We start from the raw sequence: 54841 nt of genomic DNA, 5'->3' as shown, positions 1-54841 counted from the left end.
GGTACAAGTCGGACACCCCGGACGTGTCGGTGACGGTGTTCCGCCGTGACACGACGGCGGGCTGGCAGTACTGGACCGACCTGCAGAATCCGCCCGTCAGTGCCGCCTGGGCGCGCACGGAGGTCCGTACACCGGCCGTGCCGCCCCACACCGACAAGATCGCATGGGGCCTGTCGGTCTACGGGGTGGGCACGCTCACCACCGACGACTACGCGCTGGAGGAGGTGGGTGCGGTGCCGCCGCAACCGGCCTGCTCGGGTACGGCGGAGGAGTGCGCCAAGGGCAAGTGGGAGGTGATCCCGGCCAAGAACCCGGTGCGTTCGATGCACGCCGTCGTGCTGAATGGGGGCACCTCCCAGACGGAGTCTGGGGGAGGCAAGGTGCTGCTGATCGCCGGCTCGGGCAACGACATCGCCCAGTTCAACGCGGGCACCTTCACCTCGGCCGTCTACAACCCGGCGAACGGCACCTTCAAGACGGTTCCGACGCCGGTGGACATGTTCTGCGCGGGTCACGTGCAGCTGGCGGACGGCCGGGTGCTGGTGATGAGCGGCAACAAGGGGTACCCGTCGGCCGACGGCACGATCGGCTACCAGGGGCTGAAGGACAGCTACGTCTTCGACCCGGCGACCGAGTCCTACACGAAGACGAACGACATGAACGGCGGGCACTGGTACCCGTCGGCGACGGTCCTCGGCAACGGTGACGTGATCTCCTTCGGCGGCCTGAAGGAGGACTCCACGGGCAACGTGACCGCCGAGAGGTTCTCGGCGGCGCAGAACAAGTGGCTGCCGATGAACGAGGTCAACCAGACCTGGTCGTACTGGGGCCTGTACCCGTCGATGATCCTCATGCAGGACGGCCGGCTCTTCTACTCGGGCAGCCACACCTTCGGCAACGGCACCCCGGGCACCGGCGCCTCGATCTACGACTACGGCGCCAACACCATCACCGACGTGCCGGGCCTGCGGAACAAGGACCAGCGCGACGAGTCGGCGAGCGTGCTGCTGCCCCCGGCGCAGGACCAGCGGGTCCTCACCATCGGCGGCGGCAACAACGAGACCAACCCGGCCGCGAACCGGATCACCGACATCATCGACCTGAAGAAGCCGGGCCCCGGCTACACGGCCGGCCCGGACCTCCCGCAGGGGCTGGTCGACACGGGCGCGGGCAAGCGGCCGCAGACCGGGGCCGAGGGCAAGATGTACGTGTCGGCGGTGCTGCTGCCGGACGGCAAGGTGCTGGAGACCGGCGGCGGGCTGCACGACCGGGCCGACCCGGTCTTCGAGGCGTCCTTCTTCGACCCGACGACCAACACCTACCAGCCGGGCCTGGCCACCGACCCGATCCCGCGGACCTACCACTCGGCGTCCTTCCTGATGCCGGACGGCCGGGTCATGTCGGTCGGCGACAACCCGGGCAACGGCACCTACAACCACAACGTGTCGGTCTACACCCCGCCCTACCTCTTCAAGGGCGCGCGCCCGCAGATCACCTCGGTGATCGACACGCAGTGGGTGTACGGGGACAGGCAGCGGATCACCGTCAACCGCCCGATCGCCAAGGCGGAGCTGATCCGTCCGGCGGCGGTCACCCACTCCTCGGACCCGAACCAGCGGTTCGTGGACCTGCCGATGACCGTCGACGGGAACAACATCGACCTCAACGTGACGAGCAACCCCAACCTGGCCCCGCCCGGCTGGTACATGCTCTTCGCGGTCGACGCGAACGGCGTCCCGTCGATCGCGACCTGGGTGCACCTGGGCGGTCCGTCGGCCCTGGCGGCCGCCCAGGAGCAGCCGTCCGCGCACGAGCACTCCTTCGCGGACAAGCTGGGGCCCGCCAAGCAGAACCCGGCCGAGCGGGACTCCGTACCGGTCCCGCCCAGCGTGGCCGGCTGCGACCGGCACTACGGGACGGTCAACGTGTGCGTGCCGACCCGCTTCCCGGCCGAGGTGAAGGAGACGGCGAAGGCCCGCTGTGACTGGCTGGCCTCGCACCGGTACCCGAAGCGGCTGAAGGTCAACGGCAGCGACCCGCTGCGCCTCGATCCCGACCGCGACGGCTACGCCTGCTGAACCCGACGGGAAGGGGCCGGCCGCACGCCCGCGGCCGGGCCCCTTCCCCGGGCTCAGTGCTGGTACGCCGCCAGCGAGATGCCGACGTAGTGGGCGACGAAGGCGGCCAGGGTCAGGGAGTGGAAGACCTCGTGGAAGCCGAAGAAGCGGGGGGAGGGGTTGGGCCGCTTCATGCCGTAGATGACCCCGCCCACGCTGTAGAGGAGGCCGCCGACGATCACCAGGACCAGGACGGCGATGCCGCCGGTGCGCATGAAGTCGGGCAGGAAGAAGACCGCGGCCCAGCCCATGGCGATGTAGCACGGGGTGTAGAGCCAGCGCGGGGCGCCGACCCAGAAGACGCGGAAGGCGATGCCGGCGGCGGCCGCGATCCACACCGCCCACAGCAGGGTCCGCCCGGTGGAGGGCGGGAGCAGCAGGACGGTCAGCGGTGTGTAGGTACCCGCGATGATCAGGAAGATGTTGGCGTGGTCGAGCCGGCGCAGGATGGCCTCGCCGCGCGGCCCCCAGGTGCCCCGGTGGTAGACGGCGCTCACCCCGAAGAGCAGGCACGCCGTGAGGATGTAGACCCCGCAGGCCACCCGGGCCCGGGTCGAGTCGGTGAAGGCCATAAGCACCAGGCCGGCGACGACCACGGCGGGGAACATCCCGAGGTGCAGCCAGCCGCGCAGCAGCGGCTTTTCCTCCAGGGCGGTCTCGGCCGCCTCCAGGGCCTCGACTACCGGGGTGGCCTCGGCCGGGACGGCGGCGGGGTCAGAAGTCATGGGCGCCATGCTACCTACGGGTCCGTAGCTTTCCGTCAGTCGTCTTTACGGAAGATTGACGGACGTGGCAATGCTCACGTGAGAGGCCCTCTGGACATATGCGCACATCCACCGGATGATCAGATGAGTGCGGTCGGCACCGGATGAGCGGAGCGCGAAGCATCCGGGTCGCAGCCCCCACGGGGCAAACACCAAACACACCCCTCAACAAGGAGCAATCGTGGCGCGCGACAACGCGGCTCCCACTTCCAGTCCGACTCTTCCCACTGATCACGCGGCGCTGATCTCCTGGGTGGACGAGATCGCAGCCCTCACCCAGCCGGACCGCGTCGTCTGGTGCGACGGCTCCGAGGGCGAGTACGAGCGCCTGTGCGAGGAGCTCGTCGCCAGGGGCACGTTCAAGAAGCTCGATGAGACGAAGCGCCCGAACTCGTACTACGCCGCCTCCGACCCCTCCGACGTCGCGCGCGTCGAGGACCGGACCTTCATCTGCTCCGAGAAGGAGGAGGACGCGGGCCCGACCAACCACTGGAAGGCTCCTTCCGAGATGAAGGCCCTCTTTACTGGGGAAGGAAGGGGCTTCGCGGGGGAGCAGGGCATCTTCCGCGGCTCCATGAAGGGCCGGACGATGTACGTCGTCCCGTTCTGCATGGGCCCCCTCGGCTCCGAGCTCTCCGCGATCGGCGTCGAGATCACCGACTCCGCCTACGTCGCCGTCGCCATGCGCACCATGACCCGCATGGGCAAGCCCGTCCTGGACGAGCTCGGCACCGACGGGTTCTTCGTCAAGGCCGTCCACACCCTCGGCGCTCCGCTCGCCGAGGGCCAGGAGGACGTGCCGTGGCCGTGCAACACCACCAAGTACATCTCGCACTTCCCGGAGTCCCGCGAGATCTGGTCCTACGGATCCGGCTACGGCGGCAACGCCCTGCTCGGCAAGAAGTGCTACGCCCTGCGCATCGCGTCCGTCATGGCCCGCGACGAGGGCTGGCTCGCCGAGCACATGCTGATCCTCAAGCTCACCCCGCCGCAGGGTGAGGCGAAGTACGTCGCGGCGGCGTTCCCGTCCGCCTGCGGCAAGACCAACCTGGCCATGCTGGAGCCCACGATCTCCGGCTGGACCGTCGAGACCATCGGCGACGACATCGCCTGGATGCGCTTCGGCGAGGACGGTCGCCTCTACGCGATCAACCCCGAGGCCGGCTTCTTCGGCGTCGCGCCCGGCACCGGCGAGCACACCAACGCCAACGCCATGAAGACCATGTACGCGAACACCGTCTTCACCAACGTCGCGCTCACCGACGACGGCGACGTGTGGTGGGAGGGCATGACCGAAGAGGCGCCCAAGCACCTCATCGACTGGAAGGGCAACGACTGGACTCCGGACTCGGAGACCCCGGCCGCCCACCCCAACGCCCGCTTCGCCGTCCCGGCCTCCCAGTGCCCGACGATCGCCCCCGAGTGGGAGGACCCCAAGGGCGTCCCGATCTCCGCGATCCTCTTCGGCGGCCGCCGCGCCTCCGCCGTGCCGCTGGTCACCGAGTCCTTCGACTGGAACCACGGCGTCTTCATCGGCTCGAACATCGCCTCCGAGAAGACCGCCGCCGCCGAGGGCAAGGTCGGCGAGCTGCGCCGCGACCCCTTCGCCATGCTGCCGTTCTGCGGCTACAACATGGGCGACTACATGGCCCACTGGGTCAAGGTCGCCGCGGACAAGGACCAGGCGAAGCTCCCGAAGATCTACTACGTGAACTGGTTCCGCAAGAACGACGCGGGCAAGTTCGTGTGGCCCGGCTTCGGCGAGAACAGCCGCGTCCTGAAGTGGATCGTCGAGCGCCTCGACGGCACCGCCGAGGGCGTCGAGACCCCCATCGGCATCCTGCCGACCAAGGACTCCCTCGACCTCGACGGCCTGGACCTCCCGGCCGCGGACCTCGACTTCCTCCTCACGGTCGACAAGGAGGTCTGGCGCGAGGAGGCCGCCCTGGTCCCCGAGCACCTGAACACCTACGGCGACCACACGCCGAAGGAACTGTGGGACCAGTACCACGCGCTCGTCGAGCGCCTGGGCTGAGCCCGAGCCCGATAACGGGCCAATGAACGTGGGAGCCCCCGACCAAGCGGCGCCCACCGCTGTGGGAGCCCCCGACCAAGCGGTTCCCACCGCACGACCGGCCCGGGTGCACGAACACCCGGGCCGGTAGACGAGAGGGCGCCCGGCGGGATCTCCCGCCGGGCGCCTTCCCGCGTCCCCCTCCGCCGTCCCGCAGCTGCGCCCCGAGCCCTCCGGGCAGCCGCCTCAGGACCGGCCCCGGTCCTCCAGATAGGTCGTATGCGTCTGCTGGCGCAGGGCCTCCGCCTCGCGGAGGGTCGCCGTCACGCGCTCCGCCTCCTCGAACAGCGCCGCCAGCTGCCGCTCCAGCTGCTGCTCCGGGGACTCGCCGCCCGGCGCGAGCCGCGCCCACCAGCGGGTCCGGTTGTAGGTGTCCACGCACTCCGGCACGTCCTGCCGGACCGCCCGGGACACCGTGTGCACCGACTCCGGATCGGCGGCCAGGACCTCCGCCACCCACCCCGGATCGAGCAGGGCCTCGTAGAACTCCAGGAGCTCGGCGAGCTTGTCCCCGGCGGCCGGCGGCAGCTCCACCTCCGCCAGGTACCCGCGCAGCCGCCCGAAGTCCTCCCGTACGAGGCCGAGTTGCTCGGCGGGCTCCGGGTGGTGCGGCGGCGCCACCCGCTCCGGCGGGGCGATCAGCGCGCCCGCGCCGTACAGCCCGGCGACCACCACCGGCCAGTACGCGCCCGCCACCCCGGCCAGGGTGAGGCCCAGGCCGGCCACCCCGCAGGCGGAGCCGGCCAGGTTCTTCTTCGACTCCAGGTAGCCGAGCAGCCGGCCGCCGACCCTACTGGTAGCCACGGATCTCCTCGAAGGCGCCGGCCAGCGAACCTCCCCCAGCTACCGCTGGGGGGACCCCCACGCCGGTGGCGTCGAAGAGCCGCCCGCCGGTCAGTTCGGTGATGTGGGTGAGCTCCTTGCGGTCCGAGTCCCCGAACAGCACCGCGAAGACCGGCGTCTGCTTCTGCGCCTCGGGCAGGGCCGCGTAGAAGGAGTCGAAGTGCTTGGCCCCGACGCCCTCGGTGTTCTCCCCGTCCGTCATCAGCACGATCGAGGTGAACGCGTCCGCGCCGCCCTTGCCGAGGTGCTGGTAGGCCGCCTCCAGGCTGCCGTAGACCGCCGTACCCCCCTCCGGCTCCAGCGACTTCACGTCGCCGCGGATCGCGTCCAGGGCCGGCCCCGGATTGCCGGGCTCGACGACGTGCGTGCGCACCTTCTTCACCTTGGACCCGAAGGGCAGCAGCGTCACCTCCTCGCGGTCCCGGAACCGCTGTCCCGTGCCCGAAGTCCCGCTGCCCGTCAGATCGGTGAGCGCCGACTTCAGCCGCCCGATGCGGTCCTCCTCGCTCATCGAACCCGAGGTGTCCAGCACGTACACCGTCCGCGAGGGCCGGCGCAGCTCGTTCTCGTACGAGGCCAGCAGCCCGTCCGCGACCGAACGCGAGCCGGGGAAGGGCAGCTCGTGCCGCTTCTCCGGGTCCAGCCCGGCGGCCGGCGTCACCCCGGCCGCGACCGGCCGGCGGAAGGTCTGCTCGGTGATCGCCTTCTGCGCCTCGGGGCCGCGCAGGTAGTCCGTCAGCGCCCGCCCCGCATCGCGGGCCCCTTCCGGGGCCGAGGTCAGCAGGGTCAGCGGGTAGTGCGCGGTGACCACGCCGTCGCGCGGCCGGATCACCGTCAGCGGCGCCTTCACGTCCTTCGCGTCCCGGTTCATGGACAGCAGCACCGACTCGTAGTTCACCAGCGCGTCCACGTCACCGCGCTTGCCGTACGCGGTCGCCAGCCAGCCGGAGGAACCCGAGGTCAGCTTCTGCCCGGCGAAGAACTCCTTCAGCTTGGGCTGGGCCGTCTTCACGTCGGCGTCGCTCAGCGCCGCCTGCGCGCCCGACAGCCCCGACGCCACCGAGACCAGGGCGGAGAAACCGGAGTTGGAGCGCACCGGGTCCGTCATCCCGTACGTCAGCTTCCCGCCGGCCACCGCCTCGTGCACCGCCGACCAGGTCACCTCGCCGGGCTTCCAGCCCAGCCGGGCCAGCGCCTCCGGCTTCACGCCGATGGCCACCGGCGAGGACATCACCGGGGTCTCGCTGGACAGCTTCCCGGCGGCCTCGGGCCGCAGCCGCAGGTAGTCGTTGGAGGACAGCCAGATCGCGTCGTACTTCCCGTCGGCCTTCCCCGAGGCGATCTGCTCGACCGCGTCGAGGGTCCCGGACGCGGTCAGGTCGACCGTGACCCCGGTGGCCGCCTTCGCGGCCTTCAGCACGGTCTCCATGTCGGAGAGCTCACTGGAGGCCAGCACCCGCAGGTGGCCCTCCTGGTACTTCGACTCCGCGGGCCCGGCCGGACCCTCGGAGGTGCAGCCCGTCGCCGTGGCGAGCGCGGCGAGTGCGATCAGCGCGCTGATCCAGCCCCGCCTCACCGGGCACCGCCTTCGAGCGCACTGGCGGTGCGGGTACGGGCCAGGTACGCCGAGGCGGTCTGCAGCTCCCCGGCCAGGGACTCCACGGTCGCGGCCATGTTCTGCGTGGCCTGCACCTTGAAGGTGTCGATCGCGTCGAGCGTCTTGTAGATCTGGGCGAAGGCCGTCCGCAGCGTCTCCGCGCCCACCGCCGGATCGGCCGCGATCCGCTGGATCTCGCCGCTCTGCGTGGACAGCATCTCCGCGTTGCCCCGGATCAGCTCCTCGGTGGTCCCCTTCAGGGCGTTGACCTGCTCGATCACCTTGCGCTGGTTGTCGAGGGCCGCGGCCAGCATGACCGCGATCCGCAGCGCCGAGACGGTGGTGGTGGCGGCCCGGTCCACGCCCTTGATCAGCTCGTCGTTGTTGCGCCGGACCACGTCCATCGCCAGGTAGCCCTGCGCGCAGACGGCCAGCTGCGTCAACAGGTCCTGGTGCTTCTGCCGGACCGGGAAGAGCACGTCCGCGCGCAGTGCGTCGGCCGCCTGCGGGTCGGTGTGCTCCGCCTCGGCGATCCGCTGCTCGACGGCCCCGTCCAGGGCCTCGGTGAGGACGGCGTACTCCTGGAGCTTGCCCATGCTCTCCCACAGGCGGGCCCGCTCGGTGTGCAGGGCCGCGTTGTCGCGGCGCAGCTCGTCCTGGCCGCTGCGCAACGAGCCCACGATCTTGTTGAGGGTGGCTTGCGAGGAGGCGTACTTGGCCACGTGGTCACGGAACCTGTTGCCGCCCGGCAGCTTCGCCAGCAGCTTGCCGAGCCCCTTGCCGGGGGTGTCCCGCGGGTCGAGGTCCTCGACGGTGCGGCGCAGTTCGACGAGGGAGCCGGAGACGCGGGCCTGGGCGTCGCCGCCGCCGTCCGCGCCGAGGGACCGTACGGCCCGCTCCAGCATCCGGTTGGACTGCTGGGCGGCGCTGCGCATGTCGGCCGCGCCGAGCCCTGCGATCTCGCCGATGCGGTGCGCGAACTCGGGGGAGCGGGTGTCGATCCCGGCGAGCGAGCCGACGTACTCACCGGCCCGGCGGGCCATCTCGTCGCGTACGCCGTCCTGCAGCGGGACCAGCCCGGCGGCCTGCTCGCGGCGGACGGGCGGGACCGGCTCGGGCGCGCTGAGGACGAAGGTGCCGTCCTCGGGAGGTGTCAGTGTCATGGTGTGGGCCCCTAACCCTTGGCGCGCTGGGCGAGCGCCATGAGGATCTTGACGGTGGGTGTGCCGACCTGGCGGATCCCGGTCAGCCCAGGGTTGAGGTAGCCGGCGTGCGGTGCGGTCGCGGCGGTGAACTCGGGCACGCCGTCCTGCGGGCGGAACCCGCGTTGCACGGCCAGCTCGCGCAGCCTCGGATCGGTGGCGAGGAGCGTGCCCAGCTCCTTCGCCTGCTCGGTGAGCGGGACGAAGGTGTGCGCCGTGTTGACGGTGGTGTCCGGGTAGAGCACGACCATGTCGCCGGGGTCCTGGTGCTGGAGCAACAGGGAGGCCACCTGGGACTCGTACACCAGGATCAGCGGTTCGCCGCTGCCGCTGATGAAGGCCCGGAACGGGTCGTCGGTGCTCTGTTCGAGGGCGCCCTGGACGGAGATCAGCTTGCGCATCAGCGGTGCGGTGCGCTCGATCCCGGCGTCGTCGGCGACCACGCTGTTGGCGTTCGCGACGTTGGAGGCGGCCGCGAGGAAGAGGGCGCCGGAGTTGGAGGAGGCCGGGTCGGTGGTCTTGATGAACAGCGTGCCGGTCAGCTCGGTGTGGGCGGAGGAGCCGGGCAGCTGCTGCCACGTGCGGTCCTCGGCGGCGGCCTTGAGGAAGGGGCCCATGAGCAGGGTCCCGAGGTTCTTGCCGGTCATCTTGGCGAGGCCGTTGTCGGCCAGCACCTTGGCGGCGTTGGCGCGGGCGATGACCACGAGCGGGGAGTAGAAGGGCTTGGTCTCCTGGGCGCCCTTGACCCCGGCGGCGGCCGCGACCTCCTTGGCGGGTTCACTGCTGCTGGGGAAGGCGAAGTCGAACTCCTTGAGGGCGAGCTGGTCCATCGCCCAGGAGCCCGAGGTCTCCGTCTTCACGGTGTAGCCCTTGGCGCCGAGGGCCTTGACGACGTCGGGGTCGCGGAAGAATTCGGACTTCTCCGAGCCGATGACGCCACGCACGGTCTTCGTTGCCGTGGTTTCTGGGTGATCCTGCCCCCGGAAGGCGACGACGTAGAGCACGCCGCCGATCAGGAGGAGGCCCAGGACGATTCCTAGGATGCGTCTCACGGGTGCAGCGTGCTCGCGGAAACCCACATTCCGCGATGAGTTGAATGAACGTCAGGTGTCCAGGCGGTCCCACTTCGAAATGCTGTGTGGGCCCGTGGGTGCTGGTGGGCGGGGCAGTGGCCCGGGAGGATCGGGGCATGGGCGTGAGCGCGTTGAAGTGGCAGGGCTGGCTGGTCGGCCTGGTGACGCTGGCCGGGCTGCTGGTGTTCGCCCCGCTGGGTCTGTACGTGTGGGCGAGCGGCGGCGAACCCCCCGGGGCGCCGCCCCGGGCGGCCCTGGAGGACGTACGGGTCACCGGGTGCCGAATCGATCCGGCGAGCCGGCGGGTGGTGGCCGCGGTGGAGGCGGCGGGACGGGCCGAGGGCGCCGGCGCGTACGTCGTCACGGTGGAGTTCCGCGACGGTGCCGAACCGGACCCGGAGCGCCGGGCCGCCCAGGCGCTGCTGAGGATCCCGGGCGTGGCCCCGGGCGCGACCGAGCACGGGGAGGCGGTCGGCCCGGTGTGGCCGGTGGCGACGGTGCCGTGGTGCGGGGTCGCGGGCGCCGAGTTCGAGCGGACGCCCGACACGCCCGACACGCCTGACGGGCCGTGACACGCCCTGACGGCGCCGCGATCGGCCCGCGTTCACCGGCGCGCGACACCTGCGTTGGCCGCCGCGTTGGTCACCGGCGTGCGTCACCGGCGTGCGTCACCGGCGTGCGTCACCGGCCCGCGCCGGGCGGCGCGGGCCGGTGTGCGCGCTCAAGGGGTCACTTGACCTTGACGACGACGGTGCCGCACACCTTGTCGGCGAAGGTCTGCTTCTTGGCGTCCCACAGCGGCCACAGCCAGCCGATGTAGCAGGGGATGCCGTCCAGCATGTGCGCCAGCTTGCGCACGAAGGCCATGCCGAAGCCGAGGGTCGCGCCGTCGGCCTCCTTGTGCAGGCTGATCCCGACGACCTTCTTGCCGGTCGTCTGGCCGGTGGTGCCCTCCTTGTGGAGCTGGAAGAGGCCCATGCCGATGGCGTACAGGAAGCCGACGAGGCTGAGCACACCGGCCGCCGCGGAGTCGGAGTCGCCGCCGGCGATGGCCGCGCCGATGCCGATCACCGCGTACATCGGGCCGGCGATGATCAGCGCGTCGAGCAGGTACGCGCCGACGCGCAGACCCCAGTGGGCCAGCGGCGGCATGCCCGCGCCCGGCATCCCCGGCATGCCCGGCATCCCCGGCTGCTGCGGGTAGCCGTAGGCCGGCGGCGGAGGCGTCTGCTGCGGGTAGCCGTACTGCGGAGCCGCGCCCTGCGGGGGCTGCTGCGGGTAGCCGTACTGCGGGGGGACGCCCTGCGGGGCCTGCTGCGGGTAGCCGGGCTGGCCCTGCGGGGGCTGCTGGCCGTAGGGATTGTTCGGGTCGCCGAAGCTCATCGGTGAAGTCTCTCCAGGCTGCTGAAACGGGGACGAAGCGGCGTGGAGGAGATGGACTTTGAGAGCGGCCTCCCCCGTGCTGCCGCGAACTTTCAGCCCTCATCGTGTTCGGAGCACCGGATTCTGTCCAATTCCCGCCCCTGCGGCGGGCCGCGGGAGGAGCCGCGGTGCGGGCCGCGCGAGGGTGGTCGGCACCGGGCTGTGGCACCCGGTCCGGAGCCTCCGCGGCCCCGGACCGGGGCCGTCTAGAGGGCGCCGGCCAAGTCCATGGACTTCAGGGCGGCGGCGTGCGCGTCCATGCGCTCGGCGGCGAGGATCGCGACGGTGGTGTCGGCGCGGGAGGCGGCGACGAGGAGGGCGCGGGCGGCGAGGTCGTGCGCGCGCTGGTGCAGCGCGGCGACGTCCGCGGCGGGGCGCCGCTGCGCACGCGCGGGCTGGGACCCGCGCAGCCGGGTGACCTGGACGGCGATCTCGGCGGCGGCCTCGTCGAGCCCGAGCTCGTCGGTGACGGCGAGCAGGGCCGCGAGGTGGCCGGCGAGCTGGATGTCCAGCGCTTCGCCGCGGCTGCTGTGCGGGTAGTCGGACGGGGCGGCGCCCATGCGGTGGACGACCGACTTGGTGCGGATCGGCTCGTACATGAGGAGGCCTCCTGCGTGGTCAGGAGACCATCCTACATTGGATTGGTTCTAAAGTTGAGCTGGATCCTGCCGCTGGTCGCCGCGTCCGCCGCTAGAACTGGCTGTAGCCGTCGAGGAAGTTTCCGATCCGCGTCACGGCATCGGCCAGATCCGTGGCGTTCGGCAGGGTCACGATCCGGAAGTGGTCGGGCTCGGGCCAGTTGAAGCCCGTACCGTGCACGACCATGATCTTCTCGGCCCGCAGCAGGTCGAGGACCATCTGCCGGTCGTCCTTGATCTTGTAGACGGACGGGTCCAGCCGCGGGAAGGCGTACAGCGCGCCCTTCGGCTTCACGCAGGTGACGCCCGGGATCTGGGTGAGCATGTCGTACGCGACGTTGCGCTGTTCCAGGATGCGCCCGCCGGGCAGGACCAGGTCCTCGATCGACTGCCGGCCGCCGAGTGCGGTGGCCACGGCGTGCTGCGAGGGCATGTTCGCGCACAGGCGCATGTTCGCCAGGACCGTGAGGCCCTCGATGTAGCAGGAGGCGTGCTTCTTCGGGCCGCAGACCGCCATCCAGCCGGCCCGGTAGCCGGCGACGCGGTAGTTCTTCGAGAGCCCGTTGAAGGTCAGCGTCAGCAGGTCGGGGGCGATGGCGGCGGTGTTGTGGTGCACGGCGCCGTCGTAGAGGATCCGGTCGTAGATCTCGTCCGAGCAGACGACCAGGTTGTGGCGGCGGGCGATGTCCGTCAGCCCGCGCAGCATCTCCTCGTCGTAGACCGCGCCGGTCGGGTTGTTCGGGTTGATGATCACGATCGCCTTGGTGCGGTCGGTGACCTTGCGCTCGATGTCGGCGAGGTCCGGCATCCAGTCGGCCTGCTCGTCGCAGCGGTAGTGCACGGCCGTGCCGCCGGCGAGGGAGACGGACGCGGTCCACAGCGGGTAGTCCGGCGCCGGGACCAGCACCTCGTCACCGTCGTCGAGCAGCGCCTGCATCGACATCTGGATCAGCTCGGAGACGCCGTTGCCGAGGTAGATGTCCTCGACGTCCAGGTCGATGCCCTTGGTCTGGTAGTGCTGCATGACCGCGCGGCGCGCGGAGAGCAGCCCCTTCGCGTCACCATAACCGTGGGCGTTGCCCAGGTTGCGGAGCATGTCCTCAAGGATCTCCGGCGGGCAGTCGAAGCCGAAGGCCGCGGGGTTGCCGGTGTTGAGCTTGAGGATGCGATGACCTGCTGCTTCGAGCCGCATGGCCTCTTCGAGCACGGGCCCGCGGATCTCGTAGCAGACATTGGCGAGTTTGGTTGACTGGATCACCTGCATGACGGGAGCTTACGGGCCCGGGAGCAGGCGTGACGCGCCTTTTCGGAGAGAGACTCGAAGAGCGAAATGTCCTATTTCGGGCAATGGGTGGGTGGTGACGTGGTCCCCCCTTGGAATCCGGGGCCATGCCCGCGTTCCGGCCTGCGGAATGGGTGCGTGCGGACCGCGCCGAAGTGGGGGATGTTGCACTCGTCACCTCGGGAAACGGCTGGGAACCGAGGGTGACTGAGTACGCCGCATGAGTACGCGCACTCATGTGGCGGGGCGCGGGTGCGGTGAGGCTGGGCGCATGAACCAGGGCGAGTGGAAGCCGGCGGACTACCGCCGGGGGACGGAACGCATCGGCACGGTGATCGTGGCCGTGGCGGGTGCCCTCATGGCGGCAGGGGCGGTCTTCATGGCCCTGCTCTTCCTGGTGTACCTGAACAGCGGCTACTGAGGGGCGCGAGCAGTGGAGTTCGTAGTCGGTGACATGGCGATCACCACGGTCGGCACGGACGGCGACGACCGGGCGATCGAGTTCCTGGTCAGACCGGAAGGAGCCGCGGAGGACGGACACTTCGCGATCTTCCGCGAACACGACGAGGGCTGGGAGTCCGCCCGGATCACCATCGCCCCGGAGTCGGCCGCGATTCCGGTGGCGGCGGTGGAGTGGGCGGTGGAATTCGCGCGCGAGTACCTGTGAGGGGCGGCGGGGTGGCGGGACGGCCGGGCGGGGGCTTCCGTCCGGCCGTCCCGCGTTGTCAGTGGTCCCGCGTAACGTGCGGGAGATGAAGCCGCTCAGGATCATCGCCGGGGACGCGACGAGTCCCCAGGCCAAGGGGCCCAAAGTCATCGCCCATGTCTGCAATGACCTCGGCGGGTGGGGGAAGGGCTTCGTGCTGGCCGTCTCGAAGCGGTGGCCCGAGCCCGAGGCGGCGTACCGGGCCTGGCACCGGGGGCGCAGCGGGAACGACTTCGGGCTCGGCGCCGTGCAGGTGGTGCGGGTGAAGCCCGATGTGTGGGTGGCCAACATGGTCGGGCAGCGGGGGATGCGCACCGGGAGCGGGGGGCCGCCGATCCGGTACGACGCCGTTCGGCGCTGCCTCGGCGCGCTGGCCGATCACGCCGTCGAGCTGGGTGCCGGTGTCCACATGCCGCGCATCGGGTGCGGGCTCGCGGGCGGCTCCTGGTCGCGCATCGAGCCGCTGATCACCGACGAGTTGTGCGCACGGGACGTGGAGGTGACCGTCTATGACCACGGGTGACCCGGGCGTGTGGGCGGGTGCGGGGGCGGGTGCGGTGCACGAGGATCTCCTCGTGGCGAAGGCGCTGGTCTACGACCGGTGCGGGTTCACGTGCTCCCGGCCGGTCGCCGAGGCGGAGAGCGCCGAGTACGGGGCGTACGAGTTCACGCTGGACGGGCTGCGCGTGACCTTCCGCGCGGCCAGGACGACCCCGACTAAGGCCGGGCAGTTCGTCACGGTGTGGAAGCGGTCCGAGGCCGGGCCGATCCGGCCGTTCGACGTGGGGGACCCCGTCGACCTCGTCGTGGTCAGTGCCAGGGACGGAGACGGTTTCGGGCAGTTCGTGTTCTCCCGCGAGGTGCTCCGGGAGCGCGGCGTCCTGTCCGTGAACGGGTCCGGCGGGAAGCGTGCCTTCCGGGTGTACCCGCCGTGGGTCGCGGTGGAGAGCCGGCAGGCCCGGGGAACGCAGGCGTGGCAGGCCGCGTGCTTCCTGGACGTGGGCACGGGCGCCGCGGTCGACCTCACCCGGGCCCGGGCCCTGCACCGGGCGGCCTAGGAGCCGGTGTCGGCGACGGGGCCGGGCGGGGTGGGCGTGGCACGATCGCGGCATGGAGTACCGGTACGCCACCGAGGCCGACGCGCCCGCCATGGCCGAGCTCTTCGCCGCCAACCACCACGACGCCCTGACGGAGCGGCAACGGACGGAGCAGGGGTTCGTGCAGGGCCGCTTCGACGCCGGCGTCCTGCGGGCGATGGCCCGGGCCGGGGAGCTGCTGGTCGCGGACGACCGGGGCCGGGTCGCCGGCCTGCTCGCCCTGTCGGTCGCCGAGGACCTGGCCGATCCGCCGCCGGCGGTCGCGGGGCTGCTCCGGGCCCAGGACGCGCTGGAGTGGGACGGGCGCCCGCTCGGCGAGGCGCGGTGGCTGCTCTACGGGCCTGTCGTGGTCGATGCCGCGTACCGGGGGCGGGGCGTGGCCCGGTCCCTGTTCACCATGGCCGTGGCGGCGGCCTCGGAACGGGCCGACGCGGTGGTGGCGTTCATCGAAGCCGGCAACGTGCCGTCCTGGAAGGTGCACGTCGACGGCTTCGGCATGGTCCCGCTGGGCGACTACGTCGCGGGCGGACGCACGTACAGCGCCGTGGCCGCACCGACCACCTAGGGCCCGCCAGGGCAGTGCGCTGCGGGCGCGCCACGCCGAGCGATCTTGGAGGATCGATTCGTCCCGTTCCGTCCTCCTAGGGTCGTGCCCGCACGCCCCCGCTCCCTCGTAAGGGATTCCTCCCCATGAAGCTCCGCAACGCCGCGGCGGCCGCCCTGGCCGCGTTCGCCCTGGCCCTGTCGCTGCCCGGATCGGCGCTGGCCGCCACCGGCCACTTCCCCTACAAGTACGTCGACGACCTGGGGCAGGAGCAGACCCTCACGCTGACCGACCCGCACAGCGGCAAGTGCATCAACCTGCGGGCGGTCGGCTCCGACGAGTTGCTGCCCGGATACGGCCCGCACAACCGGACCGACACCCCGGTGACCGTCTACAAGGGGGCGAACTGCAAGGGCTCCGAGTACCGGCTGCGGGCGCACGGCAACCCGGCGCGCGACGACCTCGAAGTGCGCTCGGTGAAGTTCGAGGCCGCGGCCTAGGTGTATTGCCCTGTGAGGTTGGGGACGCGGCTGGCGGGTGGTTTGCCTGCGAGCGCGGTGTGTCCGCGGTGGTGATTGTAGGTGTGTAGCCACTGCGGGAACGCGTCGCGTCGTTCCTGCTCGCACTGGTAGGGACGGGCGTAGGCCCATTCCTCCAGGAGGGTGCGGTTGAGGCGTTCGACCTTGCCGTTGGTCTGGGGCCGGTAGGGCCGGGTTCGCTTGTGGGTGATCCCGGCCGCTGCCAGGGCGTCGCGCCAGGTGTGGGATTTGTAGCAGGCCCCGTTGTCGGTCAGGACCCGTTCCACGGTGATCCCGCACGAGGTGAAGAACGCCTGTGCCCGCTGCCAGAAGGCGGTCGCGGTCTCCTTCTTCTCGTCGGTCAGGATCTCGCTGTAGGCGAGGCGGGAGTGGTCGTCGACGGCGGTGTGGATGTAGCTGTAGCCCAGGCGGGGCCGCTTCTTGCGGCCGGCCTGGCGGCCCAGGGTCTTGTGGCCGCCGCCGTCGGGGATGTTGCCGAGCTTCTTGATGTCCACGTGCACCAGTTCGCCGGGCTTCTCGCGTTCGTAGCGGCGTATGACACGGCCGGTGGCCCGGTCCAGATGGCTCAGGCGGGCCAGCCCGAAGCGGGTCAGGACGCGGTGCACGGTCGAGGGCACCAAATCCAGCAGGTGGGCGATGCGGGCCGGTCCCCAGCGGCGCAGGACACGGACCTTGATGATCCGGCGTTCGGTGCGGTTCGGGATCCGGCGTGGGCTGTGATGCGGGCGCGAGGACCTGTCACGCATGCCCGCCTCGCCGTGATCGCGGTAGCGGTCGGCCCACCGCTGGGCCGTGGTCGGCGAGACCCGGAAACGCTCGGCGGCCCGCCGCAGCGGCCAGCCGTCCACGACCACGCAGTGGGCCAGGCGCAGCCGTCCGGTCTCGGTCAGGGGTGCATTACGGTGGGGCACGAGGGCCTTTCTGGTCGGTGTAGACGTCGCAATCCACACCGAACCCGGAAGGCCCTCACCCGTTCAAGACGCCTCAGCCGAGACCTGCATCACCCGTCCACAACCTCCCGGGGCAATACAACTAGGGGCCGTCGGAAACCGGCTCCGTACGTGCGCTACCCCTCCAGGATCACCAGAGGGATCTCGCGCGGCCGGGCGGCCCTCTGGTCGTCCTCGAACGGGGGCCAGAGGGCCGTCATCATGTCCCAGTACGTCTCCCGCTCCTCCGGCGTGGCCGTGCGCGCCGTCGCCTTCACGGTGGCGGCCCCGACCTGCAGGCGGACCTCCGGGTGGGCCGTGAGGTTCCGGTACCAGTGCGGGTGGTCCGGCGCCCCGTACCCGGCGGCCAGGACGATGAAGCGGCCCGCGTCCTCGCCGTAGATCAGCGGGGTGCGGACGGTGCGGCCGGTGGCGCGGTCCACCGTGGTGAGCAGCAGGGTGGGAACGCCGTGCCACAGGTGCCCGTCGGCGCCCGCGGTCGTCACGTAGGCGCGGACGTGGTCGAGCCGTGGTCCGGGTCGCGGGTCCGTGGGGTGGTCCCAGTCGACATCGAGTGCGTGCATTTACCTGTCCTTAGGGTTGCGGCCCCCTGGCGGCTAACGAGCATTAACGATTCTGGATGCGCACGACCCGTAGCGCACGCCTGCAGGTCTGGACCAAGCTCGTCGCATGGACCTGGAGCTGAGGCACCTCAAGATCGTCAGGGCCGTCGCCGACGCCGGGAGTCTGACCCGGGCCGCCACCGTCCTCGGCCTCGCGCAGCCCGCGCTGAGTACCCAGCTGAAGCGGATCGAGCGGGCGCTGGGCGGGACGCTGTTCGTGCGCGGGCGGGAGGGCGTACGGGCCACCGCGCTCGGGGAGCTCGTACTGGAGCGGGCGCGGGTGCTGCTGCCCGCGGTGTGCGAGCTGCAGGAGGAAGCCCAGCGGTTCGCCCGGCAGGGGGCGGCGCACGGCCACCGGCTCGGCGGGACGCACGGGCCGCTGCTCGGCGGGCTCGTGGACCGGCTCGCCCGTGAGGCGCCCGGGGTGCCGGTGACCACGTACACCTCCTGGTCCGAGCGGGAGGTCGCCGGGAGCGTCGCCGACGGGCGCCTGGACTTCGCGCTGGTCGGGGTCTGCGGGGAGAGCGCCCCGCCCGAGCCGGGGCGCCTCGCCTGGATGGAGGTGGCGCGGGACCCGGTGCACGTGATGCTGGCCGAGGACCATCCGCTGGCCCTCGCCCCGCGCGGGGAGGTCGAGCTGGCCGAGCTGGCCGCCGAGGCGTGGGCGGACGTACCGGGCGACGGGTGCTTCGGGGACTGCTTCGCCGCGGCCTGCGTACGGGCCGGGTTCACGCCCGCCTGCGTCTACGAGACCGACACGGCGTCGTGCGTGCACCTGGTGCAGGTCGGGCGGGCGGTCGGGCTGTGCCGGGCGACCTTCCCGGCGACCCCGGGGGTGGTCACGCGGCCGCTGGCCGGGACCCCGCTGGTGTGGCGGCACCTGCTGGGCTGGCATCCCGCGGCGGGGGCTGCCGCCGGGGCTGCGGGGGTGCTGGCGCATGCGAGGGCCGCGCATGCGGAGGCCTTGGCCAGGGCGGCCGGCGGGGGGTTGCGGGCGGCCCTGCCGTGGTCTGCCGCGTAGCCCGCCCGGCCGCGGCCCCTTCTCCCGGGGCTCCGCCCCAGACCCCGCGCCTCAAACGCCGGCGAGGCTAAAAGACCGGGGCTCCGCCCCAGACCCTGCGCCTCAAGCGCCGGCGGGGCTGATAGATCGGGGCTCCGCCCCAGATCCCGCGCCTCAAACGCCGGCGGGGCTGAAAGACCGGGGCTGCGCCCCAGACCCTGCGCCTCAAGCGCCGGCGGGGCTGATAGATCGGGGCTCCGCCCCAGACCCCGCGCCTCAAACGCCGGCGGGGCTGAAAGGCCGGGGCTGCGCCCCAGACCCTGCGCCTCGATCGCCGGCGGGGCTGAAAGGCCGGGGCTGCCCCCAGGCCCCGCGCCTCGAACGGACCCCGCCCGCCTCGAGCGCCGGGGGGCGGAAAGAGTCGGGGCTCCGCCCCGGACCCGGGCCTCGAATGCCGGCGAGGCTGGATGTGGCGGGGCCGGGGCGGTGGGCAGCCTTGGGGCGGGCTGCTTAGGGCAGGTACCGCTCGATGACCTGCGGGCCCTCCTTCTCGATCAGCTCGCGTGCCTTCGCGACCCGCTCCGGAGTCGGGTCGTGGCCGGTCACCATCACGAGGTCCTCGGGGTCGTACGGCCGTTCCCCGCCCGTGAAGAGCCGGTCCGACCGTGTGGGCTGCTCGTCGGGTTCACTGACCATCGCGTACCTCCTACGGTTTCCCCTTCCCCTGGCCCCATGGTCCGGCCACCGGCCCATGAACGCACTTCGGCCGCCGCCGCCCCGCGGGCATAACACCGGGGGAGGGGTCAACCGGCAGCTCCCGCAGGCCGGTTCGGATTTCTACGGTTTCCGCAGACCCCACCGGAAACCGAGGAGATCCCCCATGCTCAAGCGACACGCCCGCGCGGCGTGTACCGCCCTGGCCGCCGCCGGGCTGCTGCTGGCCGGGACGAGCGGTGCCACCGCCGGCTCCGCCCCCGCCGCCCCCTCGGCGGCGACCACCCTGCGCACCGCCGACGCCCCGCCCGAGCTGCTCGCCGCCATGCAGCGCGACCTCGGCCTGACCCCCACGCAGGCCAAGGCACGACTCGCGCACGAGGCCGAGGCGGGGGCCACCGCCGCCCGGCTGCGGATGCGGCTCGGCGCCGCGTTCGCCGGGGCCTGGGTGGACGGGGCCGACGCCGCCACCCTCACCGTCGCCACCACCCGCGCCGCCGACACCGCCGCGATACGGGCCACCGGGGCCACGGCGAAGCTCGTCAGCCGCACCCTGGCCGACCTGGACTCCGCCAAGGCCGCCCTGGACGGGGCGGCCACCGCCGGGACCCCCGTGCGGTACGTCGACCCGCGCTCCAACACCCTCGTCGTCGAGGAGGCCGAGCCGGGAGCGGCCGCGCGGCTGCTGGCCGCCACCGGGACCGACGCGGCCCTGGTCACGGTGGTCCGTACGGCCGAGGCCCCGCGTCCCCTCTACGACCTGCGCGGCGGGGACGCGTACTACATGAACGGCAGCGGCCGCTGCTCCGTGGGCTTCCCGGTCACCAAGGGGACCACCAACGGCTTCGCCACCGCCGGGCACTGCGGGCGCGCCGGCACCACCACCAGCGGCTTCAACCAGGTCGCGCAGGGTTCCTTCCAGGCCTCGGTCTTCCCGGGCAACGACATGGCCTGGGTGGCCGCCAACGCCCAGTGGGCCTCGACCCCGTACGTGAAGGGCAGCGGGGGCGCGAACGTGCAGGTCACAGGCTCGGTGCTGCAGCCGGTCGGGGCCTCGGTGTGCCGTTCCGGCTCGACCACCGGATGGCACTGCGGCACGATCCAGCAGCACAACACCAGCGTCACCTACCCCGAGGGCACCATCTCCGGCGTGACCCGTACGACGGTCTGCGCCGAGCCGGGCGACTCGGGAGGCTCCTACATCTCGGGGAGCCAGGCCCAGGGCGTGACCTCGGGCGGTTCCGGCAACTGCTCCAGCGGCGGGACCACCTTCTTCCAGCCGCTGAATCCCATCCTGTCGGCGTACGGACTGACCCTCAAGGTCACCGGCGGCGACCCGGGCCCCGGCCCCGGTGAGCCCGAGCCGGGCGGCACCTGGAAGGCGGGCACCGTCTACGCGGCCGGCGCCACCGTCACCCACGGCGGCGCGAGCTACCGCTGCATCCAGGGGCACCAGGCGCAGACGGGCTGGGAGCCGCCGAACGTCCCGGCGCTCTGGCAGCGCCTGTAGCAGAACGGGAGAGTGCCGGTGCCGTGGCTGCCAAGGGGGGAGTCACGGCACCTCCGCGCGCCCGGGCCACAGGTGGAAGCACGGACGACGGCACACGAACACGCCGGAAGCCCGCTTCCACCGCACCCCGCACCCCGCCGCCGGAGGCGTCTCCCTCACCGCCACCTCCGCGTTCGCGGCCCCGGCCGTCACCACCGGCGTCACCACCGGCGTCCCCCACATCCTCGAGCTCGTCTTCGGCTGAGCGGACGGGGTCAGACGAGGACCGCGGCCAGCGTGCCGAGCGCGCCGAGGACGGTCAGCAGGCCGCAGATCGCGAGGTTCACCGTCCGGTGCTCCCAGAAGACCGCGACGAACTCCCGGATGGTGGCGCTCGGCCAGTAGTACTTCGCGGTGGGGGAGCCCAGGACCTGCCCGTTGACGCCGGTCTTGCGGGCCAGCATCGCCGCCCGGAAGGCGTGGAAGTTGTTGGTGACCACCACGCACCGGTAGGCCGGATCGTGCTCCTCCATGATCTCCCGGCTGAAGCGCATGTTCTCCTCGGTCGTGGCGGACCGGTCCTCCAGCACGATGTGCTCCGCCGGCACGCCCTCCGCGATCAGCCAGTCCGCCATCGCCCGGGCCTCCGCGACCTTCTCGTCCGAGCCCTTGCCGCCCGAGACCAGCAGCACCGGCGGCCGGCCGTCCCGGGCCAGCTGGCCCTCGTAGATCTGCTGTCCCTTGCGCAGGCGCGAGGCCAGCAGCGGCGGCACGCGGTCCCCGCCGATCAGGCCCGAGCCCAGCATGACCACGTGGTCGACGTCGCCGCGGACCTTGATCCGCCCGTAGAGGAAGGCGTAGCCGAGGAAGCAGAAGAAGACGAAGGAGACGTAGCCGGCCACCACGGTGAGCGTTCCGGCGATGCCGCCCAGCACCGGGGAGCCGACCACGCCGACGAGGATCAGCAACGCGATCAGCGCGAAGATCGCGAGGCCCGCGAGCATCGACAGCAGGTTGGCCGGCCGCAGGCCCTCCTTGCGGACCATGGTCACGCCGTTGCGGACGAGGAAGACGCCCAGCGCCAGGGTGCCGAACGCGGGTGAGGCGAAGGCGAGCACGACGACCGTGACGGCCGCCCAGGTGGGCAGCTTGCCCACCTGGAGGAACAGGGCGGAGCAGGCACTGAGGAAGGTCAGCCCCAGGAGCACGGCGTTGCTGAAGCGGCGCCGGTCCTGCCGGACGCTTATGCAGAATGCGAGGAAGAGCAGGGCGGCGAGGGAGAAGGCGACCATGCCGCCCATCGTAGGTGTCGGATCTACCGAAGATCGCGTGCGGTGCGGCGCACGGAACGCCCGGCCAGCACGTCCGTCCGGCGCCCGTCGCGCATGACGAACAGCCCGTCGATCAGGACGTGCGGGATGCCGGTCGGCAGCACCCGCGGCCGCTCGTACGTGGACCCGGCCGCGACCGTGCCGGGGTCGAAGAGGACGAGGTCGGCGCGGTGGCCCACGCGGACCAGGCCCCGGTCGGGCAGGCGCAGGCGGGCCGCGGGGCGGCCCGCCAGGTGCGCCACGCACTCCTCCAGCGAGAGCAGGCCGAGTTCGCGGACGTAGTGGCCGAGGTAGTGCGGGAAGGTGCCGTAGGCGCGCGGGTGCGGTTTCGCGCCCTGGAGGATGCCGTCGGAGCCGCCGGTGTGGACGCGGTGGCGCATGATCGCCCGGACGTTCTCCTCGTGGCCGACGTGCTGGAGGACGGTCGGCGCGAGGCGGTCGTCCAGCAGCAGCCGGCGGGCGGTCTCCCAGCCGTCCAGGCGCGTGCCGACGTACGCGGCGAGGGCGGGATCGGCGACGCCCGAGATCTCTACCGTGGACCAGTCGACGGGGACGCCGTGGCAGCCGTCCGCGCCCTCCACTTCCAGCGCGTGGCGGATCCGCCCGGCCTGGGCGTCGTCGCGCAGGCGGGCCAGGACCGCCTCCGGGCCGCCCTCGTTCGCCCAACTGGGCAGGAGCGCGACGAGGGTGGTGCAGCCGGGGGTGTACGGGTAGCTGTCGAGGGTGATGTCGGCGCCCTCGGCGAGGGCCGCGTCGAGCAGGGCGAGCAGCTCGGGGGCGCGGCCCTCGTTCTCGCCGAAGTTCATGGTGGCGTGGGCCAGGTGCAGGGCGCAGCCGGCCTCCCGGGTCAGCGCGACCATCTCGGCGTAGGCGGCCAGCGCGCCGTGGCCGTACGAGCGGTGGTGCGGGCAGTAGTAGCCGCCGTACTCCGCCACCACCCGGCACAGCTCCGTCAGTTCGGCGCCGGAGGCGTACATGCCGGGGGTGTAGGTGAGGCCGGAGGACATGCCGACGGCGCCCTGCGCCAGGCCGTCGGCGACGAGCTCGCGCATCCGGTCCAGCTCGGCCGCGGTCGCGGGGCGGTCGTCCCAGCCGAGGGCGTGGGCGCGGACGGTGCCCTGCGGGACGAGGTAGGCGGCGTTCACGGCGATGCCCCGGCCGCCGTGGGCCCGGTCCAGGCGGTCGAGGTAGCCGCCGACCGTGCGCCAGTCGAAGTCCACGTCGTCGCCCGGCCCGTTCCAGCCGGCGATGGCGGCCCGTACCCCGGCGAGCGTCCGGTCGTCGGCGGGCGCGTACGACAGGCCGTCCTGGCCGAGGACTTCGAGGGTGACGCCCTGGGCGGCCTTCGCGCTGTGGTCCGGGTCGCGGAGCAGGGCGAGGTCGCTGTGGGCGTGCATGTCGACGAAGCCGGGCGCGAGGGCGAGGCCGTGTGCGTCGAGGGTCCTGCGGCCCCCGGGGAGCGAGCCGATCTCGGCGATCCGGCCCTCGTGGACGCCGACGTCCGCGGTGTACGAGGGCCCGCCCGTGCCGTCGACGACGCGGGCCCCCCGGATGACCAGGTCCACCGGTCCGCTCCTAGAAGAAGGTGCGGACGTAGTCGGTGACGGTGCCGTCGGCCTCCACGACCGGGATCAGCGGCCACTTCTCGAAGATGGTGCAGGGGTGCGACATGCCGAGTGCCACCAGGTCGCCGACCTGGATGTCGTCGGCCGAGTCGGTCTCCAGCCAGGCGTGCTGGTCGGACAGTTTGACCACGCGGACGCCGGTGGCCGGGCGTTCGACGCCGGTGAGGGCGTCGCGGACCAGCTCGGCCTCGGGCAGGCCCAGGTCGTAGGCGATGTCGCGCTTGCCCGCGTTGACGAAGGCCTGGGTGGGGGAGGGCCGGGAGACGACCTGGGTCCACAGCCGGAACGCCGGGCGCAGGCCGCCCTCTTCGGGGTGCCGGTTGAAGGGGGTGAGGCGGGTGTACCAGCCGTGGTCGTGCGAGACGTACGCACCGGAACGGAGCAGCTTGAGCGTGGGGCGGGACAGCTCCGGGAGCTCGGCGAAGACGTCGGCCACGGCGTCGAACCAGGCCGAGCCGCCGGCGCTGACGACGATCTCCTCCAGGTCGGGGGCGAAACGGCCCGCCTTGTCGAACTCGACGGCCAGGCCGGTGAGCCGGCGCAGGTACGCGTGGACGCGTTCCGGGTCGGCGTCGGGCACCTCGGCCTCGTAGCCGCCCGTGCCGACCAGGCGCAGGGTGGCGGTGGCGGCGACCGCGTCGGCGACGGCGCGGCAGTCCTCCTCGGTACGGGCCCCGGTGCGGGCGCCCTCGCCGGCGCCGAGCTCGACGACCACGTCGACGACGGCGGGCGCGTCGCGCAGGGCGCGGTCCATGAGGTGGACCCCGCGCACGGAGTCGACGTAGCAGACGAAGCGGAAATCGGGGTCGGCGGCGAGCTCGCCGGCGACCCAGCGCAGGGCTGCGGGATCGACGAGCTCGTTGGCGAGGAAGATCCGCTGGATGCCGAAGGCGCGGTAGACGCGCGCCTGGTGGGGGACGGCGGCGGTGATGCCCCACGCGCCGTGGTCCAGCTGGCGGCGGAACAGCTGCGGGGACATGCAGGTCTTGCCGTGCGGGGCGAAGGCGAGGTCGTGGCGGGCGGCGTAGGCGCCGAGCGCGGCGAGGTTGTGCTCCAGCGCGTCGGCGTCGAGCGTCAGGACGGGCGTGGTGAAACCGCCGGTGTGGAGGTCCCGGCGCTGGGCGGCGAGCTGCCCGACGGTGAGGCCCTGCGTCTGGGCGTCCGGCGGGAGCCCCTTGAACCGGTGGTCGACCGGCTCGTCGGCGAGGTCCTTGACGGGGTCGCTGTCGCTGGCCATGCGGGTGCCTCCCGGGGTTGCGTGGTATGCAACGGTCGTTGCGTATGCCGCTGCATGCTGTCTAACATCCCGGGTGACGGTGGGTCAACGCGCGCCGCCGCTGCTGGGGCTGCGCCCCAGACCCCGCGTCCGGGCGGAGCCCGGTGCCCGGCGGAGCCGGGTTGGTCTGGACGCGTACGGAAGGGGACGAGCAATGAGCCAGTCCGTGGCACGGGCACTCGCGGTCCTGCCGTTGCTCGCGAACGGCCCGGCCGCCCTGGGCGCGGTCGCCGACGAGCTCGGCGTGCACAAGAGCACCGCCCTCCGCCTCCTCCGCACGCTGGACGAGCACGGCTTCGTCTACCGCCAGGCCGACGGCCGCTACCGACTGGGGTCGAAGCTCTTCGCGCTCGCCGCCGAGGCCATGGAGAACCTCGACGTCCGGGAGATCGCGCACCCCCACCTCGTCGAGCTCAACCGGGCCACCGGGCACACCGTTCACCTCGCCCTCCACCAGGAGGACGAGGTCGTGTACGTCGACAAGGTCGACAGCCGCTACCCCGTCCGCATGTACTCCCGCATCGGCAGGCCCGTGCCCCTCACGGTCGCCGCCGTCGCCAAGCTGCTCCTCGCCGACCTCCCCGAGGCCGAGCGCCGTGCCCTCGCCGAGCGGATCGAGTACCCCCGCTACACCCCCCGCTCCACCCCGGACGCCGCCGCCTTCCTCCGCGAGCTGGACCTCGTGCGCGAGCAGGGCTGGGCCACCGACCTCGGCGGGCACGAGGAGTCCGTCAACTGCCTCGGCGCGCCCGTACGCGGGCCGGACGGGCGGGCCGTCGCCGCGCTGTCCGTCTCCGCGCCCGGCGTGGTCGTCCCCGCGGAGGGGCTCCTCGAACTGCTGCCGCAGGTGCTCCGTACCGCCGATGCCATCAGCCAGGACTATTCAGGAGCACAGGAGAGAACGTGACCGCGAGCACCGCAGGCACCGCGAAGACCGCCATCACCCCCGACACCCACACCGTTGCGCCCGCGAGGTTCTCGCACGGCGTGCGCAAGGGGAACATCCTCCAGGTCGCCGGCCAGGTCGGCTTCCTCCCGCACGTCGACGGGCAGCCTCCCACCCCCGCCGGGCCGACGCTGCGCGAGCAGACCCTGCAGACGCTGGAGAACGTCCGCTCCGTGCTGGAGGCGGGCGGCGCGAGCTGGGACGACGTGATGATGATCCGCGTCTACCTCACGGACACCGCGCACTTCGCCGAGATGAACGGCATCTACAACACCTACTTCGAGGAGCAGGGCCTGAAGGAGGCCCCCGCCGCCCGCACCACCGTGTACGTGGGCCTTCCGGCCGGGCTGCTCGTCGAGATCGACGCCCTCGCCGTCCTCGGCTGAGCCGCGGCCGGCCGGGACATGCGGGTGGGGCGCCCCCCTGGCGGCGGGGCGCCCCGTTCACGCGGGTCCTACGAGCAGTACTGGGCTTCCTTGCCGATCGAGCGGTACATGCAGTCCGCGTTCTCCAGCAGCTGGAGCACCGCGTCCTTGTTCCGCGCGGTCTCGCGGTCGATCACCTCGTCCGGCGGGTAGAAGCCGCCGTTGCCGCTCTCCGGGTACATCTCGAAGGTGTAGGCGAAGATCTTCTGGTTGCCCCACAGCCAGTCGTCGATCGTGCCGTCGGTGATGTAGAGGTCGCTCGACTGCTCCGGCGTATAGCCGTTGCTCGCCGCCATGCTCGTGCCGATCTTCTTGTAGACGGCGAGGTCGTCGGCGGTCAGGCCGGGGGCGGTGTCGTTGTAGGTGTAGCCGAAGGGCCACAGGACGAGCTCGCTGTACGTGTGGAAGTCGATCGCGGCCTTGATCTGCTGCTTGCCGCCGACGACGCGGCTGCGGACGAAGTCCGAGACGACCTTCACCTCGGGCGCCGACTCGGCGGCCGCGCCCCGGTAGGTCTCGGAGCTCTTGCTGCTGCTGGAGCCGCCGCAGCAGCCCCACTTGTAGTTCCAGTTCCGGTTCTCGTCCGTGCCGATGTACGAGGATCCGCTGTTGGGCTGGCGGTTCTTGCGCCAGGAGCGGTAGGAGCCGGTGGCGATGTCGTACTCGCCGCCGTCCGGGTTGAGGTCCGGGACGATCCAGATCTCGCGGCCGTTGACGGCGTTGGTGACCCGGGAGTCGGTGCCGTACTTGGAGCCGAACTCCTTGAGCAGGTAGAGCGCCATCTCGACGGTCAGGTGCTCGCGGGCGTGCTGGTGGTGGGTGAAGAGCACCTCGGGTTCGGCCTCGTCGGCCGCCACGTTGTCGCTGATCTTGATGGCGATGAGGTCGCGGCCCTGGTACGACTTCCCGATCACCCGCTTGCTCATGATGGCGGGGTACTGGGCGATGCGCTGGTCGATCTCCGCGTTCATCTCGGCGTGGTTGTGGTACTTCGAGTCCGCCGAGGGGAAGTCCATGGGGCTGGCCGCGATGCCGGGCACGGAGCGGTCCGGCGGTCCGGGCAGCGCGGTGAGCTGGTAGCCGAGCGCGCGCAGGTTCTTGGCCTGCATGGTGTCCGCGCTGACCACGACCGTGTGGTCGTCCACCTCGTCGATCGAGACGCCCGTACGGAGCAGGGCGGTGCGGTCGGCGGGGGTGGAGGGGCCGTGGATCCGGTACTGGACGATGGCCTCGTCCTGGGTGGCGGTGGACGGGGTGGGAGGTGGCGATGCCGTCGCGCTCATGCCGTAGACGGGTGCGCCCAGCGCGAGCGCCAGCAGGGCCGCCGTGACGGCGGCCCTCCGGCGGGTGTGGAGCCGCATGCGTTCTCCTGGGTGGGAGTGTGGGGGTAGCCGTGCGGACGCGCACAGCGTGCTCTCGTGGCATGTCCCGGTCAAGGACCCGCCGTGCAGGCCGAACCGATCCGGCCACCCCCACAGGTACCGCCTACGGGAGCCCGTGGACCTTCGGACCCACCGAGTTCGACCAAGCACTACCCGCCTTGGCGTCCCAGTTGGTCGACCAGGTCATCGCACCGCGCAGCCCCGGGTAGGTCTTCGACGGCTTGAAGGATCCGCAGCTCGTGCCCCTGGTCAGGCAGTCCAGCGCGTTGTTGACGATGGTCGGCGAGACGTAGCCGCTCCCCGCGCCGCTCGGTGAGGCCGGGACGCCGATGCCCACCTGGGAGGGGTCGAGGCCGCCCTCCAGCTGGATGCAGGCCAGAGCGGTGAGGAAGTCCACCGAGCCCTGGGAGTAGACCTTGCCGTCGCAGCCGTTCATCGAGCCGCTGTTGTAGTACTGCATGTTGACGACGGTGAGGATGTCCTTGATGTTGAGCGCCGTCCTGAAGTAGCCGCCCTGCGTGGACTGCATGTCGATCGTCTGCGGGGCCATGGTGATGACCAGCGACGGGCCGGCCTTCGCGGACAGCGAGCGCAGCGCCTGCGTCATGTAGGTGGGGTTGAGGCCGTTCTCCAGGTCGATGTCGATGCCGGTGAAGCCGTACTCCTGCATCAGGGCGTACGCGGAGTTCGCGAGGTTGTTCGCGGAGGCCGGGTCGTTGACCGAGATGGTCCCCTTCTCGCCGCCGATGGAGAGGATGACCGACTTCCCGGCAGCCTTCTTCGCGGCGATGTCGGCCTTGAACTGGGCGACCGTGTAGCCGCCGAGGCCGGCCGAATCGAGGTTGAAGGTGATGGCGCCTGGCGTGGTGGTCGCGTCGGCGAAGGAGACGGCGATGATGTCGTACTGCGCCGAGACGTCGGAGATCTTCTGGACGGTCGCGCCGTTGTTGAAGTTCTGCCAGTAGCCCGTCAGGGCGTGCTCGGGGACGGCCGGGCCGGGGCCCGGACCGGGGCCGGTGCCGGTCGTGGTGCCGGTGACCGGAGCCGACTTGGCGCCCTCGCCCGCGGCGTTGTACGCGCTCACCTGGAAGGAGTACGAGGTCGAGGCGGCGAGCCCGGTGATCTGGGCCGAGGCGCCCGAGGTGACGGTCCGGACGCGGACGCCGTCCTGATACACGTAATAGCCGGCGGCCCCGCCGACCGCGTTCCACGAAAGGGTGAGAGCGCTCGCGCTCTGTCCGGAAACGGCGGTCCCGGCGGGGGCTCCGGGGATGCCCGGACCGGGGTCGGTACCGCCGCCGCCGTCCGGTCCGAAGACGCTGAACTCGTCGACGGCGTACGCCGGCTGGCCGTACCAGCCGTGCGTGTAGACCGTGACCTGGGTGGTGCTCGGGCCGGTGCTGAAGGTGGTGGACAGCTTCTGCCAGCCGGCGCCCGAACCGGGGGTCCAGGTGGACACGTCCTGGGTGCCGGTCCCGGTCGCGCCGAGGTAGACGTAGCTGCCCTGGACCTGCGTGCTGAGCGTGTAGGTCGAGTTCGGCTTGACCGTGACGGTCTGACTGCAGCGGGCGTTGTCCTGCCCGGTCGGGGTGGCCTTGAGGGCGCCGGCTCCGGCGTAGACGGGCGAGGAGACGGAGGCGCCGGTTCCGCCGGTGCAGGACCAGTTGGCGAGACCCGACTCGAAGCCGCCGTTGCGGGCGACGTTGGCGTCCGCGGCCTGTGCGGTGCCGGTGGCGAGGGCGGTCAGGGCGCCTGCGGCGAGGGTGGCGGCGAGGGGAAGGGCGAGGGAGCGTATGCGGTTCACGTGGGCTCCGGTGGGGGGAGGAAGGGGAACGTGGGGGCAAGTGGGGTGCCCCGGAGCCAAGTTGGTCCAGACCAATCTCCGTGTCAAGACTCTTTGCTATGTGGCTTGAAATGGCCGACCGTGCGATCCCTGTTGTCCGGGTTTCCGATCAGCTGTGACACGTGCTCACGGCACGGGAATCGGCAAGCACCTGCCCTGCCAGGGGTGACGCGGATATGGTGCTGAGGCAAGGGGGAAGAGCGTTGATCGTTTGCGGTCGCGCAGTGTGCACGCGTACGCGGCGAGCGTGCGCCGGGCGCACGAACGTATGTGGCGCACGGGGTGAACGGGGGAATTCGCGTGCCGACCGCCATCGCTGTCACCAGCGCCGATCTGGTACTTCCGGCCCCTGACCGGCACACGCCCGGGGCCGCCGTGCTGCACCCGCCCGAGCAGCTCGACCTGGAGGGCGCGCTCGCCGAGACCGGCGCCCTGCTGGAGCGGCACGGCCACCTCGTGGCCCTCGTACCGCCCTGGCTCCCGCGCGCAACCGTCCAGCGGCTGCACACCGTCCGGGCCATCCTGGAAACCGACCGGATAGCACTCCTCGGCATCGATCTGCCGCCTCTGGGCACGGCCCTGCTGGTCCGTCAGCTGCGCCAGCTCAGCGTCTGCGACTTCAGCCCCGGAATCATCGCCTCCGCGGCCCGGCTGCTGTCCCACTACATCTATGCGGGCGCCCTGCTCGGCTCGGTCGCCAAGCTCGACCGGGTCCGCGTCCCCGTCGGGCTGGGAGCGCACGCCAGGTCCTGGTCGCCGAGCGCCCAGTTCGCCGTACTCGCCCACCCGAACCCGCACCTGGCCAAACTCGGAGCCGCCGGGGCGCAGGCGTCGGCGGCGGTGCCCGCCGGTCCCGGATTCGCCACGCAGCTCACCTTCGCACGCGGCCAGCTCACCTCGGACTGGGTCACCGCCGAACTCGCCCCCGCCTGGCAGGTGCAGGGCGTCATGGAGAATCCGTTGCCGGCCGGTTCGCCCGGCTGGTGGGGCACCCAGAAGCTCGTCGAGTTCGCCGCCGGCATCCCCGACCTGTCCGTGCTCTACCAACTGGTCGCCTCGGTCCGCCGCGAGCAGTGCCGCTGGTGCGGCCTCGAACTCATCGGTGACCGCTGCGGCTTCTGCGCCGCCCCGCTCACGGCAGCGCCCGCCGCGCCACCGCCCCCGGCGAGCACCGCCCGATCCAGACCCTGACCGACCGACTCCTGCGAACGAACGAAGAACGGCGAGGTAGGAAGACCGATGAACTCACGCCAGCGCCGCGGCGTCATCCTGCTGCTCCTGTCGGTCCTGTGCGCCCTGGGGGCCTTCGCCGGAGTCCTCGTGGTGATCGGCGACGTCAACTCCAAGGTGGGGGCCGAGGTCGTCGCCTACCGCGCCAAGGGCGACATAGCGCCGTACAGCCCGCTTGCCGCCGGGCAGTTCGAGGAGGTCCGGATCCCCAAGCGCTGGCTGTCCGACACCGCCGTCACCGACCTGGGCGCGCTCAAGGACAAGATCGCGCTCACCACCCTGAAGAAGGGCTCCCTGCTCCAGGCGGACATGTTCGTCGACCGGCCGCAGCTCCAGCCCGGCGAGCAGGAGATCGCCATCATGATCGACGCGGCGACGGGCGTGGCCGGCAAGATCACCTCCGGCGCCAAGGTCAACATCATCGCCACCTTCAAGGGCGCCAAGGACACCGACCCCTCGCGGTCGGTGATCATCGTCGCCAACGCCCGGGTCCTGGGCGTCGGCCGGCTCACCGCCCTCGACACCAAGGACAGCGACCGCAAGGGCCCCGCCGAGGCGGTCCCGATCACCTTCGCCCTGAACACCAAGGACACCCAGCGCGTCGCGTACGCCGAGTCCTTCGCGGAACACGTCCGCCTGGCGCTGGTGGCCCCCGGCACCGACTCGGCACCCGCCCCGGGCGACCGTACGTACACCCTCGACGGGGACAAGTGAGGCATCACGGATGACCACCCGAATCCTCCCCGCGGTCGGCGACCCGGACGCCGCGCGTGCCATCTCCACCCTCCTCAGCCAGCTTCCGTCCGCGGAGCCGGCCGCGCCGGTCCCCGACTCCACCTCGCTGCTGGACACCCTCGCCCGGCTGGCCGTCGACTCCATCGACGAACTGCCCGAGGTCGTCCTCGTCCACGAGCGCATCGGCCCGGTCCCCGCACTGGAACTGATCCGCGAAGTCGCCCTGCGCTTCCCCGCGGTGGGCGTCGTCCTGGTCTCCTCCGACGCCGGACCGGCGCTCTTCTCCGCCGCGATGGACTCGGGCGCGCGCGGCCTGATCGGCCTCCCGCTCTCCTACGAGGAACTCGCCGCCCGCGTCCAGGCCGCCGCCCAGTGGTCCGTGGGCGTACGCCGCCACCTGGGCAAGGGCGCCGCCGCCGACGTCTTCACGGGACCGGGCGGCCGCGTGGTCACGGTCACCGGGGCCAAGGGCGGCGTGGGCACCACCTTCACCGCCGTGCAGTTCGCGCTCGCCGCGGCCGCCTCGGGACGGCGTACCGCACTGGTCGACATGGACCTCCAGGCCGGCGACGTGGGCTCGTACCTCGACGTGCAGTTCCGCCGCTCCATCGCCGACCTCGCCGGGATCCAGGACATCTCGCCGCGGGTCCTCCAGGACGCGGTGTACGACGACCGCACGGGCCTGGCACTGCTGCTGGCCCCGGCCGACGGGGAGCGGGGCGAGGAGGTCGACGACCGGGCCGCCCGGCACATCGTCGGAGCCCTGCGCAGCCGCTACGAACTCGTCGTCATCGACTGCGGCACCCAGGTGACCGGCGCGAACGCCGCCGCCGTGGAAATGGCGGACGTGGCGGTGCTGGTCACCACCCCGGACGTGGTCGCGGTACGGGCCGCGAAGCGGATGGTCCGGATGTGGGAACGCCTCCAGGTGCGCAAGGCCGAGGAGACGGCGATGGTCGTCAACCGCTGGAGCAAGCACACGGAGATCCAGCCCGCCCTGATCGCAAAGATCACCAAGACCCGCGCCACCCGCATCCCGGTCCCCGCCGCCTTCAAGGAACTGCAGGCGGTGGTGGACGCGGGCCGGGTCCAGGACCTCGACAACCGCTCGACGGTGAAGCAGGCCCTGTGGACACTGGCGGGCGAACTCGGCCTCCTCCAGACCCCGGACACCGCCCCCGCTACCGCCACCCCGGGCGCGGCGGTAGCGGTCCGCGCGGCCGGCCCGGTCTCCCGCCTGCGCCGCGGCCGGGAGGGCTGACGGATGCCCGCCCGGAGAGGGGACCGGGGCCAGGTGGCGATCGAATTCGTCGGCATGGTCCCGCTGATCCTGCTGCTCGTGGCGGCGGTGTGGGAGTGCGTACTGATCGGCTACGCGTTCTCCCTGGCGGGCAACGCGGCGGACGAGGGGGCGCGGGCGGGGGCGGTGACGGGGGAGGGGGCGGCCTGCAGAGCGGCGGCGAAGGAGCACATCGGGGACGCGTGGAAGTTCGACGTGGACTGCCGGAAGTCCGGGGACATCTACCGGGTGAAGGTCACCCTGGGGATCCCCGTCCTCTTCCCGGGCCTCGACTTCGGCGCGATCGACGGCACCGGCGGCGCGGCGTTGGAGAAGGAGGCGAAGTGACATGAGACGGCGACGCATCCGTTCCGACCGGGGCCAAGTGGCCCTGGAGTACATCGGCTTCGTGCCGATCCTGCTGTTCGTCGCACTGTGCGCGATCCAGCTCGGCTGGGTCGCGTACGTCCACGAGCAGGCGGACAGCGCTGCCCGTACGGCGGCGCGCGTGGAGGCCCAGCACCCGGGACGGGGGGAGGCCGCAGGATACGCCGCCATCCGCGAAGGGCTCCCGGCGACCGTCAGAGTGCCCCCAGGGGGCGACGCGGTGACCGCGACCGTGACCATCCGGATCAACTCGATCATCCCCGGACTGTCACTCGAACCGGCCAGGGCAACGGCGGTCATGCCCAACGACGACCCGAAGGTGACCGGACCATGAGCCTGCGTTCCCGGGTCAACACCCCCGACGACCGCCACAGCCCCCGCGAGGACGGCCGGCTGGTCTCCTCCTACCGCGCCAAGCTGCTGGAGGAGATCGACCTCGCCGAGATGTCCGCGCTCGCGCCCGCCGAGCGCCGGGCGCGCCTGGAGCGCGTACTCGGCCACATCATCAGCCGCGAAGGCCCCGTGCTCTCCACCGTCGAGCGCGCGCAGCTGATCCGCCGGGTCGTCGACGAGGCCCTCGGGCTGGGTGTGCTCGAACCGCTCCTCGAAGACGCCTCGATCTCCGAGATCATGGTCAACGGACCCGACCAGATCTTCGTCGAGCGCGCCGGCCGCGTCGAGCAGCTCCCCCTCCGCTTCGCCTCGCACGAGCAGCTGATGCAGACCATCGAGCGCATCGTCTCCACCGTCAACCGCCGTGTGGACGAGGCCAATCCGATGGTCGACGCCCGTCTCCCCAGCGGCGAACGCGTCAACGTCATCATCCCGCCGCTCTCCCTGACCGGCGCGACCCTCACGATCCGGCGCTTCCCGCGGGCCTTCACCCTGCACGAGATGATCGCGCTCGGCTCGCTCGACGAGCAGATGCTGCTCCTGCTGTCCGGCCTCGTCGCGGCGAAGATGAACGTGATCGTCTCCGGCGCCACCGGTACCGGCAAGACCACCCTCCTCAACGCGCTCTCCGGCCTGATCCCGGAGGGCGAGCGCATCATCACCATCGAGGACTCGGCCGAACTCCAGCTCCAGCAGGCGCACGTGATCCGCCTCGAATCCCGCCCGGCGAACGTGGAGGGCAAGGGCCAGATCACCATCCGCGACCTCGTACGCAACTCCCTGCGCATGCGCCCCGACCGCATCATCGTCGGCGAGGTCCGCGGCGGCGAGACCCTCGACATGCTCCAGGCGATGTCCACGGGCCACGACGGCTCCCTCGCCACCGTCCACGCCAACAGCTCCTCGGACGCGCTCATGCGCCTGCAGACCCTCGCCTCCATGTCGGAGGTCGAGATCCCCTTCGAGGCCCTTCAGGACCAGATCAACAGCGCCGTCAACGTCATCGTCCAGCTGACCCGCTTCGGCGACGGTTCACGCCGCATCACGGAGATCTCGATCCTGGAATCCCACGGCCGCGAACCCTTCCGGATCACGACGGTCTGCCGCTTCGCGGCCCAGCCGATAGGGGCGGACGGCCGCGTGCACGGGTACTTCGAGTACTACCCGCTGCCGCGCCGGATCGCCGAGCGCCTCTACATGAACAACCAGCCCATCCCGCAGGCCTTCGGGGTCGCCCTGCCGGACGACCCCCTCACCACGCCGCACATCACCCGGACCGCCCTGTGAACCCACTGATCCTCCTCACCCTCGGGGCCACGCTGCTCGCGTGCGTGCTCGTCGTCGCGGGCCTGCAGGCGTACGTCGCCGGGCGCGCCCAGCGCGCCGCGCTGATCGAGCGTCTCTCGTCGAGCGGAATGCCGGAGCCCCTCGGGCGGCGGCGCCGCTTCCGGGGCGTCGACCGGCGGCTGCGCAAGACCAAGCTGGGCCGCCGCATCGAGGTGAAGCTGGCGACCACCGGCCTGGACCTCACCCCGGGCGAGTTCTTCGTCTACATGCTGGGTTCGATCGCGGGCGTCTGGCTCGTCGCGTCGTCCCTCCTCGCGCCGTTCTTCGGCCCGGTGGCGGGCGTGATCGGCATCTGGGCGGCGAACGCCTTCCTGAACTGGCAGCGGGCGCGGCGCACCGAGCGGTTCATCAACCAGCTCCCCGACCTGGCCCGCATCCTCGCCAACGCCACCCAGGCCGGGCTGGCCCTCCGTACGGCCATCGGCATCGCGGCCGAGGAGCTGGAGGCCCCGGCGGGCGAGGAACTCGCGCGCGTCGCGGACCGCCTGGCCGTGGGCCACTCCATCGAGGAGTCCCTGGGCGAACTCACCGAACGTCTTCCGTCACGGGAACTGGTCGTCCTCGTCTCCACGCTCGTCCTGTCGGCCCGCGCGGGCGGCGCCATCGTGGACAGCCTGCGCAACCTGACGGTGACGCTGGAGCAGCGCAAGGAGACCCGTCGCGAGATCCGTACCCAGCTGTCCCAGGTGACGGTGACGGCGTACCTCGTCCCGTCGATCGGACTCGGCTCGCTGCTGCTGGTCGACATGATGATGCCGGGCGCGCTGGACCGGATGACGGGCGCGTTCCTCGGCCAGACGGCCGTCCTGATCGCCCTCGGCCTCTTCGCCCTGGGCTTCCTGCTCATCCGCCGCCTGTCGAAGATCGACGTCTGAGGGGGGCGACAGGACGATGACCGGACTTCTTCTCGCACTCGCCGTGGCCCTTTCCGTCCTCGGTGCCTTTCACGGCATCCGCCTCTACCGCGCGGACGTGAAACTGCCCACGGACCTCGCGCTGGCCCTGGAGGTCGGAGCCACCCGTACGACGGCGGTCGGCTCCCTCGTCGACCGCATGGGCATCCGCTGGGCGCCGCTCGTACTGAGCGCGATGGGCCCGGCCCGGGTCGCCCGCAAGCGCCGCCAGATCGACATGGCGGGCAACCCGGCCGGCCTGACGATCGACCGGTACGCGGCCCGGCGGGCGGTGTACGGCGCCCTGGGCGCCCTCGGCGCCTTCTCGATGCTGATCAACGGCCAGCTGGTCGCCGCCCTGCTCATGGTGGCCTTCGGACTCTTCTGGATCGAGGCCGGCCTGTGGTCGGCCATCAGGGTCCGCCGCGACCACATCGAGCGGACCCTGCCCGACTTCCTCGACGTACTCGCCGTGGTGGTGAGCGCGGGGCTGGGCTTCCGGCAGGCGCTGGCCCGGGTGGCGGACAAGTACGAGGGCCCGTGGGCGGACGAAATCCGCATCACGCTCCAGCAGATGGACATGGGCGTCAGCCGCCGCCAGGCCTTCGACGAACTGCGCCGCCGCAACGACAGCGAACAGGTGGCGCAGTTCGTGACGGCCCTCCAGCAGGGCGAGGAACTCGGCTCCCCGATCGTCGACACCCTGATCGCGATCGCCGAGGACATGCGCCGTACAGATGCCCAGAACGCCCGCCGCCGAGCGGCCCGGGCCGTTCCGAAGGCGACGTTCGCGGTGACCATGTTCATGCTCCCGGGCACGCTGATCCTGCTGGTCTGCGGCTTCGTCTACGGCGCGAACGTCGACTTCGGCGCGCTGTTCGGAGGGGGCTGAGCCATGGCACGGCTGAGCGTGCTCATCGCCGACGGCAACCCGGTCATCAGGGCGGGCCTGGCGGCCATCCTGTGCGCGGCCGAGGACCTGGACGTGACGGCCCAGGCGGAGGACGGCCGCGAGGCACTGAGCCTGACCCGCCGGCACGCCCCGGACGTGATCCTGCTGGACGTCCGGATGCCCGGCGTGGACGGGATATCCGCTCTGCCGCACCTGGTGCAGCTGGCTCCCGTACTGATGCTGACGTACAGCAGGGAAGCCGAAATCATCTGCGAGGCCCTGTCGTTGGGCGCCGGCGGCTACCTCGTGCACGGCGAGTTCACGACGGACGAGCTGCTGAGGGCGGTACGGGACGCCCCACTGGGCCGCCCCCACTTCACCCCGACGGCCGCGAGCGCGCTGCTCGCGGAACTCCGGTCCTCTTCGCATCCGCAACGAGCTGTGGCACAGTCTTCTGAGCGGATGCACAACTCTGTTGTCTTCGGGCTGAGTTCCCGGGAGGTGGAGATCATGGATCTGATCGCGTCCGGGATGAGCAATCAGCAGATCGCGGCCGCCTGCTTCATCAGCGAGAAGACGGTCAAGAACCACATCAACCGCATCTTCGCGAAGCTCCAGAGCGCCACGCGCAGTGAGGCGATAGCCCGCTGGCTGGGAACCGCCCGTCCAGGAGTGACCGGTCATGGGTAGACAGAGTGCGCAGTGGGTCCGTAATTGGGTCCCGGGACCCTTGGTGACGACTGGTGACTCGCCGTACCGTCCGCAGATCGACACCGGTACCGGCCCGGGAGGGAACCCCCATGTCACAGAACACGCTGCTGAAGGCCGCCGTGGAGGCACGGATCAGGGTGAACGGCTGGACGGAGACGGCCACGACGAGGCTCCGCAAGCGCCACGCGAACCGCGACCGCGGCCAGACCGCCTTCGAATACCTGGGCATCATCTTGGTGGTCATCGTGATCGTTGGAGCGATCGTCGGTTCCGGAGTCGGATCGGAGATCACGAAGCGGATCAAGCAGGCGGTGACGGACATCAAAGCCGGCTAGTGGATGCTGGCGGGAAGCCTGGGCGTGACGGGGGGCAGGCGTTTCCCATCTATGTGGTGGTAGTGGCGGGCTTGCTCTTCGCCGCGCTCGCCTTCTTCGTCATCGGTCAGGCGTCGGTTACGCGAAGCAATGCCCAGGGGGCCGCGGATGCTGCGGCCTTGGCTGCTGGGCGTGAGGCCAGGGACAGGGTACTGATCGGTCTTGACCTCGCCGCATTGAAGCCTGCGGACTGGCAGAAGATCGTCGATGGGGACTTCTTCAAAGCTGATCAAGCCTGCGTGGCGGCGGAAGCATTCGCGGCGAAGAACGACGCAAAGGCGACGGGCTGTGATGCCTCCCTCCTCCCGAAACTCACCGTCACGGTGAAGACGAACGGGACAGTCGGAGAGTCGGTGATTCCGGAGACCGGCAGCATGCACGGCACTGCAACGGCCACGGCTTTGATCGAGCCGAAGTGCCTACTCGGCGCGGTTGCCACCCCGGCTCCTTCCCCGACCTCGACTGCTGGGGGTGAGTCGCCGGCGCCTACGCCTCCTCCGCCAACGGTGAACTTCACGTGCAACGGGGAGCCGGTCGAATTGGATCCGTTGAAGCCCGGCTCGCGCAGTGCATTGACCAAAAGACTGTTCAGCGTGCGACTTGTCGGCTGACAAGGAACGAGAGACAAGGAAGCGTTCATAGATGAGCATTCGGCGCATGGTGAAGGTCCGTGGGGGAATGGCTGTCGTAAGTGCGGCGGTCATGGCCCTCACGCTGGCCGGGTGCGGTGGCGACAGCAACAAGCCGAAGGACCCGCAGAAGTCCTCGACGCCGCAGTCTCAGGGGTCGGGCTCTCAGAACCCGGCACCGAGTGCTAGCCAGGGCTCGGAGCCCACCGAGGTCATTGCCACGCTGAACGGACAGGAGGGGATGACCCTGTTGATCAACTCAGCGCGTCGCGATCCCGGAGGCTTCCTCACCGTGACCGGGCAGATCAAGAACACGGGCAGCCAGTCGTACAAGGACACCGTTGCCTGGCGTGGGATCGAACTCAAGGGAACTGGAGAATCGGTCGCCGGTGCAACGCTTGTCGACAAGGCCGGCAAGAAGCGCTACTACGTGCTTCGAGACACGGAGTCCAGGTGCTTGTGCACAACTGGGGTCTCCAGCGTCGATGCCGGCCAGGTCATCCCCTTCTTTGCCCAGTTCCCAGCACCGCCGGCTTCTACCACCGAGGTGGAATTCAGCCTCCCGACCTTCGCCACGGCCGCTGTCAAAATCTCTGGGTGACCCCATGACTACACGTCATCAAGTAGCTGCAACCGTCATAGTCTCTGCACTCGTTATCGCCGGAGCGCACCTCATTGGGGCCACTGCCGCCTATGCCGATGACGTGAAGCCCTCTGTGCCACCTGGCACCGAGCCTTCCGCCTCTGCGCCCGTGGCGATCGACTCCAACGCCCCCGGGCTGAAGATCCCGCAGGGAGGCACGCTCGCCCCCGTCAAGGTGCTGGACATCGCCGAGGTCGTCGAAGACCTCGGTGGGGAGCAGCGGCGGCAGGAGACGAATCAGACCGTCATGATGGCGCTGCAGTCCGAGGTGCTGTTCCCGGAGAACAGCGCCGTCTTCAACGCGCAGGCCGCCGCCCGCATCCAGGCCATCGCCGCCGAGATCAACACGCAGAAGGCGACCCGCGTCAGGGTCTTCGGCTTCACCGACGACCAGGGCAGCTACGAGCACGGCAAGGAGCTGTCCAAGCAGCGCGCCGACGCCGTGCAGGCGGAGCTCGCCAAGACCGTCACCAACCCCGGCGTCGTCTTCGACGTCCGCGGGTACAGCGAGGACTACCCGATCGCCGACAACAGCACGGAGGAAGGCCGCAAGAAGAACCGCCGCGTCGAGATCACCTTCCCCCGCAGCGCTGGCTAGCCGGCCAGCGGCTGGTCAGCTGGCCCGCGGCCGTCGGCGCAGGCGGCCGCGGGAGGCCTCCACCATCGTGCCGAGGGCGAGCGACTGGGCCAGTACGCACAGGACGAGTTCGGTGAGGAAGAGCCACGTGGCGGGCGGTTCTCCTCCGTGGGCCAGCGCCACGAAGAGGAACAGCGGGAACGCGAACAGGGCAGGGAACACCCATATGAACCCGGGGTCCGGGGCGAACAGCGTGAGGGCCGTCGCGAGAGCCACGGCGGCACCGACGAGGCCCAGGTAGATCGCCGAAGCGGGGTTCCCGAAGGTCAGGCGGGCGAGCGTGCGGGCGGTCATCGGTTCTCCCCGGGACGTGTGGGTTCCCTCCATGGTCGGGAGGATCCGCGGTCCTGTCGTGAGTACGCGTACCCGGCCCGGACCTCCGGTCCGGCCCCTCCCCGGTCGGGGCCGGACCGGGGGTCCGGGCCGGGGATCAGGCGAACTGGCCCGGCTGGTAGTCGCCCGCCGGCTGCTGGACGATCACGTTCATGCGGTTGTACGTGTTGATCAGCGCGATGAGGGAGACCAGCGCGGCCAGCTGGTCCTCGTCGTAGTACTTGGCGGCCTCGGCCCAGGCTTCGTCCGTGACCCCGCCGGCCGCGTCGGCGATGCGGGTGCCCTGCTCGGTCAGCTCCAGGGCCGCCCGCTCGGCGTCGGTGAACACCTTCGCCTCGCGCCAGGCCGCGACCAGGTTGAGCCGCACCGGGTCCTCCCCGGCGTGCGAGGCGTCCTTGAAGTGCATGTCGGTGCAGAAGCCGCAGCCGTTGATCTGGCTGGCCCGGAGCTTCACCAGCTCCTGCGTGGCGTGCGGCAGGGTCGAGTCCGAGATGACCTTGCCCGCGGAGTTGATGTACCGGCCGAACTTGGTCGCGACCGCGTTGCCGTAAAAGTTGAGACGCGCTTCCATCGTGATCTCCTTGCCGTGCGGACGGTTACACAGCTCTGACGGAATACGCGGCCCGGATGTGACAGCCCGGCGGGGCGAGAGGGAGTGACCTGCATCACTCCCTCAGGAGGAGCTCGGCGATTTCCCGGGCCCGGTGGGCCGGCTCCGGGCCGGGGGTGAGGGCCGCCACCGCCGTCGCCCCCTCGGTCAGGATGAGGAGCCGGTCGGCGAGGGCGGGATCGGCGGTCAGGTCGGCCAGCAGGGCGTGGAGCTCCGCCTTGTGGACGCGGACGATCTCCGGGGCGGCCGCGCCCAGTTCCCCGTACGCGTTGAGGAAGGCGCAGCCCCGGAAGTCCGGCTCCGAGAACCACTGCGCCAGCCAGTCGAAGACGGCGAGGACCGGGTCCGGGGTGCCGGTGACCGCGTCGCGGAGGTGGGTCAGCCAGCGCCGGTCGCGGCGTTCCAGATAGGCCGTGACCAGGGATTCCTTCGCCGGGAAGAGTCGGTACAGCCGCTTGAGGGGGACCCCGGAAGCGGTGCGGATGCGGTCCATGCCGACGGCCTGGATGCCGTGCCGGTAGAACAGCTCCTCCGCCGCGTCCAGCAGTCGGGTCCGTGCCTCTTCGTCGTCCATGAGGGCAGGGTAGCCCGTTTCCCCTTGCGACGAGAACGCTCGTTCTCATACGATGAGAACGAGCGTTCTCACCGTTCGTCCCTTCGGAGGATCCGCTGTGACACGTCCGCCCCTGCCCCCCTTCACCGAAGAGTCCGCCCGCGCCAAGGTCCAGGCCGCCGAGGACGCCTGGAACAGCCGGGATCCCGAGCGCGTCGCCCTCGCGTACACGGAGGATTCGGTCTGGCGCAACCGCGACCGGTTCCTCACCGGCCGCGCCGAGATCCGCGAGTTCCTCGCCGCGAAGTGGGAGCGCGAGCTCGACTACCGCCTCCGCAAGGAGCTTTGGGCCTTCACCGGCAACCGCATCTCGGTCCGCTTCGAGTACGAGTGGCACGACGCCGCCGGCCAGTGGTTCCGCAGCCACGGCAACGAGCAGTGGGAGTTCGACGACGAGGGCCTGATGAGGCGGCGCGAGGCGAGCATCAACGACGTGCCGATCAGCGCCGAGGACCGCCGCCTGCTCTGATCCGCCCACGCCCCGGCGCCGGGCCCGGTGGGTGCTCCGGCTCAGGCGCCGGGCCTGGATCTGAGTACGCCCGCGCCTTGCCCGCCCCGACCCCGGCTGCGACGTCATCGCAGGTCAATGCCCACATCGCCGCCCGCTGAACTTGCCTTCGAGAGGTGGGTGTCGGTTTTGTACGAGGCGTAGGCGCGGGGAGCGCCCCGGAGGAGCGGCACAGCGCATGAGTACAGAGGCGGTTCTGCCGGCGCGCTGGCAGGAGTTGTTCGGCGAACCGGCGGCGATGAGGCTCGCTTCGGCGGACGCCCCCGGCGGTGGCGGCGGCGAGGACCTGGCCCACTCCGGCGGTCCCTGGTCCAAGGCCGCGGTCGCGGCCGGCGAGTTGCGCATCACCACTGCGGAGGGCCTGGGCAAGATGGCCGCCGCCCACGAGGGCGTCGAGGCCGGTACGGCGGGACTCTCCGCCACCGCCGCGCTGGCCGCGGTCCGCGCCTCCTGGGAGAAGCGGGTGGCCGCCGTACGCGACGAGTGCGGGTCGGTGCAGTCCGCCCTGCGGAACGTTGCGCGGGAGATCGGCGAGATCGACGAGAACAACCGGCTCAAGTTCTCGTACCTCGTCACGCATCAGGATGCCTCGAAGTGACCCTGACCTGGCATCAGTTGCGTGATCTGAAGACCCAGGAGTTCACCGAGGCGGCAGCGGCGTGGGCCGATGTCAGCACCCGGGCGGACGCGGGGCGCGACCGGATCAGCGTAGGGATGATCAAGTCGCTGGAGGACCAGAAGGGCGTGTCGGCGGCAGCGGCGCGCGATCGGCTGAGGCGGGTCGACCGGAACTTCGACTTCATCCACACCGAATGCGGTCTCGTCCGCACCACGCTGAATTCCCTGGCCCACGAGCTCGCCGAGGAGCAGGTGCGCCTCAAGGCGGCACTGGAGGACGCATCGGCCCGCGGCTTCACCGTGCATCCGGACGGATCGGTGCAGTACCCGCCTGGGGGCGAGAACTTCCTGACCAAGGAACCCGCGCCGGGCGGCTCCGTACGGGGCGTCGACAAGCCGCTGTACCTCCAGGGCGCGGACACCCACCCGCTGGGCAAGGCGCCGTTCCCCACCAACGCGAACCCCAACCACGGCCTCGCCCAGGAGATCGCCACGCGCATCCTGGACGTGATGAAGGCGGCCCAGGGCGTGGACTCCCGCTTCACCCAGGCTCTCCATCGCCTCAAGGCCCCGGAAGGGCTCGACGTCACGGAGGCCACCTGGGCCGACGCGGCGGGCGACGCGGCGGTCGTCCGGAAGGAGGCCGCGGACTACCTGCGCGACACCATCCCGGAGGGCAGCTCCCCGGCCGACCGCAGCAGCTGGTGGAAGGGCCTGAGCGACGACCAGCGGGCCGAGCTCCTGGCCACCTATCCCGATGTGATCGGCAATCTGGACGGCGTCCCGTCCGAGGTGCGGGACGAGGCGAACCGCGACAACCTGCAGATGCTGATCGGCAAGCTGTCGGAGCAGAGCGACGAGAAGTCCCAGACCCAGCTGGCGGGCATGCGCTCGATCGACGACCAGCTGCGGAACCCGGGGCCCAAGGACCCGCCGATGTACCTGCTGGGCATCGGCGACCAAGGCGGAGGCCGGGCCATCGTGGCCTACGGCAACCCCGACACGTCGCGGAACGTATCCGCGTACATACCCGGGCTGGGCACGGCACTGGACCCGGAGTTCGCTCGGAACGACCTCACGCGCGCCCGCGACACCGCCATTGGCGCCCGGATTCACGATGGCAGCTCCGCGTCGATCGTCTGGCTCGGCTACGACGCGCCGCAGCTGCCCGCGGCACGCGTGATCGACAATACGGACGTCATGTTCAAGGAGCACGCCGAGAAGGGTGCGCCCGCGTACAACCAGTTCATGGCGGGGATCAGTGCCACCAACCAGAACCCCGACCCCCACGTCACTGCCATCGGCCACTCGTACGGATCGCTGACCGTGGGCCAGGCGGCGCTGCAGAGCGGTGGGATCCCGGGCGTCGACGACATCGTCCTGGTGGGCAGCCCCGGCACCGGCGCCCAGCGCGCCGATCAGCTGGGTGTGGGTAAGGACCACGTGTTCGTGGGGGCTTCCGACCATGACCCCGTGTCCATGGCCCCGAACAAGGTGCAGTCCGGGGCGATGCAGGTGGGTGCCGGAGCGGGTGCCGTCGCCGGCGGCGTGGCAGGATCGGTCCTCGGGCCGCTCGGTTCGGTGGGCGGAGCGCTCATCGGAGGCGCTGCCGGCGGCGTCCACGGTTTCCTCGTGGGCGATGCCGTCACCGACGACAGCCAGAACTACTTCGGCACGGATCCGGCACGCAGGGAGTTCGGAGCCAAGCGCTTTCTGGTCGACGACGGGCCCCTTCCCGTCATCGAGGGACAGGGCCCCATGGACGCGCATTCCAATTACTTCAACCCGAACAAGGACGCCATGTCCGCCGACAACATCGCGCTGGTCGTCTCAGGCAAGTCCGACAAGATTGTGACCGAGGAACATCGATGAGACCCGGCCGACGACACCTCAAGATCACGCGAGTCCTACGCTCGGCAGCCTGTTCGCTGGCGCTTGTCGCCTTCGCCGGCAGTTGCGGGCCGAGCGGTAGCGGACAGGCCGACAGGAAGACCACCATGAACATGCAGCAGGGCGCCGAGCGCGCCGACGCCATCCTCCAGGAGACCCTGGCCGCCGTGCGGCCCGAACTGAAGTGGAACCACGGCCCGGCCAGCGACGCCGGCTGCACCAAGGGCGTGGCCGGCGCAGCCACCGGTACGGGGTCGGCCAAGCGGATCATCACCGTCATGACCATCGTCTCCGAGCAGCGCCGTGGCGCTCTCCTGGGAGTGATCGAACGTGACTGGAAGGGCCGCGGCTACAAGATCAAAGGTGTCCGGAACGACGCGGAGGTGCCCGCCGTCTACGCCGAGACCCCGGACGGCTACATCCTCACCGTGAAGGTCGGCGGCAAGGGGCAGTTCTTCCTGGAATCGGCCACCCCCTGCCTGACCGATTCCTCGGTTCAGCAACCCACAAGCAAGCCCAACACCCCCGACCGAAGCGGCGAGTTCCCGCAGCGGCCGGACGTGCAGGACGATTTCTGGTCCGCCACCACCCCGCCGGCGGCGGGTAGCTGAGCCCACCGCCCGCCGAAACCGGCCCGTCGGGGGCGGGCCGGGTCGGCTGTCACACCTCGTGGTGGGCCTGGGTGATGAGGTCCGTGGCGACCGCCAGGGCTGCCAGGCGGGTCTCCTCCGGGTCGCCCTCCACGTGCTGCAGGAACATCATTCCGGCGTGCAGGGTGAACAGCGCGCTGACGCAGCGGACCTGGTCCTCCAGCGGGCCGTCCTGCGTGCGGAGGAGTTCCACCAGGGCGAAGAGCCGCTTCTTGACCGTCTCGCCGATGCTCAGCTCGCGCGTGGTCGCCTGGTTCTCCTGCATGAACCGGTACAGCGCCGCGCCCGCCGCCATCGCCTCGCTGTAGCGCCGCAGCACCTCGCGCTTGGTCTCCAGGGTGCGCGGCTGCCCCTCCGCCCACGTGATCAGCTCGTCGATGGGCCGCGTCAGGTCCTCGAAGAGGCTGATGATGATGTCTTCCTTGGTCTTGAAGTGGTAGTACAGCGCCGCCTTCGTGACCTCCAGCCGCTCCGCGATCTCGCGCAGCGACGTCTTCTCGTACCCCTGCTCGACGAAGAGCTCCAGTGCGACGTCCTGGATGCGCTGACGCGTGTCGCCACGGCGGCGCTGCGGACTGCTGCTGGACATGGCTCTCCCCAATTACTTACTTGACGCCCGGCTAGTTACGGGTCTACCGTCCCCAGTGTAGTGAACTAGCCGGGCGGCAAGTAAGTGCCGGTGCGGGACGAAGACCAAGTGCTCAGTATGAGAAGTAGGGCCAGGGGAGTGGACATGGTGGACACAGTCAAGCCTGCGGGGACCTCGGAGGAGGTGAAGCCGCGCAGCGTACGGGTCGTCCTCATGGCACTCATGATCGCGATGCTGCTCGCGATGCTCGACAACATGATCATCGGCACCGCGATGCCGACGATCGTCGGCGAGCTGGGCGGCCTGGAGCACCTCTCGTGGGTGGTCACCGCGTACACGCTGGCCACCGCGGCCTCCACTCCCATCTGGGGCAAGATCGGCGACATGTACGGGCGGAAGGGTTCCTTCCTCACCTCGATCGTCATCTTCCTGATCGGCTCTGCGCTCAGCGGAATGGCCCAGGACATGGGACAGCTGATCGGCTTCCGCGCCATCCAGGGTCTCGGCGCCGGCGGTCTGATGGTCGGCGTCATGGCGATCATCGGCGACCTGATCCCGCCCCGTGAGCGCGGCAAGTACCAGGGCATGATGGCCGGCGTGATGGCCCTCGCCATGATCGGCGGCCCGCTCGTCGGCGGCACCATCACCGACCACATGGGCTGGCGCTGGTCCTTTTACATCAACCTTCCGCTCGGCGCCGTGGCGCTCGCCATGGTGACGGCGGTGCTGCACCTGCCCAAGAAGACGCAGCCGGGGGTCCGCCCGAAGATCGACTACCTCGGCGCGGCGCTGCTGACCATCGCCATCACCTCCACCGTCCTCGTCACGACGTGGGGCGGCACCGAGTACGCCTGGGGCTCCGGCCAGGTCATCGGTCTGATCGTCGTCGGCGTGCTGTCGACCGCGGCCTTCCTCTACGCCGAGACCAAGGCCGAAGAGCCGGTCATGCCGCTGCACATCTTCCGCAGCCGCAACTTCACCCTGATGTCCGTGATCGGCTTCCTGGTCGGCTTCGCGATGTTCGGCGGCGTGCTGTACCTGCCGCTGTTCCAGCAGTCGGTGCAGGGTGCCTCCGCGACCAACTCGGGCCTGCTCCTGCTGCCGATGCTGCTCTCGATGATGGTCGTCTCGCTGATCGCGGGCCGCGTCACCACCAACAGCGGCAAGTACAAGATCTTCCCGATCGTCGGCGGCGCGCTGATGGTCGTCGGACTGTTCCTGCTCGCGACGATGGACACCGACACCACCCGGCTCATGTCGGGTGTGTACATGGCCGTCCTCGGTGCCGGGCTCGGCTTCCTGATGCAGATCACCATGTTGGTCGCGCAGAACAGCGTCGAGATGAAGGACATGGGCGTCGCCTCGTCCTCGGCGACCCTGTTCCGTACGCTCGGCGGCTCCTTCGGCGTCGCGCTGATGGGTTCGCTCTTCACCAGCCGCGTCACGGACACCATGTCCGAGCGGCTGGGGCCGGAGGCGGCCGGGGCCGCGGGGTCCGCGCAGTTGGACGCGGCGAGCCTGGCGAAGCTGCCGGAGGTCGTGCGGGACGCCTACCAGCACGCGGTGGCCGCGGGTACGCACTCGGCGTTCCTGCTCGGCGCGGGCATCGCCGTACTGGGGTTCGCGGCGGCCTGGTTCGTGAAGGAGGTTCCGCTCCGGGGGGCGGGGCCGGCGCCGACGGCCGATGCCGAGCCCGAGGGCGGCGAAGCAGTCGCCCCTGCGGCGCAGGAGTCCGTCGCTCGCTGAACGAAGACCAACAGGCGGTACCACCGGCGGTCGGTGGTGCCGCCTGTTGGCGTGTCCGGCCCGCCCCTGTGGCCGGGGATGGCTTCGCCGGGGGCGGCCGAAGGGCCGGGGGCGGTCGGCTGCGCCGCTCGGGCGGTCTGAGGGGTGGGGCCGGGCGCGCCCCGGGGCGTCTCCTCGGGCGCCGAACGTGGCGGGGGGTCGGAGGGCCGAGGGGATTGCGTTCGGCGCCCTGCGGGGAGCGCCCCGGCGCACACCCAGCCCCGGCGAAACCACCCTGGGGGTCGGAGGGCCGAACCGTGTTGCGTTCGGCGTGCTGCGCGTTATCTGGGGTCTTCGGTGTTCCAGGGGTGGTCGAAGAGGCCGGGGTGGAGGTGCCACGTGGTGAGGGTGGTGGCAAGGTCCCGTTCGTTCGTGGCGGTGGCGGACCTGATGAGGGCCGCGCCGATGTCGTAGTCGAAGCCCTCGATGCGCTCGCCGTCGTACTCCCGGTGGGTCAGGCGGTAGCCGGCGTTCACGGGGGTGATGTCCACGAAGGCGCGGCGGTCCGGGCGGGAGGCCGGGACTTCCGTGACCAGCCTCCTGCCGAGCCGGAGTGCGGTCAGTTTGTCCACCGGCCACTTCGATCCGTCGTCCATGGGGTGTCATTGTGGCCGCATCCGGCGGAAGTTGGGATGAGGACTAAAGTCCCATCAGTCACTTTGGTGTCATTACATGGAATTTAAGGGCTAATTGACTGGAACTCCTCGGTGGTGATGGACGTCCTGATCCACGGAACGCTCACAAAGCGGATGGGGAGTGGACACTTCATGAGGTTCTTGACGGGAGAGAGCAAGCGGGGCATTCGGACCGGTGCCGTCGTCGTGGCCTCGGCCGCCGCCGTCGCGGCGACCGTGTGGGGGGTGGCGACCCTGGTGGAGCCGGGGAAGGCGGCCACGCAGCAGAACGTGTCCCGGCCGGCGGACACCGGTGGGGCCGCCGGGGCGCAGCCGCAGGCGATACCCGAGGACATAGCCCACGCGTCGGAGGCCGGCGGGAACGCCGTCAACATCACCATCGACGACGGCCCCGACCCCCGATGGACCCCGAAGGTGCTGGAGGTCCTCCAGCGGCACGACGTCAAGGCGACCTTCTGCATGGTCGGGCCGCAGGCCAAGGCCCACCCCGACCTCGTCAAGAAGGTGGTCGCGGCCGGTCACCGGCTCTGCGACCACACCATGGACCACGACACCGCCATGGACAAGAAGCCCGTCGCCTACCAGGAGCAGCAGATCCTGGACGCGAAGAAGCTGATCGAGGAAGCCGCGGGCAGCGGCGCGAAAGTGGAGTACTACCGGGCCCCCGGCGGCGCGTTCACCCCGGACAGCCGGCGCATCGCCGCCGCGCACGGCATGCGGCCGCTCGGCTGGAACGTCGACACGAAGGACTTCGGCAAGCCCGGCACGGCCGCCATCGTCGACGCCGTGAAGCGCGAGATCGGCAACGGTCCGACGGTGCTCTTCCACGACGGCGGCGGCAATCGCGCGCAGACCGTCGACGCCCTCGACCAGGTGCTGGACTGGCTGGGGGAGCAGGGCCGGCCGACCGGCTTCCCGGTCCGTACCGCCCCCTGACACGCCGTCCGCCCGGCGAACGGGTGAGGGTCGACCGCGCGGACCCGCCCGCGTTGTTCCCTGGTCGGACGCACGTACGCACCCTCAGGAGGCTCCTGTGGCCATCGCCCCCGGCAAACTGTCCGACCCCGCGGTCGGCGCCCTCGTCGCCGCTGTCAACGCGCACGACAAGGACGCCTTCCTGGCGCTCCTGACCCCCGACGCGACCATGTCCGACGACGGCTCCGACCGCGACCTGCACGAGTGGATCGACCGGGAGATCTTCGACTCCGGCGGCCACATGGACGTCCAGTCCGAGTCCGACGGCGGCCGCTCCCTCCTCGTCAGCTACCGCAACGACACCTGGGGCGAGATGCGCACCGCCTGGCGCTTCACCGTCACCCAGGGCGGCATGATCAGCCGTTTCGAGACCGGTCAGGCCTGAGGTCCGGCCGGCCGTCGCGCCGCCGCGGCGCGTGGGGAAGCGGAATCGACGATCCGGTGTTCCGGCCCTCCCGTACGGGTGAAAGCGGGCCCGGCGTCGTTCCGGCCCGCCGCGGGGCCCCGTTGGGCCGGGCATGAAGCGCACCCGCATCGCCGCTCTCGCCCTCGCCACCGCCGCGGCGGCCCTCGCCCCCGTCCTCGGCCAGCCGGCCACCGCCGCGGAGGCGCCGTACCTCCAGGACCCGGCGGGCGGCGAGAAGGGCATGAAGTCGATGTGGACCAAGGACGAGATGCACAAGGTGGAAGGGCAGTTCCGCTTCTACCCGGGGGTCCAGTACAAGACGGTCACCCGCCCCGGCCCCTCGGGCGCGCCGGACTACGAGCGCCAGGCAGCCGACCCCAAGACGCTGGCGTGGCTGCCCTCCTACGAGTTCGCCTGGTCGGTGTCGGACTCGACGGTGGTGAAGAAGGCGGTGACGGTCAAAGAGGGCTCGCAACCGATCGTCGTGCGCGCCGTGCTGCGGACGGCCAAGGGGGACGAGGTGGCGCAGGTGCGCAAGGAGCTGACGGGGAAGTCGGCGACCGGGCGGGAGAAGGTCGCGGGCGCCAGGCGGATCGCGTGCGACACCGGTGAGTACGCGGTGGAGTGGTCGCTCACGCGCTCGGGCTACGGGACGCTCACGGGCACGCTGCGCTGGAACTCCAGCTGCGAGCAGTACCGGACGGCGTTCGCTTCGAACCACGGACAGCAGCGCTGACGGGTGGGGTCCGGCCGCCCCGCGCACCTTGTGGGTGCTCGGCGGGCGACTGGGCCGCGGCCTTGGATCAAGTGCCGTAGTGGCCATGGTGCCGCACGGGATGCTCTGCGGCAGGAGTCGAAGGTCCCGTGTCGGGATCTTTCAGTGCTTCTTGGCGGCCTGGTTCGCCTGGGCGGCGATGTCCTCGAGGACGCCCTTCGGGTCGCCGGCCGGTTCCACGGCGCGGCCGATGTTGCGCTTGATGGTGTCGCTGACCGTCAGCCAGGCCGGGTCGTTGACCGGGTAGAGCTGGGCGCCGCGCAGCGCGTCCAGGAACTGCTGGTCGTTCTTGTCCAGACCGCCGCCGGCCGGGGTGCGCGATGCGGTGACGGTGGACGGCAGCAGGTGGTAGCGGTTGGCGAATTCCGTCAGGTTCTCGTCCTGGTAGATGAAGTCCAGGAACTTGGCGATCTCCGCGCGCTTCCCGTTCTGCCTGAAGGCCATCATCCAGTCGGCCACGCCGACGGCCGGCGGGTTCTCGCCGACCCCGAGGTTGTCCGAGACGGGCATGGCGATGGTGCCGACGCTGATGCCCTTGCCGCGCGCCTCGTGGGCCAGCGACGGGTAGCCGTTGAGCATGCCGACCTCGCCGCGCAGGAAGGCGGCGAAGGCGTCGGCGCGGTTGAGCTGGGAGGGCGGGGTGGGGCCGGTGAGACCGGGGGCGACCAGTTGCTCCTTGACCCAGCTCCACGTCTTGATGTTCTGCTCGGAGGCCAGGGCGTAGTTGCCGGCGCTGTCGGCGTAGCCGCCGCCGTTGCTCAGCTCCCAGATCATCGCCTCGGCGTGCGCCTCTTCCGGGCCGAGGGGCAGCGCGTACGGGTACGCCACGCCCTTGTCCTTGAGCGCCTTCGCGGCGGCCTTGAGGTCGGACCAGGTCTTCGGGGGTTCCTTGATGCCGGCCTTGGTGAAGAGCGCCTGGTTGTAGAAGAGGAGGCGGCTGCTCGCCACGAAGGGCAGGCCGTAGAGGGTGTTGCCGACCGAGCCGGCGTCGGCGAGCGGCTGGAGGAAATTCGCCTCACCGGTGACCGAGAGGAGTTCGTCCGCGGGATAGAGCTGACCCTGGGCGGCGAAGTCGGAGTAAGAGCCCATGAGCGCGACATCCGGCGCCTTGCCGGCCTTGACCATGCGGGAGACCTCGCGGTCGATGTCGGCCCACGGCAGGAGCTTGACGTCGACCTTGATTCCGGGATTGGCCTCGGTGAAAGCAGCCGTCATCTTGTCCCAGTAGGGCTTGGAACTGGTGGCCGGGCTGTCTCCGTATTCGGCGGCGATCAGGTGCAGCGTCCCCCCGTCACCTGCACTGTCTCCGGAGCCACCACATCCGGACAGAGGCATCAACAGGCCGAGCACGACCGTGGTGGCGGTCGTGCCGAAGATTCTTCGTCGCACGGGTGTATTCCCCTGATTTTCTTTTGAATCTCGTTGTTACTTATGAGTTGCTCCGGGCTGAGGTGTATCTGGATGTGCCCGTTGGCCGGAATTCTCTCCCGACGAAGGGGTGGTTGATTGCATTGGGGGCGCAGTTGTGGTCAATGCTCCAAGTGCGGCTTTTCCGGCTGGTGTTTTCCGATATGTGATCAGCAAATCGGACGCGCGTAGACCTGCCGAAGGGCCCGTTTCCGGTCGCGGAAACGGGCTGCGGGCAGGGTGACGCTCCGAGGGGCCCTATGGAGCCCCGGGGGTTCTAGTCGGCGAACTCGCCGGCGTACGGGTCGGGCTCGCCCGTCTCCGGGTTGCGGCCCTCCTGCCAGCGCCGCTGGGCCTTGCGCCAGTGCACGAAGCTGAGGTGGTCGCCGTCCCAGAAGGTGATGCTGACGGGGCTCACGTCGAACTCGTCGGAGCAGAGCCGGTACAGGAATTCGGCCATGCCGTACGGATGCACCGCGAAGGAGTCGGCGGTGTGGCGCCCGCAGACCAGGACCGGCCACCGGTCCGGGTCGGGGTCGGAGGTGAGCCAGCACAGGATGTCCGAGCCGCCGGTGACGCCCCAGGCGATGATCGCCTCCGGGTCCACGTCGAAGGCGGCGCGACCGCCCTCCGCCTCCCAGGCCTGCCGGGCGTTCTCGGTCTCCTCGGCCATCTCGGCCGGGTCCCACTGGAGCCCGGGCTTGGGCAGCGGCAGCAGGATGCTCGCCTCGCCGTTGATGGAGCCCGCGCCGAAACGGCCCATGAACGCGATGAAATCCGCCGGGAACCGGGTCCCCCAGGCGGCCTCGGCCGCCGGCCAGTCGATGTCCTCGTCGGCGCCGTGCGTCGCCGGCATGATCTGCTCCAGCGCCTTGATCCGCGCGTTCTCCGTCATGCCGCTCCCCTGATGCCCCAGCTCAACCGCCCCAACCTACTGCCGCGGAGGGGCGCCGCCTAGCCGCGCGTGAGACGCCCCGGTACGTCCACCTCGACGGTGGTGCCGGCCCGCAGCCCCCAGCCGGCCATGGCGCCGGCCGCCGCCTCCAGGACGTGCCGGGAGCGGAGGCGGGGCAGGCCGAGGCGGCCGGGGGGCATGGTGACCACGGCGAGCACGCGGAGGTTCCGGTCGAGGTAGGCCACGTCGATCGCGAACCGCATCCGGAAGGTGTGGACGCCGGCCGCCGGGGTCAGGAGCATGGCGCCCTCGATCCCGTCCCGGCCGAGCAGCCCCTGGGTGCGGGCCCGGTAGGAGGCGGCGACCTCCAGGGGGATGCGGGCTGCGTCGATGTGCAGGGTGCCGGTGCCGTCCTGCCAGTTCGCCATGCCGGCCAGCCTAGGGGGCGGTGCGTCGCCTGGGGCGCTGCCCCCGGACCCCCGCGCCTCAATCGCCGGCGGGGCTGAAGAGACCGCGCGGCTCAAGCGTCGGCGGGGCTGAATGATCGGGGCTCCGCCCCAGGCCCCGCGCCTCGAACGTCGGCGGGGCTGGGAGGTCGGGGTTCCGGCCCCGGGCCCCGCGCCTCAAGCGTCGGCGGGGCTGAATGATCGGGGCTCCGCCCCGGGCCCCGCGCCTCAATCGCCGGCGGGGCTGAAGATCGGGGCTCCGCCCCGGACCCCGCGCCTCAATCGCCGGCGGGGTTGGGAGGTCGGGGTTCCGGTCCCGGGCCCTGCGCCTCGAACGTCGGCGGGGTTGGGAGGTCGGGGTTCCGGTCCCGGGCCCTGCGCCTCAAGCGTCGGCGGGGCTGAATCCGGCAGCCGTCGGCGCTACCGTCGCCGCATGGGTGTCGCCCTGATCGTTCTTGCCGCCGGATACGGCGCCACCGCGGGATGGCTGCTGCCGCGGGCCGTGTACCGGTTCTCCGTCGAGCCGGGGGAGCCCTGGCGTGACCGCTGCCCGGAGGGCCACCGGGTGCGCGGCTGGCTCGGGCAGGCCAGTTGCCGGGTTCCCGTGGAGGCCCTTGCGCAGGGCCCCGTGTGCACGGCGCCGCACGCCTACGGGCGGCGCGCCGCCCCGCTCGCCGCCCTCGCCGGGGCGCTCTGCGCCGTGCTCGGGGCGGCCGTCGGGGGGCGGCCCGAGGCGGTGGTCCTGGTGGGGCTCGCCCCGGTCGTCGTGCTGCTCGCGCTCGTGGACCGCGCCGTGCACCGGCTGCCCGACGTGCTGACCCTGCCGCTCGCCGCCGCGGTCGCCGCCGGGCTCGGTGCGGCCGCCCTCCTGCCCCGCGCCGGAGGCGACTGGCGGCTCGCGCTGTCCGGCGGCGGCGCGCTCGGAGCCGCATACCTGGTGCTCCACCTGATCAACCCCGCGGGCATGGGCTTCGGCGACGTCAAGCTGGCGCTCCCGCTGGGCGTCGCTCTTGGGTGGTACGGGTGGGGGGTATGGGCGGCAGGGGCCTTCCTCGGCCTCCTCTACGGGGCCCTCTACGGGCTCTCCCTGCTGTTGCGCGGCTCCGGGAGCCGCGACCACGGCTTCGCCTTCGGCCCCTTCATGGCGGCCGGAGCACTCACCGGAGTGCTGCTGGGCGGTTTCGGAGCGTAATCGTGGCGCGCCAATGCACGCAGCATGCTTTACGAAGGGTTATGGTGGAACCCCCCCTCGGGCCGGTCCGTATCCCCCCCACGGACCGGCCCGTTTTTCGTTTCTCCGCCGTCCAACCGGGGCGCGAGACGAATGCGCAGGTCAGCCGCGCTGGGCCCAGATGTTGGTCCCGGGGGTGGACACCGCGAAGGAGTCGATCTCCTTCAACTCGGCCTCGGAGAGCGGCGCGGACGCCAGCGCGGCCACGTTCTCCTCCAGTTGCCTCACGCTGGAAGCGCCGATCAGCGCCGAGGTCATCCGGTCGTCGCGCAGCACCCACTTCAGTGCCAGCTGGGCCAGGGACTGGCCGCGGCGGACCGCGATCTCGTTCAGGCCGGCCAGCCGGCGGAGCACCTCGTCCGACAGCAGGTCCGGGTTGAGGGACTTCCCCTGCGCGGCGCGCGAGTCCGCCGGGATGCCCTTCAGGTACTTGGCGGTCAGCATCCCCTGCGCGAGCGGCGCGAAGGAGATGCACCCCATCCCGGCGTCCTCCAGGGTGTCCAGCAGCCCGTCCTTCTCCGTCCAGCGGTTGATCATGGAGTACGAGGGCTGGTGGATGAGGGGGCGCACGCCCATGTCGCGCAGGATCCGCACGGCCTCCGCGGTCTGCTCCGCCGTGTACGAGGAGACGCCCACGTACAGCGCCTTGCCCTGCTGGACCGCGGACGCGAGGGCGCCCATGGTCTCCTCGAGCGGGGTCTCCGGGTCGAAGCGGTGCGAGTAGAAGATGTCGACGTAGTCCACGCCCATCCGCTTCAGCGAGGCGTCGAGCGAGCTGAGCAGGTACTTCCGGCTGCCCCACTCGCCGTACGGGCCGGGGTGCATCAGGTACCCGGCCTTGGTC

The 54841-nt window shown here is 71.0% G+C and carries 60 protein-coding genes (2 of these 60 only partly in view); 35 read left to right on the top strand and 25 right to left on the bottom strand.

Annotation, left to right across the window (positions count from 1 at the left end):
- On the top strand, nt 1–2078 hold the 3' portion of the coding sequence (locus RIU97_RS15210) for a galactose oxidase-like domain-containing protein (protein ID WP_404957091.1). 364 nt of this gene lie to the left of the window's left edge; the window shows 2078 of its 2442 coding nt (coding positions 365–2442); its start codon lies beyond the left edge, outside the window; it ends in the stop codon at nt 2076–2078.
- Nucleotides 2079–2131: 53 nt separating this feature from the next.
- Here RIU97_RS15210 and RIU97_RS15205 read toward each other — a convergent pair whose 3' ends face one another.
- The gene (locus RIU97_RS15205; RefSeq protein ID WP_404957089.1) at nt 2132–2842 is read right to left on the bottom strand and encodes a hemolysin III family protein; all 711 of its coding nucleotides are present in this window, start codon (nt 2840–2842) and stop codon (nt 2132–2134) included.
- Nucleotides 2843–3062: 220 nt separating this feature from the next.
- On the opposite strand from RIU97_RS15205, the gene RIU97_RS15200 reads away from it, so the two are divergent.
- The gene (locus RIU97_RS15200; protein ID WP_404957087.1) at nt 3063–4916 is read left to right on the top strand and encodes a phosphoenolpyruvate carboxykinase (GTP); all 1854 of its coding nucleotides are present in this window, start codon (nt 3063–3065) and stop codon (nt 4914–4916) included.
- Nucleotides 4917–5141: 225 nt separating this feature from the next.
- Here RIU97_RS15200 and RIU97_RS15195 read toward each other — a convergent pair whose 3' ends face one another.
- The 4 genes from RIU97_RS15195 to RIU97_RS15180 are packed head-to-tail and all read right to left on the bottom strand — an operon-like array spanning nt 5142 to nt 9649.
- On the bottom strand, nt 5142–5759 hold the full coding sequence (locus tag RIU97_RS15195) for a hypothetical protein (RefSeq protein WP_404957085.1): 618 nt from the start codon (nt 5757–5759) through the stop codon (nt 5142–5144).
- Nucleotides 5746–7374, bottom strand: a complete 1629-nt coding sequence (locus RIU97_RS15190; protein ID WP_404957083.1) for a substrate-binding and vWA domain-containing protein — start codon at nt 7372–7374, stop codon at nt 5746–5748. The genes RIU97_RS15195 and RIU97_RS15190 overlap by 14 nt, the downstream gene beginning before the upstream one ends.
- Nucleotides 7371–8558, bottom strand: coding sequence for a toxic anion resistance protein (locus tag RIU97_RS15185; RefSeq protein WP_404957081.1), 1188 nt, complete (start codon nt 8556–8558; stop codon nt 7371–7373). Before RIU97_RS15185 ends, RIU97_RS15190 begins: the two co-directional genes overlap by 4 nt.
- A gap of 11 nt (nt 8559–8569) precedes the next feature.
- Complete coding sequence (locus RIU97_RS15180; protein WP_404957079.1) at nt 8570–9649, bottom strand: hypothetical protein; 1080 nt, start codon at nt 9647–9649, stop codon at nt 8570–8572.
- Between the two features lie 143 nt (nt 9650–9792).
- Between RIU97_RS15180 and RIU97_RS15175 the strand changes: the two genes are divergently transcribed.
- Complete coding sequence (locus RIU97_RS15175) at nt 9793–10242, top strand: hypothetical protein (protein WP_404957077.1); 450 nt, start codon at nt 9793–9795, stop codon at nt 10240–10242.
- 157 nt (nt 10243–10399) lie between these two features.
- Here RIU97_RS15175 and RIU97_RS15170 read toward each other — a convergent pair whose 3' ends face one another.
- The 3 genes from RIU97_RS15170 to RIU97_RS15160 all read right to left on the bottom strand — a co-directional run bounded on the left by RIU97_RS15170 (nt 10400) and on the right by RIU97_RS15160 (nt 12994).
- Nucleotides 10400–11053, bottom strand: coding sequence for an RDD family protein (locus RIU97_RS15170; protein ID WP_404957075.1), 654 nt, complete (start codon nt 11051–11053; stop codon nt 10400–10402).
- A gap of 245 nt (nt 11054–11298) precedes the next feature.
- Nucleotides 11299–11691 (bottom strand): hypothetical protein, encoded by a 393-nt coding sequence (locus RIU97_RS15165; protein ID WP_404957073.1) that lies wholly within the window; start codon nt 11689–11691, stop codon nt 11299–11301.
- Between the two features lie 91 nt (nt 11692–11782).
- Nucleotides 11783–12994, bottom strand: a complete 1212-nt coding sequence (locus RIU97_RS15160) for a pyridoxal phosphate-dependent aminotransferase (protein ID WP_404957071.1) — start codon at nt 12992–12994, stop codon at nt 11783–11785.
- Nucleotides 12995–13283: 289 nt separating this feature from the next.
- Between RIU97_RS15160 and RIU97_RS15155 the strand changes: the two genes are divergently transcribed.
- The 6 genes from RIU97_RS15155 to RIU97_RS15130 all read left to right on the top strand — a co-directional run bounded on the left by RIU97_RS15155 (nt 13284) and on the right by RIU97_RS15130 (nt 15859).
- A complete protein-coding gene (locus tag RIU97_RS15155; protein WP_404957068.1) occupies nt 13284–13433 on the top strand; it encodes a hypothetical protein in 150 nt (49 codons plus the stop codon).
- A 12-nt stretch (nt 13434–13445) separates the two neighbouring features.
- Nucleotides 13446–13679: a hypothetical protein gene (locus RIU97_RS15150; protein ID WP_404957066.1), complete on the top strand. Its 234-nt coding sequence runs from the start codon at nt 13446–13448 to the stop codon at nt 13677–13679.
- Nucleotides 13680–13764: 85 nt separating this feature from the next.
- Nucleotides 13765–14241: a macro domain-containing protein gene (locus tag RIU97_RS15145; RefSeq protein ID WP_404957064.1), complete on the top strand. Its 477-nt coding sequence runs from the start codon at nt 13765–13767 to the stop codon at nt 14239–14241.
- Complete coding sequence (locus RIU97_RS15140) at nt 14228–14776, top strand: MepB family protein (protein ID WP_404957062.1); 549 nt, start codon at nt 14228–14230, stop codon at nt 14774–14776. The genes RIU97_RS15145 and RIU97_RS15140 overlap by 14 nt, the downstream gene beginning before the upstream one ends.
- A 52-nt stretch (nt 14777–14828) precedes the next feature.
- A complete protein-coding gene (locus RIU97_RS15135) occupies nt 14829–15380 on the top strand; it encodes a GNAT family N-acetyltransferase (RefSeq protein WP_404957060.1) in 552 nt (183 codons plus the stop codon).
- Between the two features lie 125 nt (nt 15381–15505).
- A complete protein-coding gene (locus RIU97_RS15130) occupies nt 15506–15859 on the top strand; it encodes a hypothetical protein (protein WP_404957058.1) in 354 nt (117 codons plus the stop codon).
- Here the strand turns inward: RIU97_RS15130 and RIU97_RS15125 are convergent.
- The gene (locus tag RIU97_RS15125; protein ID WP_404954917.1) at nt 15856–16809 is read right to left on the bottom strand and encodes an IS481 family transposase; all 954 of its coding nucleotides are present in this window, start codon (nt 16807–16809) and stop codon (nt 15856–15858) included. The two genes, RIU97_RS15130 and RIU97_RS15125, sit on opposite strands and share 4 nt — an antisense overlap.
- A gap of 155 nt (nt 16810–16964) precedes the next feature.
- Nucleotides 16965–17411, bottom strand: coding sequence for a nitroreductase/quinone reductase family protein (locus RIU97_RS15120; RefSeq protein WP_404957056.1), 447 nt, complete (start codon nt 17409–17411; stop codon nt 16965–16967).
- A 106-nt stretch (nt 17412–17517) separates the two neighbouring features.
- Here RIU97_RS15120 and RIU97_RS15115 point away from each other — a divergent pair, with 106 nt between their 5' ends.
- Nucleotides 17518–18471, top strand: coding sequence for a LysR family transcriptional regulator (locus tag RIU97_RS15115; RefSeq protein ID WP_404957053.1), 954 nt, complete (start codon nt 17518–17520; stop codon nt 18469–18471).
- Nucleotides 18472–18960: 489 nt separating this feature from the next.
- Here RIU97_RS15115 and RIU97_RS15110 read toward each other — a convergent pair whose 3' ends face one another.
- Nucleotides 18961–19146, bottom strand: a complete 186-nt coding sequence (locus RIU97_RS15110) for a hypothetical protein (protein WP_319731346.1) — start codon at nt 19144–19146, stop codon at nt 18961–18963.
- A gap of 184 nt (nt 19147–19330) precedes the next feature.
- Here RIU97_RS15110 and RIU97_RS15105 point away from each other — a divergent pair, with 184 nt between their 5' ends.
- Nucleotides 19331–20674, top strand: a complete 1344-nt coding sequence (locus RIU97_RS15105) for a carbohydrate-binding protein (protein WP_404957051.1) — start codon at nt 19331–19333, stop codon at nt 20672–20674.
- Nucleotides 20675–20928: 254 nt separating this feature from the next.
- On the opposite strand, the gene RIU97_RS15100 is transcribed toward RIU97_RS15105, so the two are convergent.
- Genes RIU97_RS15100 through RIU97_RS15090 form a run of 3 tightly spaced genes read right to left on the bottom strand, consistent with a single transcriptional unit; the run spans nt 20929 to nt 24846 of the window.
- Nucleotides 20929–21945 (bottom strand): YdcF family protein, encoded by a 1017-nt coding sequence (locus tag RIU97_RS15100; RefSeq protein ID WP_404957048.1) that lies wholly within the window; start codon nt 21943–21945, stop codon nt 20929–20931.
- A gap of 23 nt (nt 21946–21968) precedes the next feature.
- The gene (locus tag RIU97_RS15095; RefSeq protein ID WP_404957046.1) at nt 21969–23549 is read right to left on the bottom strand and encodes an amidohydrolase family protein; all 1581 of its coding nucleotides are present in this window, start codon (nt 23547–23549) and stop codon (nt 21969–21971) included.
- Between the two features lie 10 nt (nt 23550–23559).
- Nucleotides 23560–24846 (bottom strand): alanine racemase, encoded by a 1287-nt coding sequence (locus tag RIU97_RS15090; protein WP_404957044.1) that lies wholly within the window; start codon nt 24844–24846, stop codon nt 23560–23562.
- Between the two features lie 193 nt (nt 24847–25039).
- Between RIU97_RS15090 and RIU97_RS15085 the strand changes: the two genes are divergently transcribed.
- Nucleotides 25040–25792, top strand: a complete 753-nt coding sequence (locus RIU97_RS15085) for an IclR family transcriptional regulator (RefSeq protein ID WP_404957041.1) — start codon at nt 25040–25042, stop codon at nt 25790–25792.
- A complete protein-coding gene (locus RIU97_RS15080; protein ID WP_404957039.1) occupies nt 25789–26217 on the top strand; it encodes a RidA family protein in 429 nt (142 codons plus the stop codon). The genes RIU97_RS15085 and RIU97_RS15080 overlap by 4 nt, the downstream gene beginning before the upstream one ends.
- Before the next feature lie 68 nt (nt 26218–26285).
- Here the strand turns inward: RIU97_RS15080 and RIU97_RS15075 are convergent, their stop codons facing one another.
- Nucleotides 26286–27617 (bottom strand): M14 family metallopeptidase, encoded by a 1332-nt coding sequence (locus tag RIU97_RS15075; RefSeq protein WP_404957037.1) that lies wholly within the window; start codon nt 27615–27617, stop codon nt 26286–26288.
- Nucleotides 27618–27741: 124 nt separating this feature from the next.
- Entirely contained in the window at nt 27742–29442 is a 1701-nt protein-coding gene (locus RIU97_RS15070) for a chitinase (protein ID WP_404957034.1), read from the bottom strand.
- A 339-nt stretch (nt 29443–29781) separates the two neighbouring features.
- Here RIU97_RS15070 and RIU97_RS15065 point away from each other — a divergent pair, with 339 nt between their 5' ends.
- The 13 genes from RIU97_RS15065 to RIU97_RS15005 all read left to right on the top strand — a co-directional run bounded on the left by RIU97_RS15065 (nt 29782) and on the right by RIU97_RS15005 (nt 39592).
- On the top strand, nt 29782–30672 hold the full coding sequence (locus RIU97_RS15065) for a hypothetical protein (protein WP_404957032.1): 891 nt from the start codon (nt 29782–29784) through the stop codon (nt 30670–30672).
- A 48-nt stretch (nt 30673–30720) separates the two neighbouring features.
- Nucleotides 30721–31425, top strand: a complete 705-nt coding sequence (gene cpaB / locus RIU97_RS15060) for a Flp pilus assembly protein CpaB (protein WP_361767185.1) — start codon at nt 30721–30723, stop codon at nt 31423–31425.
- A gap of 10 nt (nt 31426–31435) precedes the next feature.
- Nucleotides 31436–32707 carry a CpaE family protein gene (locus tag RIU97_RS15055; RefSeq protein ID WP_404957030.1) on the top strand — a complete coding sequence of 424 codons (1272 nt, stop codon included), beginning with the start codon at nt 31436–31438 and terminating at the stop codon, nt 32705–32707.
- A gap of 33 nt (nt 32708–32740) precedes the next feature.
- Entirely contained in the window at nt 32741–33073 is a 333-nt protein-coding gene (locus RIU97_RS15050) for a TadE/TadG family type IV pilus assembly protein (RefSeq protein WP_404957028.1), read from the top strand.
- A gap of 1 nt (nt 33074) precedes the next feature.
- Nucleotides 33075–33446 (top strand): TadE/TadG family type IV pilus assembly protein, encoded by a 372-nt coding sequence (locus RIU97_RS15045; RefSeq protein ID WP_404957026.1) that lies wholly within the window; start codon nt 33075–33077, stop codon nt 33444–33446.
- On the top strand, nt 33443–34792 hold the full coding sequence (locus RIU97_RS15040; protein WP_404957024.1) for a CpaF family protein: 1350 nt from the start codon (nt 33443–33445) through the stop codon (nt 34790–34792). Before RIU97_RS15045 ends, RIU97_RS15040 begins: the two co-directional genes overlap by 4 nt.
- Nucleotides 34789–35727: a type II secretion system F family protein gene (locus RIU97_RS15035; protein ID WP_404957022.1), complete on the top strand. Its 939-nt coding sequence runs from the start codon at nt 34789–34791 to the stop codon at nt 35725–35727. Before RIU97_RS15040 ends, RIU97_RS15035 begins: the two co-directional genes overlap by 4 nt.
- Nucleotides 35728–35743: 16 nt before the next feature.
- Complete coding sequence (locus RIU97_RS15030) at nt 35744–36637, top strand: DUF5936 domain-containing protein (RefSeq protein WP_361767167.1); 894 nt, start codon at nt 35744–35746, stop codon at nt 36635–36637.
- A gap of 3 nt (nt 36638–36640) precedes the next feature.
- The gene (locus RIU97_RS15025; protein WP_404957019.1) at nt 36641–37327 is read left to right on the top strand and encodes a response regulator; all 687 of its coding nucleotides are present in this window, start codon (nt 36641–36643) and stop codon (nt 37325–37327) included.
- Nucleotides 37328–37437: 110 nt separating this feature from the next.
- On the top strand, nt 37438–37683 hold the full coding sequence (locus RIU97_RS15020; RefSeq protein WP_404957017.1) for a hypothetical protein: 246 nt from the start codon (nt 37438–37440) through the stop codon (nt 37681–37683).
- Nucleotides 37683–38333 (top strand): pilus assembly protein TadG-related protein, encoded by a 651-nt coding sequence (locus tag RIU97_RS15015; RefSeq protein ID WP_404957015.1) that lies wholly within the window; start codon nt 37683–37685, stop codon nt 38331–38333. Before RIU97_RS15020 ends, RIU97_RS15015 begins: the two co-directional genes overlap by 1 nt.
- Nucleotides 38334–38364: 31 nt before the next feature.
- The gene (locus RIU97_RS15010; RefSeq protein WP_404957013.1) at nt 38365–38952 is read left to right on the top strand and encodes a hypothetical protein; all 588 of its coding nucleotides are present in this window, start codon (nt 38365–38367) and stop codon (nt 38950–38952) included.
- A gap of 4 nt (nt 38953–38956) precedes the next feature.
- Nucleotides 38957–39592 carry an OmpA family protein gene (locus tag RIU97_RS15005; protein ID WP_404957011.1) on the top strand — a complete coding sequence of 212 codons (636 nt, stop codon included), beginning with the start codon at nt 38957–38959 and terminating at the stop codon, nt 39590–39592.
- A 15-nt stretch (nt 39593–39607) separates the two neighbouring features.
- Here RIU97_RS15005 and RIU97_RS15000 read toward each other — a convergent pair whose 3' ends face one another.
- The 3 genes from RIU97_RS15000 to RIU97_RS14990 all read right to left on the bottom strand — a co-directional run bounded on the left by RIU97_RS15000 (nt 39608) and on the right by RIU97_RS14990 (nt 41148).
- Entirely contained in the window at nt 39608–39925 is a 318-nt protein-coding gene (locus RIU97_RS15000) for an SCO4225 family membrane protein (protein ID WP_404957009.1), read from the bottom strand.
- 136 nt (nt 39926–40061) lie between these two features.
- The gene (locus RIU97_RS14995; protein WP_404957007.1) at nt 40062–40535 is read right to left on the bottom strand and encodes a carboxymuconolactone decarboxylase family protein; all 474 of its coding nucleotides are present in this window, start codon (nt 40533–40535) and stop codon (nt 40062–40064) included.
- Between the two features lie 94 nt (nt 40536–40629).
- Nucleotides 40630–41148, bottom strand: a complete 519-nt coding sequence (locus RIU97_RS14990; protein ID WP_404957005.1) for a TetR/AcrR family transcriptional regulator — start codon at nt 41146–41148, stop codon at nt 40630–40632.
- Between the two features lie 97 nt (nt 41149–41245).
- On the opposite strand from RIU97_RS14990, the gene RIU97_RS14985 reads away from it, so the two are divergent.
- The 4 genes from RIU97_RS14985 (at nt 41246) to RIU97_RS14970 (ending at nt 44814) form a co-directional block, all read left to right on the top strand.
- Nucleotides 41246–41656, top strand: a complete 411-nt coding sequence (locus RIU97_RS14985) for a DUF1348 family protein (protein ID WP_404957003.1) — start codon at nt 41246–41248, stop codon at nt 41654–41656.
- A 217-nt stretch (nt 41657–41873) separates the two neighbouring features.
- A complete protein-coding gene (locus RIU97_RS14980; RefSeq protein ID WP_404957000.1) occupies nt 41874–42293 on the top strand; it encodes a hypothetical protein in 420 nt (139 codons plus the stop codon).
- The gene (locus tag RIU97_RS14975) at nt 42290–44185 is read left to right on the top strand and encodes an alpha/beta hydrolase (RefSeq protein ID WP_404956998.1); all 1896 of its coding nucleotides are present in this window, start codon (nt 42290–42292) and stop codon (nt 44183–44185) included. Before RIU97_RS14980 ends, RIU97_RS14975 begins: the two co-directional genes overlap by 4 nt.
- Before the next feature lie 125 nt (nt 44186–44310).
- Nucleotides 44311–44814: a hypothetical protein gene (locus tag RIU97_RS14970; protein WP_404956996.1), complete on the top strand. Its 504-nt coding sequence runs from the start codon at nt 44311–44313 to the stop codon at nt 44812–44814.
- Nucleotides 44815–44863: 49 nt separating this feature from the next.
- Here RIU97_RS14970 and RIU97_RS14965 read toward each other — a convergent pair whose 3' ends face one another.
- Nucleotides 44864–45442, bottom strand: coding sequence for a TetR/AcrR family transcriptional regulator (locus tag RIU97_RS14965; protein WP_404956994.1), 579 nt, complete (start codon nt 45440–45442; stop codon nt 44864–44866).
- A 144-nt stretch (nt 45443–45586) separates the two neighbouring features.
- Here RIU97_RS14965 and RIU97_RS14960 point away from each other — a divergent pair, with 144 nt between their 5' ends.
- A complete protein-coding gene (locus tag RIU97_RS14960) occupies nt 45587–47188 on the top strand; it encodes an MDR family MFS transporter (protein ID WP_404956992.1) in 1602 nt (533 codons plus the stop codon).
- A 320-nt stretch (nt 47189–47508) separates the two neighbouring features.
- On the opposite strand, the gene RIU97_RS14955 is transcribed toward RIU97_RS14960, so the two are convergent.
- The gene (locus tag RIU97_RS14955) at nt 47509–47823 is read right to left on the bottom strand and encodes a hypothetical protein (protein WP_404956990.1); all 315 of its coding nucleotides are present in this window, start codon (nt 47821–47823) and stop codon (nt 47509–47511) included.
- A gap of 171 nt (nt 47824–47994) precedes the next feature.
- On the opposite strand from RIU97_RS14955, the gene RIU97_RS14950 reads away from it, so the two are divergent.
- The 3 genes from RIU97_RS14950 (at nt 47995) to RIU97_RS14940 (ending at nt 49979) form a co-directional block, all read left to right on the top strand.
- Nucleotides 47995–48798 (top strand): polysaccharide deacetylase family protein, encoded by an 804-nt coding sequence (locus tag RIU97_RS14950; protein WP_404956988.1) that lies wholly within the window; start codon nt 47995–47997, stop codon nt 48796–48798.
- A gap of 97 nt (nt 48799–48895) precedes the next feature.
- Nucleotides 48896–49222: a nuclear transport factor 2 family protein gene (locus RIU97_RS14945; protein ID WP_319731155.1), complete on the top strand. Its 327-nt coding sequence runs from the start codon at nt 48896–48898 to the stop codon at nt 49220–49222.
- Nucleotides 49223–49355: 133 nt separating this feature from the next.
- Nucleotides 49356–49979: a hypothetical protein gene (locus RIU97_RS14940; RefSeq protein WP_404956985.1), complete on the top strand. Its 624-nt coding sequence runs from the start codon at nt 49356–49358 to the stop codon at nt 49977–49979.
- 141 nt (nt 49980–50120) lie between these two features.
- On the opposite strand, the gene RIU97_RS14935 is transcribed toward RIU97_RS14940, so the two are convergent.
- The 3 genes from RIU97_RS14935 to RIU97_RS14925 all read right to left on the bottom strand — a co-directional run bounded on the left by RIU97_RS14935 (nt 50121) and on the right by RIU97_RS14925 (nt 52748).
- Nucleotides 50121–51407, bottom strand: a complete 1287-nt coding sequence (locus tag RIU97_RS14935; protein ID WP_404956983.1) for an extracellular solute-binding protein — start codon at nt 51405–51407, stop codon at nt 50121–50123.
- Nucleotides 51408–51702: 295 nt separating this feature from the next.
- On the bottom strand, nt 51703–52320 hold the full coding sequence (locus RIU97_RS14930) for an SMI1/KNR4 family protein (RefSeq protein ID WP_404956981.1): 618 nt from the start codon (nt 52318–52320) through the stop codon (nt 51703–51705).
- A 59-nt stretch (nt 52321–52379) separates the two neighbouring features.
- Complete coding sequence (locus tag RIU97_RS14925; protein WP_404956979.1) at nt 52380–52748, bottom strand: DUF192 domain-containing protein; 369 nt, start codon at nt 52746–52748, stop codon at nt 52380–52382.
- 451 nt (nt 52749–53199) lie between these two features.
- Here RIU97_RS14925 and RIU97_RS14920 point away from each other — a divergent pair, with 451 nt between their 5' ends.
- A complete protein-coding gene (locus RIU97_RS14920; RefSeq protein WP_404956977.1) occupies nt 53200–53958 on the top strand; it encodes a prepilin peptidase in 759 nt (252 codons plus the stop codon).
- 141 nt (nt 53959–54099) lie between these two features.
- Here RIU97_RS14920 and mgrA read toward each other — a convergent pair whose 3' ends face one another.
- Nucleotides 54100–54841 carry the 3' portion of an L-glyceraldehyde 3-phosphate reductase gene (gene mgrA, locus RIU97_RS14915; RefSeq protein ID WP_404956975.1) on the bottom strand. 296 nt of this gene lie beyond the right edge of the window, so 742 of the gene's 1038 nt are visible here — the last part of the coding sequence; its start codon lies beyond the right edge, outside the window; the stop codon is at nt 54100–54102.

Source organism: Streptomyces sp. 147326 (assembly GCF_045000215.1).
GTDB lineage: Bacteria > Actinomycetota > Actinomycetes > Streptomycetales > Streptomycetaceae > Streptomyces.
This window is presented reverse-complemented; position numbering and strand designations above follow the sequence as displayed.

Bases quoted from the DNA above. Each gene is read 5' to 3' on its own strand.
- RIU97_RS15205 (WP_404957089.1), bottom strand. From the start codon at position 2,842: ATGACTTCTGACCCCGCCGCCGTCCCGGCCGAGGCCACCCCGGTAGTC.
- RIU97_RS15185 (WP_404957081.1), bottom strand. From the start codon at position 8,558: ATGACACTGACACCTCCCGAGGACGGCACCTTCGTCCTCAGCGCGCCC.
- RIU97_RS15170 (WP_404957075.1), bottom strand. From the start codon at position 11,053: ATGAGCTTCGGCGACCCGAACAATCCCTACGGCCAGCAGCCCCCGCAG.
- RIU97_RS15165 (WP_404957073.1), bottom strand. From the start codon at position 11,691: ATGTACGAGCCGATCCGCACCAAGTCGGTCGTCCACCGCATGGGCGCC.
- RIU97_RS15160 (WP_404957071.1), bottom strand. From the start codon at position 12,994: ATGCAGGTGATCCAGTCAACCAAACTCGCCAATGTCTGCTACGAGATC.
- RIU97_RS15155 (WP_404957068.1), top strand. From the start codon at position 13,284: ATGAACCAGGGCGAGTGGAAGCCGGCGGACTACCGCCGGGGGACGGAA.
- RIU97_RS15145 (WP_404957064.1), top strand. From the start codon at position 13,765: ATGAAGCCGCTCAGGATCATCGCCGGGGACGCGACGAGTCCCCAGGCC.
- RIU97_RS15140 (WP_404957062.1), top strand. From the start codon at position 14,228: ATGACCACGGGTGACCCGGGCGTGTGGGCGGGTGCGGGGGCGGGTGCG.
- RIU97_RS15135 (WP_404957060.1), top strand. From the start codon at position 14,829: ATGGAGTACCGGTACGCCACCGAGGCCGACGCGCCCGCCATGGCCGAG.
- RIU97_RS15130 (WP_404957058.1), top strand. From the start codon at position 15,506: ATGAAGCTCCGCAACGCCGCGGCGGCCGCCCTGGCCGCGTTCGCCCTG.
- RIU97_RS15120 (WP_404957056.1), bottom strand. From the start codon at position 17,411: ATGCACGCACTCGATGTCGACTGGGACCACCCCACGGACCCGCGACCC.
- RIU97_RS15115 (WP_404957053.1), top strand. From the start codon at position 17,518: ATGGACCTGGAGCTGAGGCACCTCAAGATCGTCAGGGCCGTCGCCGAC.
- RIU97_RS15110 (WP_319731346.1), bottom strand. From the start codon at position 19,146: ATGGTCAGTGAACCCGACGAGCAGCCCACACGGTCGGACCGGCTCTTC.
- RIU97_RS15105 (WP_404957051.1), top strand. From the start codon at position 19,331: ATGCTCAAGCGACACGCCCGCGCGGCGTGTACCGCCCTGGCCGCCGCC.
- RIU97_RS15100 (WP_404957048.1), bottom strand. From the start codon at position 21,945: ATGGTCGCCTTCTCCCTCGCCGCCCTGCTCTTCCTCGCATTCTGCATA.
- RIU97_RS15090 (WP_404957044.1), bottom strand. From the start codon at position 24,846: ATGGCCAGCGACAGCGACCCCGTCAAGGACCTCGCCGACGAGCCGGTC.
- RIU97_RS15085 (WP_404957041.1), top strand. From the start codon at position 25,040: ATGAGCCAGTCCGTGGCACGGGCACTCGCGGTCCTGCCGTTGCTCGCG.
- RIU97_RS15075 (WP_404957037.1), bottom strand. From the start codon at position 27,617: ATGCGGCTCCACACCCGCCGGAGGGCCGCCGTCACGGCGGCCCTGCTG.
- cpaB (WP_361767185.1), top strand. From the start codon at position 30,721: ATGAACTCACGCCAGCGCCGCGGCGTCATCCTGCTGCTCCTGTCGGTC.
- RIU97_RS15055 (WP_404957030.1), top strand. From the start codon at position 31,436: ATGACCACCCGAATCCTCCCCGCGGTCGGCGACCCGGACGCCGCGCGT.
- RIU97_RS15045 (WP_404957026.1), top strand. From the start codon at position 33,075: ATGAGACGGCGACGCATCCGTTCCGACCGGGGCCAAGTGGCCCTGGAG.
- RIU97_RS15040 (WP_404957024.1), top strand. From the start codon at position 33,443: ATGAGCCTGCGTTCCCGGGTCAACACCCCCGACGACCGCCACAGCCCC.
- RIU97_RS15030 (WP_361767167.1), top strand. From the start codon at position 35,744: ATGACCGGACTTCTTCTCGCACTCGCCGTGGCCCTTTCCGTCCTCGGT.
- RIU97_RS15025 (WP_404957019.1), top strand. From the start codon at position 36,641: ATGGCACGGCTGAGCGTGCTCATCGCCGACGGCAACCCGGTCATCAGG.
- RIU97_RS15020 (WP_404957017.1), top strand. From the start codon at position 37,438: ATGTCACAGAACACGCTGCTGAAGGCCGCCGTGGAGGCACGGATCAGG.
- RIU97_RS15010 (WP_404957013.1), top strand. From the start codon at position 38,365: ATGAGCATTCGGCGCATGGTGAAGGTCCGTGGGGGAATGGCTGTCGTA.
- RIU97_RS15005 (WP_404957011.1), top strand. From the start codon at position 38,957: ATGACTACACGTCATCAAGTAGCTGCAACCGTCATAGTCTCTGCACTC.
- RIU97_RS15000 (WP_404957009.1), bottom strand. From the start codon at position 39,925: ATGACCGCCCGCACGCTCGCCCGCCTGACCTTCGGGAACCCCGCTTCG.
- RIU97_RS14995 (WP_404957007.1), bottom strand. From the start codon at position 40,535: ATGGAAGCGCGTCTCAACTTTTACGGCAACGCGGTCGCGACCAAGTTC.
- RIU97_RS14990 (WP_404957005.1), bottom strand. From the start codon at position 41,148: ATGGACGACGAAGAGGCACGGACCCGACTGCTGGACGCGGCGGAGGAG.
- RIU97_RS14980 (WP_404957000.1), top strand. From the start codon at position 41,874: ATGAGTACAGAGGCGGTTCTGCCGGCGCGCTGGCAGGAGTTGTTCGGC.
- RIU97_RS14970 (WP_404956996.1), top strand. From the start codon at position 44,311: ATGAACATGCAGCAGGGCGCCGAGCGCGCCGACGCCATCCTCCAGGAG.
- RIU97_RS14965 (WP_404956994.1), bottom strand. From the start codon at position 45,442: ATGTCCAGCAGCAGTCCGCAGCGCCGCCGTGGCGACACGCGTCAGCGC.
- RIU97_RS14960 (WP_404956992.1), top strand. From the start codon at position 45,587: ATGGTGGACACAGTCAAGCCTGCGGGGACCTCGGAGGAGGTGAAGCCG.
- RIU97_RS14955 (WP_404956990.1), bottom strand. From the start codon at position 47,823: ATGGACGACGGATCGAAGTGGCCGGTGGACAAACTGACCGCACTCCGG.
- RIU97_RS14950 (WP_404956988.1), top strand. From the start codon at position 47,995: ATGAGGTTCTTGACGGGAGAGAGCAAGCGGGGCATTCGGACCGGTGCC.
- RIU97_RS14940 (WP_404956985.1), top strand. From the start codon at position 49,356: ATGAAGCGCACCCGCATCGCCGCTCTCGCCCTCGCCACCGCCGCGGCG.
- RIU97_RS14930 (WP_404956981.1), bottom strand. From the start codon at position 52,320: ATGACGGAGAACGCGCGGATCAAGGCGCTGGAGCAGATCATGCCGGCG.
- RIU97_RS14925 (WP_404956979.1), bottom strand. From the start codon at position 52,748: ATGGCGAACTGGCAGGACGGCACCGGCACCCTGCACATCGACGCAGCC.
- RIU97_RS14920 (WP_404956977.1), top strand. From the start codon at position 53,200: ATGGGTGTCGCCCTGATCGTTCTTGCCGCCGGATACGGCGCCACCGCG.